Annotated in this window: 43 protein-coding genes, 1 pseudogene and 1 riboswitch (1 of these 45 running past the window's edge); of the genes and pseudogenes, 10 read left to right on the forward strand and 34 right to left on the reverse strand. The window is 37.2% G+C overall.

Annotated elements, in window-relative coordinates; all coding sequences use genetic code 11:
• Positions 1–350: the 3' portion of a cell wall hydrolase gene (locus R2B72_RS07590; RefSeq protein WP_318615843.1), read on the forward strand. It extends 91 nt beyond the left edge of the window; 350 of the gene's 441 nt are visible here — the last part of the coding sequence; its start codon lies off the left edge, out of view; its stop codon occupies positions 348–350.
• 25 nt (positions 351–375) lie between these two features.
• Positions 376–522: a hypothetical protein gene (locus R2B72_RS07595; RefSeq protein ID WP_318615844.1), complete on the forward strand. Its 147-nt coding sequence runs from the start codon at positions 376–378 to the stop codon at positions 520–522.
• Positions 523–1,412: 890 nt separating this feature from the next.
• Here the strand turns inward: R2B72_RS07595 and R2B72_RS07600 are convergent.
• From R2B72_RS07600 to R2B72_RS07610, 3 genes are all read right to left on the reverse strand, one after another.
• Positions 1,413–2,498: an anti-sigma factor domain-containing protein gene (locus R2B72_RS07600; RefSeq protein WP_318615845.1), complete on the reverse strand. Its 1,086-nt coding sequence runs from the start codon at positions 2,496–2,498 to the stop codon at positions 1,413–1,415.
• Positions 2,498–3,253: an RNA polymerase sigma-I factor gene (gene sigI / locus R2B72_RS07605; RefSeq protein ID WP_318615846.1), complete on the reverse strand. Its 756-nt coding sequence runs from the start codon at positions 3,251–3,253 to the stop codon at positions 2,498–2,500. The genes R2B72_RS07600 and sigI overlap by 1 nt, the downstream gene beginning before the upstream one ends.
• Before the next feature lie 86 nt (positions 3,254–3,339).
• Entirely contained in the window at positions 3,340–3,951 is a 612-nt protein-coding gene (locus R2B72_RS07610; protein ID WP_318615847.1) for a hypothetical protein, read from the reverse strand.
• A 486-nt stretch (positions 3,952–4,437) separates the two neighbouring features.
• Between R2B72_RS07610 and R2B72_RS07615 the strand changes: the two genes are divergently transcribed.
• Entirely contained in the window at positions 4,438–5,709 is a 1,272-nt protein-coding gene (locus R2B72_RS07615; protein ID WP_318615848.1) for a Rid family detoxifying hydrolase, read from the forward strand.
• 192 nt (positions 5,710–5,901) lie between these two features.
• On the opposite strand, the gene R2B72_RS07620 is transcribed toward R2B72_RS07615, so the two are convergent.
• The 13 genes from R2B72_RS07620 to R2B72_RS07680 all read right to left on the reverse strand — a co-directional run bounded on the left by R2B72_RS07620 (position 5,902) and on the right by R2B72_RS07680 (position 19,279).
• Positions 5,902–6,756: a MurR/RpiR family transcriptional regulator gene (locus tag R2B72_RS07620; RefSeq protein WP_318615849.1), complete on the reverse strand. Its 855-nt coding sequence runs from the start codon at positions 6,754–6,756 to the stop codon at positions 5,902–5,904.
• 63 nt (positions 6,757–6,819) lie between these two features.
• Positions 6,820–7,509, reverse strand: a complete 690-nt coding sequence (locus R2B72_RS07625; RefSeq protein ID WP_318615850.1) for an N-acetylmannosamine-6-phosphate 2-epimerase — start codon at positions 7,507–7,509, stop codon at positions 6,820–6,822.
• A 47-nt stretch (positions 7,510–7,556) separates the two neighbouring features.
• The gene (locus tag R2B72_RS07630) at positions 7,557–8,138 is read right to left on the reverse strand and encodes a YesL family protein (protein ID WP_318615851.1); all 582 of its coding nucleotides are present in this window, start codon (positions 8,136–8,138) and stop codon (positions 7,557–7,559) included.
• Positions 8,139–8,316: 178 nt separating this feature from the next.
• Positions 8,317–9,657 (reverse strand): sialidase family protein, encoded by a 1,341-nt coding sequence (locus R2B72_RS07635; protein ID WP_318615852.1) that lies wholly within the window; start codon positions 9,655–9,657, stop codon positions 8,317–8,319.
• A gap of 104 nt (positions 9,658–9,761) precedes the next feature.
• Positions 9,762–11,456 (reverse strand): ABC transporter substrate-binding protein, encoded by a 1,695-nt coding sequence (locus R2B72_RS07640; RefSeq protein ID WP_318615853.1) that lies wholly within the window; start codon positions 11,454–11,456, stop codon positions 9,762–9,764.
• A gap of 26 nt (positions 11,457–11,482) precedes the next feature.
• Positions 11,483–12,370: a carbohydrate ABC transporter permease gene (locus R2B72_RS07645; protein WP_318615854.1), complete on the reverse strand. Its 888-nt coding sequence runs from the start codon at positions 12,368–12,370 to the stop codon at positions 11,483–11,485.
• Between the two features lie 16 nt (positions 12,371–12,386).
• Positions 12,387–13,343: an ABC transporter permease gene (locus tag R2B72_RS07650; protein WP_318615855.1), complete on the reverse strand. Its 957-nt coding sequence runs from the start codon at positions 13,341–13,343 to the stop codon at positions 12,387–12,389.
• Between the two features lie 164 nt (positions 13,344–13,507).
• Positions 13,508–14,416 (reverse strand): dihydrodipicolinate synthase family protein, encoded by a 909-nt coding sequence (locus tag R2B72_RS07655; protein WP_318615856.1) that lies wholly within the window; start codon positions 14,414–14,416, stop codon positions 13,508–13,510.
• A 1,190-nt stretch (positions 14,417–15,606) separates the two neighbouring features.
• Complete coding sequence (locus tag R2B72_RS07660) at positions 15,607–15,939, reverse strand: Abi family protein (protein WP_318615857.1); 333 nt, start codon at positions 15,937–15,939, stop codon at positions 15,607–15,609.
• A 231-nt stretch (positions 15,940–16,170) separates the two neighbouring features.
• Positions 16,171–16,650 carry a nucleoside deaminase gene (locus R2B72_RS07665; protein ID WP_318615859.1) on the reverse strand — a complete coding sequence of 160 codons (480 nt, stop codon included), beginning with the start codon at positions 16,648–16,650 and terminating at the stop codon, positions 16,171–16,173.
• 109 nt (positions 16,651–16,759) lie between these two features.
• The gene (locus R2B72_RS07670) at positions 16,760–17,557 is read right to left on the reverse strand and encodes a helix-turn-helix domain-containing protein (protein ID WP_318615860.1); all 798 of its coding nucleotides are present in this window, start codon (positions 17,555–17,557) and stop codon (positions 16,760–16,762) included.
• Positions 17,558–18,041: 484 nt separating this feature from the next.
• On the reverse strand, positions 18,042–18,191 hold the full coding sequence (locus R2B72_RS07675) for a hypothetical protein (RefSeq protein ID WP_318615861.1): 150 nt from the start codon (positions 18,189–18,191) through the stop codon (positions 18,042–18,044).
• 239 nt (positions 18,192–18,430) lie between these two features.
• Entirely contained in the window at positions 18,431–19,279 is an 849-nt protein-coding gene (locus R2B72_RS07680; RefSeq protein WP_318615862.1) for a pyridoxamine kinase, read from the reverse strand.
• A gap of 220 nt (positions 19,280–19,499) precedes the next feature.
• Here R2B72_RS07680 and R2B72_RS07685 point away from each other — a divergent pair, with 220 nt between their 5' ends.
• From R2B72_RS07685 to R2B72_RS07695, 3 genes are all read left to right on the forward strand, one after another.
• Positions 19,500–20,048, forward strand: a complete 549-nt coding sequence (locus R2B72_RS07685) for an ECF transporter S component (RefSeq protein ID WP_318615864.1) — start codon at positions 19,500–19,502, stop codon at positions 20,046–20,048.
• A gap of 456 nt (positions 20,049–20,504) precedes the next feature.
• Positions 20,505–20,861, forward strand: coding sequence for a hypothetical protein (locus R2B72_RS07690; RefSeq protein WP_318615866.1), 357 nt, complete (start codon positions 20,505–20,507; stop codon positions 20,859–20,861).
• A gap of 6 nt (positions 20,862–20,867) precedes the next feature.
• Positions 20,868–21,185 (forward strand): type II toxin-antitoxin system RelE family toxin, encoded by a 318-nt coding sequence (locus R2B72_RS07695; protein ID WP_318615867.1) that lies wholly within the window; start codon positions 20,868–20,870, stop codon positions 21,183–21,185.
• A gap of 256 nt (positions 21,186–21,441) precedes the next feature.
• Here the strand turns inward: R2B72_RS07695 and queE are convergent, their stop codons facing one another.
• The 4 genes from queE to R2B72_RS07715 form a co-directional block, all read right to left on the reverse strand.
• Positions 21,442–22,149: a 7-carboxy-7-deazaguanine synthase QueE gene (gene queE, locus R2B72_RS07700; RefSeq protein ID WP_412177807.1), complete on the reverse strand. Its 708-nt coding sequence runs from the start codon at positions 22,147–22,149 to the stop codon at positions 21,442–21,444.
• Positions 22,146–22,571, reverse strand: coding sequence for a 6-carboxytetrahydropterin synthase QueD (queD, locus tag R2B72_RS07705; protein ID WP_318615868.1), 426 nt, complete (start codon positions 22,569–22,571; stop codon positions 22,146–22,148). Before queD ends, queE begins: the two co-directional genes overlap by 4 nt.
• A complete protein-coding gene (gene queC, locus R2B72_RS07710; RefSeq protein ID WP_318615869.1) occupies positions 22,568–23,233 on the reverse strand; it encodes a 7-cyano-7-deazaguanine synthase QueC in 666 nt (221 codons plus the stop codon). The genes queD and queC overlap by 4 nt, the downstream gene beginning before the upstream one ends.
• Positions 23,234–23,240: 7 nt before the next feature.
• Positions 23,241–23,284: riboswitch (PreQ1 riboswitch) on the reverse strand.
• Positions 23,285–23,653: 369 nt separating this feature from the next.
• Entirely contained in the window at positions 23,654–25,339 is a 1,686-nt protein-coding gene (locus R2B72_RS07715) for a HAMP domain-containing methyl-accepting chemotaxis protein (protein WP_318615870.1), read from the reverse strand.
• Positions 25,340–25,812: 473 nt separating this feature from the next.
• Here R2B72_RS07715 and R2B72_RS07720 point away from each other — a divergent pair, with 473 nt between their 5' ends.
• Positions 25,813–26,544 (forward strand): transposase, encoded by a 732-nt coding sequence (locus tag R2B72_RS07720; protein WP_318615871.1) that lies wholly within the window; start codon positions 25,813–25,815, stop codon positions 26,542–26,544.
• A gap of 33 nt (positions 26,545–26,577) precedes the next feature.
• On the opposite strand, the gene R2B72_RS07725 is transcribed toward R2B72_RS07720, so the two are convergent.
• The 6 genes from R2B72_RS07725 to xylF form a co-directional block, all read right to left on the reverse strand.
• A complete protein-coding gene (locus R2B72_RS07725; protein WP_318615872.1) occupies positions 26,578–27,570 on the reverse strand; it encodes a Gfo/Idh/MocA family oxidoreductase in 993 nt (330 codons plus the stop codon).
• Between the two features lie 20 nt (positions 27,571–27,590).
• Complete coding sequence (gene xylB, locus R2B72_RS07730) at positions 27,591–29,090, reverse strand: xylulokinase (protein WP_318615873.1); 1,500 nt, start codon at positions 29,088–29,090, stop codon at positions 27,591–27,593.
• An 84-nt stretch (positions 29,091–29,174) separates the two neighbouring features.
• Positions 29,175–30,497, reverse strand: a complete 1,323-nt coding sequence (gene xylA, locus R2B72_RS07735) for a xylose isomerase (protein ID WP_318615874.1) — start codon at positions 30,495–30,497, stop codon at positions 29,175–29,177.
• A gap of 50 nt (positions 30,498–30,547) precedes the next feature.
• Positions 30,548–31,711 carry a sugar ABC transporter permease gene (locus R2B72_RS07740; protein WP_412177808.1) on the reverse strand — a complete coding sequence of 388 codons (1,164 nt, stop codon included), beginning with the start codon at positions 31,709–31,711 and terminating at the stop codon, positions 30,548–30,550.
• The gene (locus tag R2B72_RS07745) at positions 31,708–33,228 is read right to left on the reverse strand and encodes a xylose ABC transporter ATP-binding protein (protein WP_318615875.1); all 1,521 of its coding nucleotides are present in this window, start codon (positions 33,226–33,228) and stop codon (positions 31,708–31,710) included. The genes R2B72_RS07740 and R2B72_RS07745 overlap by 4 nt, the downstream gene beginning before the upstream one ends.
• A 67-nt stretch (positions 33,229–33,295) precedes the next feature.
• On the reverse strand, positions 33,296–34,408 hold the full coding sequence (xylF, locus tag R2B72_RS07750; protein WP_318615876.1) for a D-xylose ABC transporter substrate-binding protein: 1,113 nt from the start codon (positions 34,406–34,408) through the stop codon (positions 33,296–33,298).
• 154 nt (positions 34,409–34,562) lie between these two features.
• Between xylF and R2B72_RS07755 the strand changes: the two genes are divergently transcribed.
• The 3 genes and pseudogenes from R2B72_RS07755 (at position 34,563) to R2B72_RS07765 (ending at position 37,367) form a co-directional block, all read left to right on the forward strand.
• Positions 34,563–35,735, forward strand: a complete 1,173-nt coding sequence (locus tag R2B72_RS07755) for an ROK family transcriptional regulator (RefSeq protein ID WP_318615877.1) — start codon at positions 34,563–34,565, stop codon at positions 35,733–35,735.
• 181 nt (positions 35,736–35,916) lie between these two features.
• Positions 35,917–36,249: pseudogene (locus R2B72_RS07760) on the forward strand (UDP-glucose--hexose-1-phosphate uridylyltransferase); the annotation flags it as partial.
• A gap of 80 nt (positions 36,250–36,329) precedes the next feature.
• Positions 36,330–37,367, forward strand: a complete 1,038-nt coding sequence (locus R2B72_RS07765; RefSeq protein WP_318615878.1) for an aldose epimerase family protein — start codon at positions 36,330–36,332, stop codon at positions 37,365–37,367.
• A gap of 200 nt (positions 37,368–37,567) precedes the next feature.
• Here the strand turns inward: R2B72_RS07765 and R2B72_RS07770 are convergent, their stop codons facing one another.
• The 8 genes from R2B72_RS07770 to trxB form a co-directional block, all read right to left on the reverse strand.
• Complete coding sequence (locus R2B72_RS07770) at positions 37,568–37,696, reverse strand: hypothetical protein (protein WP_318615879.1); 129 nt, start codon at positions 37,694–37,696, stop codon at positions 37,568–37,570.
• A 413-nt stretch (positions 37,697–38,109) separates the two neighbouring features.
• Positions 38,110–39,465, reverse strand: a complete 1,356-nt coding sequence (locus R2B72_RS07775) for a TniQ family protein (RefSeq protein ID WP_318615880.1) — start codon at positions 39,463–39,465, stop codon at positions 38,110–38,112.
• A 15-nt stretch (positions 39,466–39,480) separates the two neighbouring features.
• Positions 39,481–40,638 (reverse strand): AAA family ATPase, encoded by a 1,158-nt coding sequence (locus R2B72_RS07780; RefSeq protein WP_318615881.1) that lies wholly within the window; start codon positions 40,636–40,638, stop codon positions 39,481–39,483.
• A gap of 2 nt (positions 40,639–40,640) precedes the next feature.
• Positions 40,641–43,337, reverse strand: a complete 2,697-nt coding sequence (locus tag R2B72_RS07785; RefSeq protein WP_318615882.1) for a TnsA endonuclease N-terminal domain-containing protein — start codon at positions 43,335–43,337, stop codon at positions 40,641–40,643.
• Entirely contained in the window at positions 43,330–44,658 is a 1,329-nt protein-coding gene (locus R2B72_RS07790) for a TniQ family protein (RefSeq protein ID WP_318615883.1), read from the reverse strand. The genes R2B72_RS07785 and R2B72_RS07790 overlap by 8 nt, the downstream gene beginning before the upstream one ends.
• 239 nt (positions 44,659–44,897) lie before the next feature.
• Positions 44,898–45,176, reverse strand: a complete 279-nt coding sequence (locus R2B72_RS07795) for an iron-sulfur cluster biosynthesis family protein (RefSeq protein WP_318615885.1) — start codon at positions 45,174–45,176, stop codon at positions 44,898–44,900.
• Positions 45,177–45,206: 30 nt separating this feature from the next.
• On the reverse strand, positions 45,207–45,635 hold the full coding sequence (locus R2B72_RS07800; protein WP_318615886.1) for a dual specificity protein phosphatase family protein: 429 nt from the start codon (positions 45,633–45,635) through the stop codon (positions 45,207–45,209).
• Complete coding sequence (trxB, locus tag R2B72_RS07805) at positions 45,632–46,579, reverse strand: thioredoxin-disulfide reductase (protein ID WP_318615887.1); 948 nt, start codon at positions 46,577–46,579, stop codon at positions 45,632–45,634. The genes R2B72_RS07800 and trxB overlap by 4 nt, the downstream gene beginning before the upstream one ends.
• Between the last annotated feature and the right edge of the window lie 2 nt (positions 46,580–46,581).

Here is a 46,581-nt window from a genome sequence, read left to right on the forward strand (position 1 = left end):
TATATGTCGGCAACGTAATTGTTAATCGTGCCGTAGCAGATTGTTTAGATTTTAAAGATGTAAGAACAATTGAAGATGTCATTTTCCAGGTACAAGGAGGTAATTATTCTTTCGAAGCTGTTCAAAAAGGGAATTTATTTTATCAAAGAGCGAGATCTTCTGAAAAAAGGTTAGCAAAACAGAATTTAGATCATTGGAGACAACATCCAGCAAAATTCTCCCTTTGGTACTTTAATCCATTTGGACCCTGTCCTCCAACGTGGTACGGTCAACCATTTACTGGTCAATTTAAAAATCATTGTTTTTATGAACCAGTAGCTGGGACATGTGAAAGTGTTTATAACGGTTAGATTCAAAACAGTTGGGAGTCAGGCATTGCTACAATTAGGCCAACAGGATGTAGGTCATGCATCGGGGAAGGGGAAGGATAAAATTCTATCCTTCCTTGTTGCCAATCGAACTGCGAAGGGTTCATTTTGCCGTATTTCTGTGTTCTATGCAGAAATTAAGGCACCTTTTTGACGTGGCGTACTTAGAATGCCTTCCCTAACGGACGAGAATGGTTTCAGTGACCTGGCAACCGCGATTGTTGGAACACAGAGATACGCCTACTATTCTAAGAAAGACACGGCGGGAATGCACAATATATCAGCACCTTGGAAAAAGAACTCACGTTGCCTGGCATTGCCTCATAAAGGTATAAAAAAGAGATATTGGCCAAGAGTTCATCTCCCGTTCAATATCCCTATTCTTCAGAACCATTCATACGACTAATTTTGTCTACCGTTTAAATATGGAGACAAGCAGTAGAGGATATTTAAAGAATTTATCATTAAATTTTCCATGATGTTATTTAATACTCCAACTTAATACTACCTCTCCCCAGGTAGTTTCCCTCTCTTAACTTGCCTTCACTTTCAAAATCTGATAACCATTTCTTGCATGAGCCACTCGTATTGTTCAAGATACATAGCATAGTCCTTATTCCCATCAAGAACTCTCGAAGTACCCAACGCATCGAAGATGTGCCCAAAAGATTCTGAATTGACTATTTATTGTTTTTCACGTGCCTTATGTAAATCATGATTATAATTGATGTACAAATCATCGAGGACGATGCTAATTACATAATCTTAACTTTAATAATGAACTTTTTTTCAAAACTAGTTCGTTCAAATACATGTTTTCCTGTTCAGTCAATATACTTTTCGCTTGTAATTCCTCAATTTTTTGTTCATACAACTCTTAAAGTTCTTTATATGCCTCGAAATCCTTTTGTGGAACTGCCTTTTGATCAAATAATTTACGCTCGTATTCAGATGAAGCCTGCACATAGCCCTCCTTTTTCCCTTCATTAAGCCAGAGGAAAAGGTTATCCCTTGGCATTGCGATTAGAAAAATCAACAATAAGGCTATTTCCCATCGTTCCCGCCTATTGGACGATCTTGTTTCCCATGACTATTGCTGGTCCCCGGCTGCTTCTGCTTATTTGGATTTTCCTTAGGTTGTTTTGAAACTGGTTTTTGATTTCCATTATTAGAGTTACTATTTTTTAGTGCAGGGTTAGCTGATTTTCCCTTCTCTACCGGGGAATACTTAAGCTTTTCTTCCTGCACCTTATTCGTTTTTGTCTCAGGTTGCCTCAATTTTGGATCATTAGGTTCATTTGATTTCTTCGATTTTTCATCCCCATTGTTTTTCTGGTTAGACGGCACAGTAGGGACCGATTGCTTATCCGAATTTTTGTGAGCATCTTTTTTAATTTGCTGATTTACTGAATTTGTTTTCTTATGCTGATTGACTTCCGTAGACGGCTTCATTTCATTCATCGGAGTACCTTGTTGACTCACTTTGAATTTGTGAATGGACATTTCACGCTCATTTGCCAGCACTCTTTCCTCCAACGTGCTTTCAGCAATTTCCCAGTTCAATTCTTTATGTGCACTTCGTACTTCCTGGACCGCGCTCCCAACAATTCCTTGTACCTTTTGTTGGCCTTTGGCATTTGGAAAAATTGTTGTAATAATTACTTGCACGCCATTGGTCCCTGCCGATAATTCCTTCACGGCAGTGTCCAACACTATACGGATAGGATCCCCCTTCCACTCAACAAGACTATATCCGGGTTCAGCAAGCTTTTCATTCAGATATCGAAAGGAAATAACCTTTCCCTTCTGATCGACACCCAACTCCAATGCCCAGTCAGTTTCTAATTGAACATACGCCATCACTTTATCATTCATGGGAATTAATGATGCTACGATGGAAAAGAGAAGCACTGCAGCAATCATGGCTGCAGCAATCATGGCTGCTCCAACGAATCGCGGCTTCACTTTTCTACTAAAAAGAGAAGGCGTAGAAACAAGATGAAAATCGACTTCATCTCCAATATCCGGTGTTTCACCAATTGGAATGCCTCGTAGAAAATCACCTTTATCCGTCAGGAACACAGTATATTTATTTTTCTTTTCGCAAACAACGCCTCTGTATGTCCGCATCATATAAGTTCCCCTTTTATATATTCCTGTATGTACACAAAGTGACTATTCAGTAGTAGCGTCACTGAGATTATATATTTTCTATGTCGTTCTATCGTTTTTCTTGAAACCTCGACAGTCGATTCAAGTTCTTTCATTGGCAATTTTTTATTCACCATAAGATAAGAATAAAAATCAGGTGTTTCAGCGATGATTTGTGCAATCTGAAGGGCTGTCTTCCTTGAATCTGTATGTTTCGGAGATGACCTGGATAGCTCGTGGAAAGATAAACCAAAGTCCTTTAGAAGTTTGGTATATTCCATAATCTCTTCACGACGTTCCACTGCTTGTTGTTCACTCGAATAGGATAAAATCGACGCTTGATCCAATACGTAACGTTGAGCATCAGAGGCTGCAGTTTCATCTTCACCTTTTAATAAATGAATAACGTCATTTCTAGTTGCTTCTTTACGAAAATGATCAATCAATCTTCTCTTGATAATCAAATGTGAAAATGTCGTCAACGATGAATTATCTTCGGGATTGAATTGTAAGATTGCTTCATGAAAGCCGCTCATTGCTATACTAAATTCGTCATCATGCTCATCTACAAATCTTTTGCATACGAAAGAAGCTGTTTTTATTATGAACGGAGTATATGCGATAAGAAGGTCGTCCATAACCTCCTTATCGCCTCTCTTTGCCTTCAATACAAGCTCATTCAATGCTGTATCAGACTTCTTATTGAATATTCCTTGCATGATAGACAAAAGCATACATACCCCTCCGTTCCCATTAAATCCAGTTGCTCTTGATTTTAATGGGTGCAACGGAAAATGAAAAGAAGTTTACTAGAAATTAATCAGTTTTTCTTTTCTTTTCCCACTTGTTTTTGTTGTTCTTTATCCGCTTTACGTTCTGCTTTTAAAGCTTCACGTTCTACTTTTTGAGTTGCTTTCAATTCTTTTCTTTGTTCTTTGTGCAGTGCATTTAATTTTGCTTGAGGAGCTTTTTTCTGTTGCACTTTAGCAGACTTGTCTTGCTTTAACGGCCCTTTTTGCTTAACTGGTTCTTCTTTTACCACTGGTTGCTTTGGAGTTTCAGTTTCTGGTTGCTTAGTAGTTTGAGTTTCTAACTGCTTTTTCTCCCATTTTTCAATGGAACGCTCCATATTACGTTTAATAGATGCCTTTGCGGTTGGATTTTGAACCTTTTCATAGGCTTTTCCAAGCGCATCAAGATTGCCAGCACTATATCCTTTTGGAATTTCTGGAAGCACACTTTCCTTTTTAGGTAATACAACAGTTTTCGTTGAATCTTCCACTACATCAGCAGTAGAATTTTTTCCTAGTTGCCTAAGATCAAGTGATTCAGAAGCTTTTTCATCCGCCCACGCATAGCTTGTTCCTGTTACTGTTACTGTTAATCCTGCAATTAGCAATGCTGCTCCAGTTCGTTTCCACTTTTTATACATGATATATCACCTCAACATTTTTTTGTCCTTTTATGGACATACCAGTTATTCGTATGGGATTCACTTTTTGAGGGGGTCGACGAAAAAAAAGATTCTTCTTGAATCAACAATTCCATCACATTCTTTTAAAACTCTCTATTTTCGCTCTTTCTACTTATCCAATTCCTCAATTTCAGGTACCTGTGCTTGGAACTAATTATTTAATTCACTACAATCGCATGACAATAGTATGAAAATTAGGTGAATTATCGTATGTCTGCTTTTTCCGCATGTTCATTCAGGTGTGTGAATTGTTTGACTTTGCGAGACGCACAGGTATCCTAAAATTAGCAAAATTCACTCTGAAGTGTTTGAAGGAATGTGTTTAGATATTCGGTAACCAGTCAAGAATGAATGAGGAATGATAATTATTAATTCGGTATCTCAATATGAACCGTATTATGAACATAATCAATTAAAATATTTATTTAAAAGGGGAATCCTATCATGAGCGGTAATAACGCAGTATTAGCAAGAAATACGGAGAATGCTCCAAGCAGTATCGGTCCATATTCACAAACTGTAGCTTTCTCTCATTACAATAATATTTCAGCTCAATTACCTATCGATCCTAAAACTGGTAAATTGGTTGCTGGTGGTATAAAAGAGCAGGCTGAACAGTGCTTTAAAAATATCAAGGCAATTGTAGACAGCATCGATCATGTGATGAGCGATGTTGTTAGAATCACTGTATTCGTTAAGAATATCAAAGATATTAACGCTGTAGACGAAGTTTATAAAACATTCTTCCCAACCTATGTTCCTACACGGACGATAGTCGCCGTTGCGGCTTTACCTATGGATGCTTTGGTGCAAATTGAAGCACTTGTTTCACACGGCGAAGGTACAATTCCAAACGCGCCGCAAGCAGGTGATCTCATAAAGCTTACAAATAACACGGCAAATGCACCAACATGTCGTCTATCTACACAAACTGTGTCTTTCTCCCATTACAATAATCTTTCAGCTCAATTACCTATCGATCCGAAAACGGGTAGATTGGTTACTGGCTGTGTAAAAATGCAGGCTGGACAGTGCTTAAAAAATATCAAGGCCATTTTAGAAAGTATCGACGTTCCTTTTGACGATATTGTTAAAATTAATGTCTTCCTTAAAAACCTCTCGGATATGGAAGCCGTAAATGAAGTTTATACAACATTTTTCCCAGACTCGGCTATCGCCAGGACCGCAGCCTATTTCCCTGCACGGACAACAGTTGCAGCTTCAGCTTTACCTATGGATGCTTTGGTACAAATTGAAGCAGTGGTGTCACACGGAGATGGTACACCCCCACAAGCTGTTGAAGCCCGGCATGGAATCGTTATATGGGCAAACAACACTGAAAATGCACCAAAGGATTCACTATCTACACAAACTGTAGCGTTTTCTCATTACAATCACCTTTCAGCTCAATTACCTTTGGATCCAAAAACTGGTGAAATGGTAGCTGGTGGTGTAAAAGAGCAGGCTGGACAGTGCTTAAAAAATATCAAGGCCATTGTAGAAAGTATCAACCACGTTATGGACGATGTGGTTAAAGTGAATATCTTCCTTAAAAATATTACAGATATTGATGCTGTAGACGAAGTTTACACAACATTCTTCCCAGGCGGTGTTCCTGCACGAAGAACAGTTGGCGTATCCGCTTTACCAAATGATGCTTTAATCCAAATCGATGTAGTTGTAGCAAACGCTGAAGGAACACCTTCAAAAGCATAATTTCAGTTAGCTGTGCGCGGAACTAATTAGTTCATTCACTGCAATTGAATAATAATAAGATAAAAATCAGACAAATTGGCGAGTGTCTGATTTTTTTGCTTATTTAGGAGTGTGAATTGTTTGTCTTTTTTTGATACACGGGTACGACAAAATTAACTCAACTTTCCCCCTGCGAAAGTTGAGTTAAAATAATTACATCATCTTTTCAATCACAGCATTTGCTGTGTGCTCTTTATTAATCGTCGATTCTTTACTCGTTCGTTTAAAATATTCTGTATAGAGAAGATCTAATAAATATAGTTGGGATATTTTCGCTGTTAAGCTGCCGCCTTGTAATGGACCTTCATTCGCGCCACAAAGCAGTGTAATATCTGCATAACTTGTCAAAGGTGACTTCGCGAAACGAGTAATAATTATTACTTTTGCTCCTCTTTCCTTCACAATTTTTGCCACTTCAATCGTATCCTTCGTAGAACCTGAATAAGAAATAATGACAGCAACCTCAGATTCTGCCATTAAAGATGCAGACATAATCTGTAAATGAGAGTCAATCGTACATTCTGTTTTATTCATAATTCGCATAAATTTATTTTTCGCTTCCAATGCAGTCATCAAGGAAGAACCGACGCCAAAAAAGTGAATTCTCTCACTTTTAATCATTAGATTTACAGCATCAGACACATCATTATGATTTATTAAACTATGTGTTGCTGTCAGTGCATTCACCGTAGCCGTTAACATTTTCTTAGAAAGTTCATCAATCGTATCCTGCATCGTAACCTTGCTCGATAGCTGTGGAATTTCATCATCTATTGTTGTATTATGGGCTAATGCAATTTTAAATTCTTGATAGCCTCTTAATTTCAACGTTTTACAAAACCTAAAAACACTAGATTCGCCCACACCACACACTTCAGCTAAATCAGTGATTGACATGTAGATGACATCCTTTATATTTTCAAGAATATAATCAGCTACTTTTTTTTCCGCATTGGTAAAACTATTATACCTGGAGTAAATTAATGAAAGGATATCTATTTTGGTCATCAAATGCTCCTCTCAATATTCTCAATGGAAATCAAACTTTTTCTCTATTCGTTTTTCAATAGTTTACTGAATCGCTGCAATAAATCGTTTTGTAATGTCCATAGGTCTTGTAATTGCCGTACCAACAACCGCTGAGTAAACGCCTAACTCATAAACTTGCTTAAGTTCCTCAGGTGTCCAAATCCCACCTTCTGCAATAATTGGAACTGGAAAATCCTTAACTAATTTTTCAATCAAATTTAGATTTGGCAAACTCGTCCCCGCAGTATAATCGGTATACCCATTGAGTGTTGTTCCCAAACAATCAAAACCTAACTCATATGCTTCTTTTGCCTCTTCATACGTGGAACAATCCGCCATAAACAACTGATTTCCATATTTTTTCCTGATACCAGGAAAAACCTCACTGATTGTTTTTCCATCAGGTCGTATCCTCTTCGTTGCATCAAGCGCAATGATTTCTACACCTTCCTCATACAATAAATCTATTTCTTTAGCCGTCGGTGTAATAAATACATCTGAGTTAGGATAAATCTCTTTAATAATTCCGATGATTGGCAAACCTACCTGTTTTTTGATTTCCTTAATATCTTCAACACCATTCGCCCTAATCCCTTTCGCTCCACCCTCCATCGCAGAATAAGCCATTCTACCCATTATAAAAGAGCTGTGAAGCGGTTCTTCAGGAAGTGCCTGACAAGATACAACAAGTCCACCTTTAATCTCTTCAAAAACTGCTTTTGATTTTATCATATAAACACATCTCCGTATTTTATTCTGACTCCCTTAACTATTCACGTTTACACAGCTACTTTTCGTTCTACACTTTTGAAAGCTGAATTCGCAATTAACATTAATATATAGGAAATTAAACTGAACCCGACAAATGGAAGAAGAGCAGGTAGTAACAACATCAGATACCAAAAAACTATGAGCGATAATACCATTAATAATATGTGTAATGGATGGGATAAGGCAATTACTCCAGCATGTCTAATGACTTCAGGAAGACTAATTTCAAAATGAACATACACCGGAATAATAAATAAAGTTGTCATTAAAAATACTAGGCCAAACATAATCGTAATACCTACTAAAACAACAGACATCGAACTGAATAATTTGATGTAATAATATATACTAAAACCTAATAATATCATACCATACCCTAGTAAATTCGATTTAATAAAAACCTCTTTATATGTCTTCACAAAAGTTTTAAACACCGGAAAGTCTTCTTGTTTCATAATCCATTTTCTAATAACCCCAAACATCGTAAACGTGGCAGGGAAAATTCCACCGATTACAAGTCCAATCAAACAAAATAAAATCCATATTATTTGAATATGTAAAAGTTTTGTCAGCCACTCTGCAAACCTCATAAATTTACTATCTGGTTTAAACAATTGTTACACCTCACCTTAATCTTACATATTGATTTTCTTCCGATTTTAGATGATAAAAACTTAGCGCATCAGCTGAAGATATTAGTTATTATTTTCTTACCCTAGCTGATGCACCCATTACCAATACATATATCTAATATTTGAACTGATCATTTTATGACTTAAGCCAATCCAATGTGAACGTCCCAAATTGAATGTCCATGTTATTCCAATTAGAATAGTCATATACGCGTTCATATAGGATACCTATTTCACCATTTTTCAATACTGTTAAACAAGAATATCCATAGTAATCTTCTTCAATGACTTTGCTGTACGGCCAAGTCTTCCCACCATCTTCACTTAGACGAACCGTTCCTTTCACCCTAGTTTTCTCATCAGCTGGATTCGCAAAAAGAACTCGTGTCTTGCCATCTCCTTGATCCGGATACAGAACCACAGTAGATTGACAAATTGGATCCAATAAAGTCATATCAAATGTTACTTCTCCCCAAGTTTCTCCACCATTTGTGCTCTCTGTAACCGCTGTTCTTTGAAGACCAAAATGATTTCTCATATAATAGCGTAGCTCACCTGTTGGCAATTCAATAACTTGTGATTCTGTTAACATATTTTTATTCTCTGAGATTGTCTCCGCAGACAGTGTTTCCCCTTCTACAACTCTTCCTTCATTCGGGGATTCGCCGCGCTGCCAAGTTGCACCAGCATCATCACTGTAAATCAACGTACATGACATATGGCCAGTTTGATTAGAAAAATAAATAGGGAAGATGAGCCTTCCTGCTTTCTCTCCATACTTTAATTGGATTCCACATCCTGGACCAGATCCTATAAAGCGCATCCACTCTTCTTTTACAAACGGATTTAACTCTCTTGGTTCTGACCATGTCAGTCCATCATCTTCACTTTGAATGATTTGTAAAAATGAAGTTCTTGCCTCTAGCAAACTTTCTTGAGGATCAATGCCTTTTTTATAATAAATATTGCCTCGTGGTTCACCAGATTCGAACACATAGCCCTCTTTATCGACAGTATATTTTGCGATATTTCCTTCAACATCTTCCACTTGACCAGTTTCAGACAGCAAATACGTATTTCCCTCATGATCAAAAAGTTTTCTACGTCCATCTTCACTAAAGCCTTTTCCTGCTTCACTTGCCCATAAGCCAATTCCACCTGGCGTATGCATATAGAGCATATAAACCGTACCAGTTATTTTGTCTTCAAGAAGTGCCGAATCAATTGCAGCTGCGCCGTCCAGACCTTCCCCAGCAAATGCAACAAGCCTTTGGATATGACCCCATGTTTGCCCGTTATCTTCACTCCGTCGAATTGCGATTTCAATTTGATTTGGATTATCAGTTTGGTCAACGATTCTTGCGTCGATACCAGCGATGACTGTTCCTTTTCTCGTCGTAATCATAGAAGGAATACGGAATGCTTTCGACCCATCATAATTAGGATAATACAAAGCTTGTGTTTCAATATTTGCCATGAATAAAAACCTCCAGTAGTATTCCCACAAAATTAGTTACACTTTAATAGTAGTTATAAAATATGAGATTGCCGCAGGAGCTTTATACGGCAATCTCCATCAAATTATTCTCCTTTTAATAAATCTTCCACTATAGGTGCCTTATCTAGTTCTTCAATCATTTGCTCTCCACCATTTTTCAAATAATTTTTCACGTATTTATCCCACTCTTTATCAATATCCACTTCACCAACAATTGCTTTCATTCTAAACTCGTCAACGATTGTATTTAATTGTCCACTATAACGATTCTCGAGTTCTTTCAAATCTGTTTCATTTAACATATCCCATTTATATGGACGAATTAACATTTTCTCTTGAATGTCATCACGCGCATAAAATTCATTTTTCAGCTTCAATGTATATTCAGAATTGATCCACTGTACTCTTTCTTTATCATACGTTCGGAAATTGTAAGCCCAAAATCCTGAATTACCTTCTTCTTTTGCAAATTCTGGTCGAACTTTAAGTGCGGATTTATTAGGTTCTCCCTCCCAATCAGAGTGCTCTCCCACTTCTCCGAACAATGTCCATCTAGCATCATTATCATGGTTAATATAGTCGAAGATTTGGAGAATGCGTGCCAGTTCCTCATCCGTTACGTCCTTCGAAACATAGAAAGAATCCGCTAAATTTACAACTGGAAGATACGCTCGAACACCTTGATTTCCATCTGGTCCAATTTCTGGTCCCGTTGCAAGAATTTTAGCCGTAGATTGAGGATTTTCAACGATATTTTGTGGGGCACGACCTTTTGCCCAATCATCCATTGCTAAATAGGAAGGCTGTGCAATATAGTAACCGATATTCCCTTGTTTATATTTTTCCCAACTCGTTTTTTCATCAATGGTAGTAAACTCCGGATCAATTAGCCCCATGTCATACCATTTAGCCATTGTCTTTAAAAACTCTTTATACTTTTGAGATATCTCTGTTTTGACGAGCTCCCCATCTTCCAAAAAGTTATAACCACTCCCTAGACCAAATGCCCCCAAAAGCGACTGTGCCCAGTTTAAGTTATTATTTGCTGGTGAAATCCCGTACGTATCATTCTTACCATTGCCATCTGGATCATCAAAAGTGAAAGCAGTTAAAATCTCTTCTAATTCATCCAATGTATAAGCTGCATCTGTATAAAATATTTTCTCTCGTCCACCGCTCGGCCCTACTTGTGTCATTTCACCCGGCGGTTCAATCCCTAAATTCTCTAACCAGTCTAGACGTAATGTTGGCCCCCAAGGTAAACCATACACATGAGAATATTGTCCAACTAATTGTAAGTATTCATTATCCGTACCCTTTTTTAAATTCAAAATGGGTCCAGGCTGATTTTCCTCTAACATTTTCATATAACGCGGTGCATATTTCTCAAGCATTTCTTTAGGAATTGTTCTTGTCAAACCAGAATCATATAATTGTTGTGACGTTTGTCCACCCGCTGTAAAAGCAAAAGTATCGGGAAGGTCACCAGATGCGACCATCAAGTTAACTTGTTCAGCATTCCAAGTATCAAGCTTTGTATTCTCGATTTTAATATTAAATTGTTCTTCTAAACGTTTCTGAACATAATTGTCATCTTCGACTTTTCCTCTTGTAATGGAACCAGAAAGATTAAGTGTCAACTTCTCAGAAAAGTCTCCTGCTTCAGGCAATTGAGCGACATCAACTTCTGCACCTTCTTTTTTTCCTGCCTCTGAGCTACAACCTGCAACGACCAAAGTTGCTGATAACAAAGCACCCATTACATAGCGTTTCATCATTAATCATCCTCTTCTTTTTTATAGTGTTAACCTTTAAGTGATCCAATCATAATCCCTTTTATAAAGTACTTTTGAATAAATGGATAAATCAAGATAATCGGCCCGATTGAAATCATAACAGTAGCTGCACGCACATTACTTTGCATTAAGTTTTCATTTGCTCCAGCACCTCCAATCGCACCACCGTCAGCAGATTGAGATAAATCCATCGCTGTCAACATATCCCTTACAATCATTTGTAACACAGTTTTAGATTCGTCTTGTATATATACCAATGCATGGAACCACTCATTCCAATGAAAAACCGCTGCCCATAAACCAATTGTTGCAATAACAGGTTTAGATAATGGTAAAATAATTTTTGTCAAAACCGTAAAGTAGTTTGCACCATCCATTACAGCCGACTCCTCAATCCCTTTGTCAATTGTCATAAAGTAATTTCTCATAATAATGATATAAAAAACGTTGACGGCCGATGGAAGGATTAACGCCCATCTTGTATTCAGTAAACCTAGGTTTTTGATCAGTAAGTAATCTGGTATAATTCCACCAGAGAAAAACATAGCGATTAAAAAGAAGATTGTAATTGTATTTCGATATGGCAAATCCCTTTTTGATAGTGGATAAGCTGCTAGCATCGTAAAGGATACGATTAAAAATGTACCTACCACCGTACGAATAATCGTATTAATATACGCTTGCATAATACTTCCATAGCCAAATACAAATTGGTAAGCATCTGGAATCCACTTTTCTGGCCAGAGATTCATGCCAAGACCTGATATCTGATTCGGGTCAGAAAATGATAAAACTAGTGTTTGCCAGAAAGGATAAAGCACAAGGATTGAAAAAACGATAAAACTAATCATTAATCCCAATTCAAACAACGAAACTCTTTTTTTGCCTATTTTCATATGCCATCCCCCCTTCCTACCAAATTCCATGTTCACTTCTGCGACGTATAATCGCATTTGCACCTAATATGAAAATAATTCCGATGACATTTTTAAATAGACCGACTGCAGTTGCATAGTCAAATTGAAATTGTTCCAAACCGCTCCGATACACATATGTATCAATAATATCCGCGACCTCATAAACAAGTGGATTATACAAGTTTAATATTTGATCAAAGCCAGCATTCAGTATTCCACCTAATCGGAGAATGAAAAGGATGATGACCATTGGCATAATCGATGGCAGTGTAATATGAATCATTTTTCTAAATCTACTTGCACCATCCATATCTGCTGCTTCATACATTTCTGTATCTATCGATGCAATGGCGGCTAAATAGATAATTGCCCCGTACCCAATCTCTTTCCAAACATCAGTAATCAATAAAATTGGAATAAAGAAAACTTTGCTCGCTAAAAAGTTAACAGGATCTCCACCAAAAACAGTAATGATAAAATTAACAATTCCTCTTTGTGGTGAAAATATTTCAATAATCATTGCCGACAAAATAACCCAGGACATAAAATGAGGCAAATATGAAATTGACTGGGTAACTTTTAAAAACTTTGGAGATCTAATTTCATTTAGCAAGATCGCAAAAATAATTGGTGCTGGGAATGCAATGAATATTTTTAAAAAGCTAATAACGATTGTGTTTTTTAATGCTCTAATAAATAGAAAATCCGAAAACATTCTCTCAAAATGTGCAAAATCATTCCACGGACTTCCCCAAATACCGAGTCCTGGTGAAAAATCTTTAAACGCGATAATGACACCATACATTGGAAGATAATTAAAAATAAACATCATAATGACCGGGAATAAAAGCATAAAATAAAGTAACTTCATTCTTTTTATTTGGACCCAAGTGGACTTTCTTTTATCTTTTAAATTAACCGAAGCCACATTTGCAGTGATGTTTTTTTTCATGTCTTCACCCCTCTTTTCATAAATGATCATAAATTCAACAAAATGATCCACATGCCTTTACTAAGTTCCTCATCATACAAAGCAACTCTAAAAATTCACTATTTACACGCCAATAAACTCTAATTAACTTGAATATTCAGTAATGAAAAGCTGTAAAAATTGACCTAGCTAAACTTTAAAATCACTTTATCAATTGTATTTTTAATTTCTGTTATTTTATCTAAATCCTCACCAGTTACAGGCTTTAACGGTCCTCTTACACTTCCAACATTTATGCCTCTTAACCTTAATATCCTTTTAATCACATCGTACATTGAACCATTTAGCGAACACAGCGCAATGATAATATCATTTATATCTCTTTGAATTTCTCTCGCTTCTGAAAATCTCCCTGCTGTTACGAGCTCTTCTGCCTTCAAAAATAACTCTGGCATAACGCCATACGTACCACCGATTCCACTGTCAGCTCCTATTAATCGGCCAGCAACATATTGCTCGTCTGGCCCATTAAATACAATGAAATCTTTATGAGCAGCAGCTTTAAACCTTTCAATATCCATAACTGGCATCGAGGAATTTTTAACGCCTATTAACTTCTCATTTTCCAATAATTTCTCTAACAGAGTGACAGAGAGATTATATCCTGTCGTTTGGGGAATGTTGTAAATAATAAAAGGTAGTGCTGTTGCGTCCATTATTTCTGTCCAATAAGCTTCAATTGCATTTTCAGGAAGTTGAAAATAAATCGGAGGAATCGCAGACAACGCATCATACCCTAAGCCTTCCGCATACTTTGCTAATTCTAGACTTTCTTTAGTTGAGGGTGCTCCAACATGTGCAATTAAAGTCAGTTTTCCCTTCAGTTCTTCCGCAACATATTTTAATGTTTCTTTTCTTTCTTCAAGGTTCTGATAAATACATTCTCCTGAACTTCCACCAACATAAAGACCTTTTACTCCTTTTTCATAAAGATAATTCGCTAGCTCTCTCGTTCTTTCAAAAGATATTTCCCCTAAATCATCATAACAAGCATAAAAAGCAGGAATGACCCCTTTATATTTACTTAATGCCATCTTTTTTTTCCTCCTAGCAACCCTTTTTGTAAGCGCTTTATAAACTTACATTATCACCTATTCTGATAATTGTAAATAGTTTTCACTATTTTCTTTGAATGTGAAAAAAATATCTACCAAGTATAAATGCGGGAGCCAGGCACCGCGAGTGTTGGAACTTATTTCAGGTACCTGTGCGCGGAACTAATTAGTTAATTCACCACAATTGTATAATAATAGAATTAAAACCAGAAAAAATGTCTATTGTCTGATTTTTTAGCATACTTATTTAAGTGTGCGAATTGTTTGACGCACAGGTATTAAAATTAAGCTTACCTTGAGAAATTACTGGAAATACTTCCATGCCATGGACTTTTATATTTTCAGATGCGATTGAAACAACTATTGCTGTTCAGTATACGATTTGGATTTAATAAAAAAAATAAGCAAATTACTCCAGCTATTTCACCGAATTAGAGTGAAATAGCTGGAGTAATTTGCGTTAGTTATAGTAATTTAATGCCTGATTTTCCATCGTAGTATTAGCCAAACGTCGCTTGGCATTAATACAATTTATGTCCTTCAAATTGCAGCAGTACCAAGCACCACACACCCAAAAGAAAAAGTAAGAGTAGATAATGTTTATTGCAAAAAGAATGGATGCCCTTGTCTGTTAAGCAATTCTTTCCTTTGAACAGGAATACCGAGTTCTTTATAATCAATATACTCTGAGTAGTTCTCCTCCTACAAGACTTCCAAAGACGTGATAAAGCCTGTACGATTCTCTTTGTGTAAGAGTTTGTACAAAATAAAAACAGCTGCAAATACATCATTTTTATTAAATCATTTCTTTTTCGATTTAAAAAGTTTTGGTTCGATAATTAGCTTTTTTCCATACAATCTCCCGTAGTACGCGCAAACACTTCTAATATATGCAAGTGTGTGCAATTAACTATCGATGTAGTAGCTAGATATCTTGTAATCTTCCACTATAATAGCTTTGTCTCCGCTTGATAGGTTCCTAAAAAGTTTAGAAAGTTCTCCGATAGAAAAAACTTCAATTGCTAATCAAAAAGGAAATTCACCATTATATTATGATTTGTGATGAACTACAAATCGTTCAGTCCGGCTTCTTTCAATTTGCTAGTCTAGCTTTTTTGAAGATTTATCATGCGCTAATTAAGTTTGAAAATTAGCGCAATCTTTATATCCTAATGCACCATATTTATGCGTATGGTAGTAAGCAATCCAGATCGAAATTCTATCTCGACGAGCTCCAAATGAGCCATTAGAGTTTCCCAGAGTTTTTGATCAAATATATATATCATTTTTATTTGATGAAAAGTTACACCTTCTAAAAATAAATCGCTATCATTTTTTTGTTTGAGAGTGAGACCGTATGCGGAAAATCTATAGTAATTGACATTTTGTAAAAATGATAAGTCTTCTTCGATGTCATCAATATTTAAATTACTTCTTTTTAAAATATCCAATTGCCGCTTGTATGTTTTCGGTTCTTTAATATGTATTTCTACAGGGTCCATTTTAGTTGCCCCTTTATAAATATAAAATGACCCACCTTGGTCCGCATTGTAAAGAGGCGTGGTGGGTTCTGTTTATTTTATTTCAAGTACCTGTGCGCGGAACTAATTAGTTCATTCACTACAATTGTATAATAAGATGAAAATCAGACAAATTGGCCAGTGTCTGATTTTTTTATGCTTATTCAGGTGTGTAAATTGTTTGTCTTTGTGTGACACACAGGTACCCCAATATTATTTCCCTTTATGTAACTGCAAATGTAACTGCCGTACTTGTTCTGCAAGCTCTGGAACCGGACCATCTACTTCTATATCTCGAATAACTTCTTGAATCGGTAGATTGCGAACACGGGATGCAGGGACTCCCATTTCTTGCAGCCACCCAGCGAGTTGGCTTGATGAACTCGCATATACAATACGGCCTAATCCCACCCAACCATGGGCTGCCGCACACATCGGACAATGTTCGCCTGATGTATAGACCGTTGCTTGACTCCTTTCTAAAGGTGTCATATTTTCAGCAGCCCAACGTGCAATGGCGAATTCAGGATGTTGGGTATGATCCCCTCCTGAGACACGATTATGATCTTCTTTGAGTACATCCCCGCTAGCTGAAACAAGAATAGAACCAAACGGCTCGTCTCCTATACGTAACGCATGGTTTGCAAGTTCTATACAACGCTCTAAATGCTTAATGTCTGTCTCATTAATCATCGGTACATCGCTCCTTTTTGGCTATCATCATATAATCTATTTATGGATTTTACAACTTTCAGTACTAGGTTCTAATTAATTACGAATTCAAAGAAAACCCGAACACTCCTCAATATAAAAACCCTTCCAACGACACATCATATTCCATAAAAATATCCTCAAACAACGCCTTATCAATCAATTTACGGTATACACCATCAAAATAGCCAGCGATATTGCGGATCTCTTTGCGCTTTGTTGCTTGGACAGCAATATGAAGGGCTTGCATCGCCAACTGTTCAAATAAATCTTCTTGTTGCTCATGAATGCTAAATTTCATCATGCGTAATGACTGAACACGATAAATACCAAACAATTGACGTGCTAAAGAACTGTTGCCAATCGTTGTGGACAATAGATCTTTTATTCTCCCAAACAACGTTGTAGATGTAGGAGTCGGCTCCGCAGGATACGTATCTGTAAGAGTATGGGTCTTTATGTTTTTAGATTTAGAAGAAAAAGATTCAGATTCAGGAACAACGCCGTCAGCCATACTGTCACTAGGCTTGTCCGCTGTTGCCGGCGTGGTCAAAGTCGCCTGGTCATCGAAGGGTAAAATAGTATAAATGTTAGCTCCAAGCCCGTTCATGACTGGGCGAATGTAATGAATCCGCTCGATAATTCCTAGACTTTCAAGCTTACGAATCGCACGGCGAACGGTGACGTTAGATTTGCCGATTTTATCTGCCATCGTGTCGTGCTTTAAGTGAGCAGCGCCGTATTTCACGGAATAACGGCGAATCATGTCCAACACAGCGCGATCAGTTGGATTCATTTCATTCCAATGCCTAATAACATGACGGCGTGCTGCCTCGTCCATATCTTGTGTGTTTGCGAAATGTGAATAGGCTTTTAAGTAAGTTGTCATAGTGGTCATGCCCCTTTTATTCTTTATATAGAGGGGAATGAGAAAATCGGATACACTTTTAAAAATATTTTTTGAAAAAGAAAAATCCTTCTGTGGGAGCAAGGATTTAAACAAATGGATGCCGAGGTAAGACTACATGGATAATCTTAATAATGATGACATTGCCGTTTTGATTTTATCGGAATTCAAAACTTTTCTTAAATGTTCTTTAAACTCTTCTTCATTATCCGATTTTAAATAACCATTGATATGGCCGGATATCTCTTTTTTTAATGTCTTATCAATTTGAATAACTACAGGTTAAACTTTCTAAATCATGATAAATATTCTGAACTACAAATCGATATTTATCCATCTTTTCACTTCATTGTTTGTCTATATGTGACACACAGGTACCCCAAAATCAGTGTTATACCGTCACTAATTCTAAAATAGCCTTTTGCTATTGGTCTATTTTTGACAATTGCGAAGATATATCTTCCTATTATTTATCTGTTTGTTTTTGCTTCTTTTTCAAATACTCCGCACGTATTTTTTCAAGTTGCTGCTTTTTATCAAATTTGGCAGGCTTGTTTTTTTCATGATAATTTGTCACAGCTGCCTTACCTTTGTAATCCAATTGATATTTCCCCACTTTTTTCACCTACTTTTCTTGTCTTGAAAGAGAATCTATTCAACAAATATTATATACCTCATTTTACTGAAGTAAACCTTATTCATTTCAGGCACCAGTGCGCGGAACTAATTAGTTCATTCACTACAATTTTATAATAACAGGATGAAAATCAAAAAAATTGGCGAATGGCTGATTTTATTATGCTCTTCCATGTGTGTGAATTGTTCGTCTTTGTGCGACGCACAGGTACACTAAAACTAAAGCAACATTCGCAAAAACTGTTCGAAATTCACGCCTGCCTCGCTTGGAATTTGCTCTTTCGATGTAGCTTCAATCGCAGCGGCTAAAAACGACTCTGCAAGCTTCATCGACACTTCTAAATCCTGCCCACGCATCATCCCACCCATTATAACAGATGCAAACAAATCACCCGTTCCCGAATAGCTCTCGCCATTATAGTCGCGGATACTATGAAATGAACGATCTGCATCGACATACATATTGCCTACATAGCGCCTATTCGGAACTGCTGGTGGCGGATTCAAACCAGTAATAATGACGTTCGCACCAGTTGCCTTCTGTAGCTGTTGGCCCGCCTCCTCTAGTGTCTGAATATAATCTGAATCGTCTTGATAGCTCTGTAGTTTCTCATACGACAAACCTGTAAGCAAACAGCACTCTGTAACATTTGGCGTAATAATGTCTGCACTCTTCACGAGTTCCTTCATACGATCAAGCAAATTGCCCGTAAACATTTTATACACATCACCCATATCACCCATCACCGGATCGACAAGCAGCGTCGTTTCGTCTGAGTAAAACACGTTTAAAAACTGAAATATATTATCGATTTGCTCTTGTCCCGTCACAAAGCCCGTATGAATGCCATCAAAAGTTGCACCAAGCTTGCTCCACTCATCCACAAAGAAGTCCATTTTTGACGTTAAATCCTCACAATAAAAGCTCGAATACCCTGTTTGCGCCGTAAAAATCGCAGTTGGCAACGGTACTGCCTGAACACCCATCACTGACAGCACAGGAATCGCAGCCGTTAACGAGCATTTCCCAAAAGATGACATATCCTGAATTACAGCAACTTTTTTCATCATACTCTCCACCTAACTAATTCTAACTTGTACTCTCTTCATCGTATCATAAGTTGGCAACCGCAAAAATACACAAACTTATAATAGAGATATTAAAATTATTTATTATTGCAAAACAATCTGACCCCTAATATTAATATTGAATTGACACTTTTACAATGGTCAGTCATTTGCTAAAGTGAAAACTATCAAAGAATTCATTATAGTGAGGACGATGAAAATGCAAAACATACAAAATCAATCCTATACAAAAACGCGTACGAAAACTTTTGATTTAGTCATAACCGCATTTTTAGCAGCACTGATTTTCGTAGCAACACTGATCAATATTAAGTTACCATTCGGGCAAGGTGGACTGATTCACTTAGGAACATCTATGCTTTTCATGTCTGCAATTTTATTCGGTCCTAAAAAAGGGGCACTTGCTGGAGCAATTGGGATGGGCTTATTCGATATCTTAGGTGGCTGGGCAATTTGGGCACCAACGACAATCGTCGCTCGAGCATTACAAGGCTTCATCGTCGGAAAAATCGCCTGGTCGAAGGGACATCGAGGCGACAACGTTGGACTAAACATTTTAGCAGCGGTTGTGTCAATGCCGGTGATGATGGCGGTATATTATATTGGACAAGGTATTATGTTCGGCAACTGGATTCAACCTTTGGCATCTATTCCAGGAGACATGATCCAAAACGTTGTCGGTTTACTAATTGCAATTCCAGTATGTATCGTGCTGAAAAAAACACCTTATTTCCAAAGAAAGTTTTAACCGTAACAAATAAATGTAAGCTTCAAATATTACACAACTTCTAGTGAAGCACAAATCGTGAGACATCACGGTTAATACTTCACTAGAAGTTTTTTTATTGTCAGGTATCTATGAGAGGAATTAATTAGTTAATTCACTACAATTTTATAATAATAGGGTGGAAATCAGACTTATCAGCAAATCACTGATTTATCTGTATATTTATTTAAGTTTGTGAATTACTTGTTTTTGTTTGACGCACAGGTACCCTAAAATAAATCTTCGGAACTTCCAAACCAAGTACAAAATGCCTGCACAGAAAAGTATGCTGAATTCAATGTTGCACTGGTACCTAAAGTTTGATGTATAAAGTAGCGGGGTTACCGGTATATTTATTCAAGTGTTCTAAGGATAAATGGTATAATGATTGTATAGTTACTACAGGTGTAATACATATTATATAAGGAGTTGAAAGAAATGAAGGTGGATGTTATGGAAAAACCACAGTTCAATGTTGATCAGGTTGTCCCAGCCTCGGTTGCCGCACGACGTTTTGGAGAGGTTCGTAAAAATGCAAAAATCGCACCCCAATTTATCTCCGATAACAATCGTATCGATACGGTTGTTCAGAGCTATGAAGCGTATGAAAAAATGTTTATGGAATTGGAAATTCTTCGTGAATTAGCATGGGAATACAATCTTTCACTTCGTATCCAAGACGCAGACCAAAATCCTAATAGATATAGTCTAAAAGAGGTCATGGGAGATCACGGTTTTGCGGAGTTCCAAAAGGTTAATCCAGATGATATAGCCGATGATGACTTATTTGGTTGATCGGTAATGAAGAAGTTCGATATTATTTTCATTGAGGAAGCGAAAAAGGACTATAAAAGGTTGGACGGATCTGAAAAAAAATTTGTGGATATTGCACTTGCGAAAATGGAGCAACGGGCGGATGAAATCGGGGAAGACTTAACGAACAATTTAATTGGTTGTCGGAAAATCAAGTTCAGAAAGATTGGTATCCGAATCGTGTATCGAATGATTGGTAACAAAACTGAAATCGTTGAAATCATTGCCATTGGAAAACGTAAAAGTAATGAAGTTTACGAGAATGCTTTCAAACGATTAAAAAACAATAAAAACACCTTTCGTTGAAAAACGGGTATAGAAACCGTAAAAACCAACGTGGAGGTGTTTTTATTGTTTATTTTTCAGGTACCTGTGCGTGGAACTAATTAGTTCATTCACTACAATTGTATAATAATTAAGATGAAAATCAGATGAATTGGCGAGTGTCTGCTTTTTTGTATACTTATTCCGGTGCGTGAATTGTTTGTCTTTTTGTGACGCACAGGTACCCTAAAAAAAATGCTGTCCCTAAAGTCTAAATGACTTCGGGACAGCACACTTCTTATACGCCTCGCTTATTCCCCCACACAAGCGCATGCAATTGCGGCAACACTTTCACATCGTTCATCACTGGAGAAGCAACAGCCAAATCAATGAGCCATTCAAAACGCTTCAAAAGATGAGGGATCAGAACGGTATCATCTATTGTTGTCGTATCATCGTTTCCGACCTGTAAATAGAAAGGAACAGAAGGGTAGCGCAGATGGACTTCTTCCGCAAACTTGAAATCTGTTTCATCAAAAACAACAATCTTTAAACTTGTGTTTGAATCCGTTAATTTACCTATGAAAAGATCTAATTTGTCAAAATCCGTGATCATTTTTGAACTTGGTGGCTTCGGTGAAAGCGTGATGTCATCGATTTCCAACAGCCAATCTTGCCAAAAAGTCGCTTGTGTTTCGACCGCCACTTTCCATCCTTCTGCATGACAAAGTTCTACTAGTTCACCAATACCTTTATGAAGGGCTGGATTTCCACCTGAAATCGTCACATGCGAAAACGACTGTCCACCGATTGCTTTCAGTTCATCGATAATTTCTTGCGGGCGTTTTGAAACACTCTTGCCCGTTCCATCCCACGTGAAACTGGAATCGCACCAAGCACAAGAATAATCACATCCCGCCGTCCGGACAAACATCGTTTTTTGACCGATCACCATTCCTTCCCCTTGAATCGTTGGACCGAATACTTCCATGACAGGTATTTTCATGATAATTCCTCCTGTCCCGGGCGATAGACGACATAACTCGTCGGCGTTTCCCGAACGATCACTTGGAGGCAATTTGGACGATTTTCTCTTGTCAGAAGAACTGCCTGAATCGATTTCCAAATTTGTTCTGCCATTTGTTCAGTTGTAGGAAAGGCGTTTTGGAACTCGGGATGATCATTCAACACAGAATGGTCGTATTTTTTATGAATCAAATCTTTCAGTTGCTTGAAATCAATTAAAAAACCAAGTTCATCTAATTCATTTCCGCCAATCGTCACATTGATAAAATACGTATGGCCATGCATCACTTGGCATTTTCCGGCATCTTCATGGGGAATGTAATGCGCAGCTGAAAAATGCATGTCTTTGTTTAATTCAAATCGATAGTTGTGCTGCACTTGCGGATAAAATTGTTGCATCATATTGCTGCACCTGCAGTCTTTCGCGCTAGATATGCCGCAAGACCTTCATTGCGCAACACACATGCAGGGCATTCTCCACATCCCGTACTTGGAACGCCATTGTAGCAAGTAAGTGTCTTCTCCTGCACAAAATCAAGCGCACCCAGTTCGTCGGCTAGCGCCCATACTTCAGATTTATCTAACCACATTAACGGCGTATGGATAACAAAATTTCCATCCATGGCCAAATTCAACGTGACATTTAATGATTTAATAAAATTATCGCGGCAATCAGGATAACCGCTGAAATCCGTTTCACTCACACCGGTAATCAAGTGTCGTGCACCAATCGCATCTGCGTACACCGCAGCGAAGCTTAGGAACAAATGATTTCTTCCCGGAACAAACGTTGACGGCAATTCACCGTCTATTTCTGTCACTTCAATATCATCTCGTGTGAGCGCATTGGCGGATAACTGATTGATCAAATTCATATCCAATACTTTGAATGAGACACCGAGCTCCTCCGCAATTTTTCGAGCATGCTCGATTTCATCCGAATGCCGCTGCCCGTAGTCAAATGTTACTGTTGCGACTTCCTGGAAATTGTTCAATGCCCAAAATAGGCATGTCGTACTGTCCTGGCCGCCGCTAAAGACAACCAATGCTTTTTCATTTTTCATTTTACCAATCTCCTTAGTTTTTTATAGAGGGAGTTTTCGAACCTCTTTTTGAACCTTGTTTATCATATCATAGGTGGGCTGGGGGAACATAATCTTCGTACGCGTGGAACTAATTAGCCAATTCACTACAATTGAATAATAGTAAGATAAAAACCAGACGAATTGGCAGGTGTCTGATTTTTTTGTATACTTATCCGAATCTGTGGATTATTTGTCTTTGTTCGACGCACTGGTACCCTAAAAACTAGATTCGAAGTGAGGGCGCCTTACACGCGGTAGCCGAAGCCATAAGACTGGCAGTGGTTTTCTGCCTGGCATAGGCGAGAGGCATCCGCAAGCGCCGAAGCGTGATTATGGAAATCTCATTGTTCGTCCGATGGACTTTTTCAGTGGTCTCCAAGCAGTGAGGGGTTTTGTTTATTAAACTTTAAAGGTACTGATTACTTCTTGTAGATCCTGGGCCATTGAACTTAAAGCAATTGTTGAAGCTGATATTTCCTCCATTGAGGCATTTTGTTCTTCTACTGAAGCAGCTACGTTCTGTGTATTTCCAGCAGATTGTTCAGCGATAGAAGCTAGACTTTCCATTGTCTCTACCATACTTTGTGAGCTTGAATTAACTTGCTCTATAATAGCAGAAACCTCCTGCGCTTCTGCGGTAACTTGTTCAATGGCCATTAATATGTCTTTGAAGACCTCACCTGTTTGATGAACCATATTAATACCTTCCCCAACAACGGATTTACCAAGATTCATAGATTGAACGGCATTCTCCGATTCAGCTTGGATCTCTAGAATAAGATTACGGATTTGACCTGCGGCTTGTCCAGACCCCTCGGCTAACTTTCTAACTTCATCGGCAACGACTGAAAACCCTCGGCCGTGTTCCCCAGCCCGCGCAGCTTCAATCGCAGCATTTAAAGCTAAGAGATTTGTTTGATCAGCAATCTGAGTGATCAATTCAACGATTTGACCAATTTCCTCTGATTTTTCACCTAAGGCGTTAATAACCTCTCTCGTTTCACTTACGGACTGTTGTACAAGATTTATTTGTTCAACGGTCCGGGTAACCACAGTATTTCCAGCGAATGCTTTTTCGCTTGTAGAGGTCGTTAAATCTGCGACGGATTGAATAGAAAATGCAACCTGATTCATCCCATTTGAAATTTCTTTGACTGCTTGGGAAGCTTCTCTTGCATGGGAAACTTGCGTTTCCGTACCTAAAGCTACCTCTTGAATGGCAATTGAGATTTGTTCAGTTGCTTTACCGGTCTGTTCGGCACCAGCAGAAAGTTGTTCTGATGTTGCCGCCACTTGTTCGGCATCTAAGCTAACTTGTTGGATCAATTGACGAAGATTCATTTTCATTTGGTTAAAGGATTTTGCAAGATTCCCTATTTCATCTCGATTTTTCACCTTTATGTCCTCTTGAGCCAAATCGCCAGATGCGATTCCTTCTGCCACCTTTTCAATTAATAAAATTGGTTTCGTAATCAATCGAGTAATGATTACGCCTATTAAAATCGCCAAAATAATAGCAATCACACTTAAGGTAAGAACTGTCGAAGTAACGGAACTAACCAATGCAGAGCTAGCAAGACTTTCTTCCTTCATAAGCTCTGCTTGCTCTATGGCTATTTGACTTGAGATATCGCGTATTTCCCTCACTAGAGGCATCGCTACCCCAAGGAAGTGTTTTTCAGCTTTATCTGGACTAGAATTCATCAAGCTTATGATTTTGTCTGATTCCAGCTTAAACTGCTCATTCATCGTTTCAAGTTGTGTGAGTGTATCTTTCAGGTCTTGGTGATTAGCTAACTTGTAGGCAGCTTCAATGTGCTCATTAAGGTCAGTTATCACTTGTGCTAACGCTTCCGGTGTACCCTTTTCCTGTAATAGCACACCTCGCAAGTTACTGACTTCTTGCGAAGTACTTATCTCCATTTTCAATGCATGCGATTCAATAACCGCTCGTCGATCTACCAAATCGGAAAGAGATTTGTCTACCTTCTGTATATTGTAATAGGATATAGAACTAATGATTCCAAGAATAAATGCAACACTTAAGAATGCGCCTAACAATTTATTTCCAATTGTGAAGTTCATTCATATGACCCCTTTCCAGTTTTATGAATACTGATTCTTTTATTTTATCTTCATAATTAATACCAAAACTACTGCCTAAGATTATCCTGAAATCAACCTTCCGTTAATATTTCAATCATCAATGTTGTTTCAAGCCTCTCTGCTCTCCTTAATGAATAACCCTGTCCAATAGAAATCAATACCTTTCTGTAGTGGTAATAAAGCGCTGTGTTTATAGTGATTTATGACTAACGAGTAATATTACCGAATGTAATATGTACTGATTAAAATTATCACGCCTGTTGATTAGCTAGTTATTTCCAATAAAACCATAGAAAAAAGACACCTTTTCTGATAGGATGTTAAGCGACTAAACCAACATCCCTACACAAGAAAGGTGTCCTCGGGGAAGGATTGAACTGCTTCCTTCCTTTATGAAACAGTTTTACACAACCCCAAAGCTTTTAGCCATCCTAATTTCACTAGAAGAATTGATGGAGCTTCTAGAAAAGCATAACTATAAAGTAGTAGCACGAAAGTTTAAAGTTGAAGACCTTCTTGATTTCTTTGTGGGAGCTACCCTTGAAAAGTGGGCAGGCTTTCGGGATGGCACTGAAATGATGGCGTCCATCGATCTGTCACCGGTTAATTATTCGACTGTAAGTAAGAAGGCTGCCGATGTTCCTTATAAATTTTTCAAGGATTTTTTTCACCTGTTCGTCAGTAAATGTAATCGGGCAAAACGTCGGACCAAGGTAATGAAACAAGCATTACTACTTGTCGATTCTACGACGATTACGGTCGGTAAAATTCGGTTCCCTTGGGCACCCTACCACGGTGAAAAATCAGTCATTAAGCTACATTTTGCCTTTTCATCAGAAACGGGCATGCCAATTGAAGTGAAGGAAACGGGTGAATTGGATCACGATGAGCCGGCAGGTGAATCCCTTGCAAATCAAGCATTTATCCTCGTTGAAGACCGTGCATACGGCAAACACGCGTGGCTCGATCAATTTAAGGAACAGCATCAGCACTTCGTGATTCGCTTGCGTGATAATGTTGAGTTGCATCAACCACGTTCTCTTCGCCGAATACAAGAGCCTAATTTCAATGTACTTGGTGACGTAAAGTACCAAGTTGACACACAACAATCACGCACCATCCATCGTTATCGCGTCGTCACTTTTAGTGATAACGATGGATACACAATTCGACAAAACGGATGATTAGACAGCCTCATGACTATTCACTGAAAAGTATTACGTTAGCTTTACAGGCTGGCCTGTTTGAATGGATTGATAGCAAGCCTCTAGTACTCGCATATTATTGATTGTAGATTGTCCGGTAATTGCAGGATCAGTATTATTTAATATGGCCGAGGAAAAATGCTCTACTTCCAAACGATAAATATCTCCAGACACTTTTTCTTCCCTACTCATTCCATTTCCTTGTACCAGAATAGAGCCTATTCCGCCATTCACATCTGGACGGAATGCAAAAGGTACCTTAATCGTCCCTTTTGTCCCGATAATCTCGTACTCATTTCTTGCCGTCATGTCAAAACTACAATCGAAAATAGCTGTCAAACCATTATCTAGCTTTAAATGACTATATACGCTTATATCAATCCCTGATTTAGGTTCTATTGCGGCAATGGCCTGTACTTCTATAGGCTCTGCTTCAGTTATATGGCGAATTACTTCTATAGAATAACACCCCACATCATATAAGCTACCTCCACCCATATCCTTATCCATCCTAATATCATCGGTACGATTCTCTAAATAAAAAGAATGGCTGGACCTAATCAGTTTAGTATCCCCGATTTCTCCAGAAGCTATAATTTCTTTCACACGTGCATGTTGTGGATGAAATTGGTACATGAATCCTTCCATAAACTTCACATTATGCTCCGAGCAAATTTGTATCATTTCAGCGGCCTCACCGGCTGTTAATGCCGCTGGTTTCTCACAAAGTATGTGCTTACCCTGCCTAGCACCTTGCAATACCCATTCCTTATGCAAATGATTAGGAAGGGGTATATATACCGCATCGATATCCGGATCATTCAATAGCTGTTCGTAACTTTCATAGGCTTTGGGTATTTGTAAAGCCGATGCGACTGTATGGACCTTACTTCCCCGGCTTGCAATAGCGACAACTTCTGCATTTTCTGCTCGAAAAATGGCAGGAATCACTTGTGTTTGAGCGATATTTGCTGTACTTAATACTCCCCAACGAACTTTATTCATCGTTACGCTCCCTTTATTCTTTATTTTCTAAATGGCTTTAACTCCTCATTTATTGCTCTTGTTTGCGCATAAACCTTTGTATAAATAGCAAATAGCTCTTTATACTTTTCTACATTTTCTTGAATGGGTTCATATGATTTAGGTGTTTCAAGAAATACATCCGCACATTGTATTAGTGATTCAAACCAGCCACATCCATATGCCGCAAGCATAGCTGCCCCCATTCCAGGACCTTGCTCGCTAGATAACTTTAGTATTTTCGCGTTAAAAATATCAGCTTGCATTTGCAACCATGTGTCATTTTTTGCACCACCGCCAATAGAAATGATGGTGTCTATTTTCTTACCACTTTCTCTAAAGATATGAATCGATTCATTCAAAGAAAAAGTAATTCCCTCAAGTACCGCCCGAGCAAAATCCTTTTTCGTGTGGGCCGATTCCATCCCTATAAAACTAGCCCGGATACTGGAGTCAGCATGCGGAGTTCTTTCTCCTACCAAATAAGGAGTGAAGATCAAGCCATTCGCACCAACGGGTATACGATCAATGCCTTCTAACAGCTCAGTAAAATCTTCGTTCTCTGCGAAGGTATGCTTGAACCATTCCAGACTATGCCCCGCCGACAAAGTAACCCCCATCGTATAAAAGGCATCCTCTTTTCCATGATTAAAATAGTGAACCTTGCCATCGAAATCACGATTTTTTTGTTCTTCATAGGACAAAATCACGCCGGATGTTCCAATGCTGCATAATGTGTTTCCTTCCGATAAAATTCCTGAACCAATAGCACCACAGGCATTATCTGCACCACCGGCAAATACTTTTGTCAAATGGTAGAGCCCAGTTGCATGTGCAAATTCCGGTGTAATCGTTCCTACATAACCATGTGATTCTACTAAAGGTGGACAAATTGATTGTTCTATATCAAAAAGGTTGCATATCTCATGACTCCACACTTTTTCACTAACACCTAACAATAAGGTTCCTGCTGCATCTGAGTACTCACTATGTATTCTTCCAGTCAAACGATAACGTAAATAATCTTTAGGAAGCATGAAGTAAGCAATTTGTTCAAAGATTTCTGGTTCATGTTCCTTCACCCATAATAATTTGGGCAAAGTGAAGCCTTCCAAAGCTGGGTTTTTCGTGATATTCAGCAACTTTTCTTTACCAACAACCTCATAGATTTCTTCGCATTGTTTTGTTGTACGTGTATCATTCCACAAAATAGCATTCCGTAATAATTCATTCTTTTGATTCACTACTACAAGTCCGTGCATTTGACCAGAAAAGCTAATTCCTTCAATATCTTGTGGATTTCCTTCAAACTGTTGTACAAGTTCCACAAGTGCTTCCAAAGTTTTCGCATACCATTCTTCCGGATTCTGTTCACTATAACCTGATTTCTCCTGGATAAGTGGATACGCTTTTGAGATTTCCTGACACACTTCCCCTCTTTTATTCACCAATAAAACCTTCACAGCACTTGTTCCTAAATCAATGCCAATCACATATTTCATATTTTATCCCTCATTTATGTTTGATAAAAAGACATACTAGAAACCCCTAATCCGCTTCTAGTATGCCTTAATGTAATACAATAATTATTCAGATGTTACTGATAGTAAATATTGATTTATTGTTGCTCTTAGACGCTCTGCTCTTCCAGAAGTATTCTGGATTTCTCCTAGTTGCATTGCATAATCTTCTAGCTTACGGAAGTTTGTCGTTCCCTCCACAATTTCCTTACCGATACCATGATTATAACTGTCATAACGCTCATCAATAAATCCGTCTAATACGTTATCATCAATTAGTTTTTGCGCTACTTTTAGTCCTACTGCAAAACTATCCATCCCTGCAATGTGTGCATGGAATAGGTCTTCTTGTTCGAACGAGCCTCTTCTAACTTTTGCATCGAAATTCAATCCGCCCCGACCTAGTCCACCATTTTTCAGAATTTCATACATTGCTAAAGTAGTGGAATATAGATCCGTTGGGAATTCATCTGTATCCCAACCAAGTAATGTATCCCCTTGGTTTGCATCTACTGATCCTAACATGCCATTAATACGTGCGAAGTGTAGTTCATGTTCAAATGTATGCCCCGCTAAAGTAGCATGGTTTGCTTCAATATTAAATTTGAAATGATTTTGTAAATCGTATGACTGTAAAAATGCTAAACCTGTAGCAACATCAAAATCATACTGATGCTTCGATGGCTCTTTCGGTTTTGGTTCAATTAAGAACTGACCATCATATCCAATTTCCTTCGCATAATCGACAGCCATATGGAAAAACCGTCCTAAATTATCAAGTTCAAGCTTCATATTCGTGTTTAACAGGGTTTCGTAGCCTTCACGCCCCCCCCAGAATACATAGTTTTCTGACCCTAGTTCTTTGGCAACTTCCAAGCCTTTTTTCACCTTTGCAGCTGAATAGGCAAATACATCAGCATTGACGGCCGTTGCAGCTCCATGTACAAAACGCGGATGTGAAAACATATTGGCTGTATTCCATAAAAGCTTTGTCTTACTTGTAGTCATATAGTCTTTAGTCATTGCGACAATTTCATCTAAATTCTTATTCGTTTCTTGAAGAGTTGCTCCTTCTGGTGAAATATCAATATCATGGAAGCAAAAGAATGGTACATTTAATTTCTCGAAAAACTCAAAGCCAGCTTCGACACGGGCTTTAGCTAAATCCATGCCTTTAAATTTATCCCATGAACGAATCATATTGCCAGCACCAAATGGATCTGATCCGTCCATTGTAAATGTATGCCAATAAGCAACACCGAATCGTAGTATCTCTTCCATTGTCTTGCCTGCTACTTTTTCTTCCGGATTATAGAATTTAAATGCTAGTGGATTTGTGGATTTATGTCCTTCAAATTTAATGTGATTAATATTCTCAAAATATGTCATGTTCAATTCCTCCAGATGTTTTATAATTTTCAACTCTTTAAACCTATCAATTACTTTTTACTAGCTATATCAATCCAGACAGCAATTATTAGAATTAATCCCTTGACGATATATTGCCAGAAGGTTTCGATATTCATCATACTCATACCGTTGTCAATGCTCGCCATGATCAATGCGCCAATGAGAGCACCTACAACTTTTCCTTTACCGCCCATTAGACTAGTTCCACCTATAACACAGGCTGCAATTGCATCAAGTTCGTACATATTTCCTGCGTTTACGGTGGCCGCATTTAATCTACTTGTTAAAATCACACCTGCAACTCCAGATAATGCACCCATTGATATAAAAACCCATAATGTATTACGCTTAATATTGATACCTGAAAGGGCTGCTGCTTCTGGGTTTCCACCAATGGCATAAACGTATCTCCCGAATGAGGTTTTATTCGAAATAAAGATGAAAATGGCTGCCAAAAAAACAACAAGTAATATAGGCGTTGGAATTCCTTGATAGCGATTCAACATATACGTAGCTAACAAGATAAAAAACGAGTAAACGCCAACCTTCCCATAGTCAATTACTGGTGCTGGTAGCAATAATTCTAAACTTTTTCTTTTCGACCGATTCCAGACTGTCCAAAAAATCAACATGCCTATACTGGCCAGTGCCAAAATATAACCTAAGGTAAAAGGAAAATAACTATTACTGATTGCCTTAAAGCTATCATTCAGCGGCGCGATTGTTTGCCCTTTACTCAATCCAATAAGTATGCCGCGGAAAATCAACATCCCGCCAAGCGTCACGATAAATGCTGGAACTGCCCTGTAGGCAACCCACCACCCTTGCCAAACACCGAAAAGCGCACCAACGACAATTGCCGCAATAACGACAGTAAACGTATTCCATTCGTACCAAACATGTAAAATCGCTGCAACGCCACCCGTCAGGCCTACTAATGAACCAATGGATAAATCAATATGCCCGGCTACGATAACCAAGGTCATACCAATAGCTAACACTGCAATGACAGACATTTGGGAAAATAAGTTAGAAATATTTCGTGACGATAAAAATTCTCCACCAGTGAAAAAACCAAATATAACAGCAATTAGCACCAGTGCAATAATCAATGTGTAGGCTTGCATATCTAACTTAAAACTTAAACCTCTTTTTTCCTTAGTCTCTGGATTAACCGTGGGTTGTGTTTTCACGAATTCTTCCCTCCTGTTGCACATGTCATTATTTTCTCCTGAGTTGCTTCTGCTCTTTGGAATTCTCCTGTTATTTTTCCTTCTGCCATAACAATAATTCGATCTGACATACCTAAGACTTCAGGTAACTCGGATGAAACGATCACGATGCCCACTCCTTGATTGGCAAGTTCATTTATTATTTTATAAATCTCATACTTTGCCCCGACATCAATTCCCCTTGTCGGTTCGTCAAGTATCAAAACTTTAGGGTCATTTAATAACCATTTACTCAGGACAACCTTTTGCTGATTTCCACCACTGAGTTGACCAACCAACGCTTCCAAGTTAGGGGCCTTCAAGTTCATTTTATATGTAATATCCCCCGCTGTTTTAACTTCCAAAGCATTATCAATTACCTTTAATTTCATCATCTTATTTAAAGCAGCAAGTGTAGTGTTTTTAGTAATGTCCATTCCTAAAACTAAGCCATAACGCTTTCGATCCTCGGAAACATATGCTAATCCTTCTCGAATAGCATCCGCTGGGCTTTTAATATTTGTTTCTTTTCCATCAATTAAAACACTTCCTGTATGGTTACCCTTTAGCCCACCAAACAAACTCATAAATAATTCCGTTCTTCCAGCACCCATCAGGCCAGAAAATCCAAGAATCTCACCTTTTTTCACAGCAAATGAGGTATCAACGATTACTTTTTTCCCTACATGATCAGTAACTGAATAATTTTTTACTTCTAGTATATTTTCAGAACTAATTGGGCGAGCTTCATAAGGAAAAAGCTCGGTCAATTCGCGTCCTACCATCTTTGTAATAATGAGTTCCTCTGTTAAGTCGGCAATTTTGTCGGTACTAATTGTTTGCCCATCTCTTAAAATTGTTACGGAATCCGCTAGTGCCATCACTTCATTGAGCTTATGAGAAATATAGATACAAGTGACCCCTTCAGCACGTAGATCGTGGAGAAGTTTCATTAAAATATCAACATCACTTTCCGTTAATGCCGCGGTAGGCTCATCCAATATGAGAATTTCTGTTTTCTGCGTCAATGCCTTTGCAATTTCAATAATTTGCTGTTTACCCACTGTTAGCTGCCCGACTTTTGTTTGCGGATCAACATCTAATCCAATATGGTCTAACCATTTTTGAGCTTCTGCATAGATTTTATTCCAATCAATGATTTTCGCTCTCATTAAGTCATGACTTAAAAATAGGTTTTCGGCAACTGACATTTCTTCTACTAATGCAAGTTCTTGATAAATGATCCCAACACCAGCATTTTGCGATTCTTTGATTGATTTAAATGCTACATTTTTATTACTTATTATAATATCTCCGTCGTATGATCCATGTGGATAAACCCCACTTAAAACTTTCATTAAAGTGGATTTACCTGCACCATTTTCACCACATAAAGCATGAATCTCGCCTTTACGAACTGAAAAAGTAACATTATCTAGCGCACGTACACCGGGAAACTCTTTCGTAATTGCCCTCATTTGAAGTGCGTAATTTTCCATTTCGGATTTCCTCCCCTAAAAATAGATAAATTTAAAGGGGGATACGTTCCCCCTTCCAAAATTCTACTTATGGGCGTGCTGGACGCTCATTTTCTGGTACATTTTTATAAACATTATCATATGAATGGAAGTCGTCCTTTATTAGCGTATCGATAATATTTTCCTTACCTACTTTAATCGGATCTAGCTTAATAAAAGGTACATCTAACTTGCCATTGTTTACAGTTGAATCTGTTGTAACCGCTTCGCCTTTTGCCAATTGTACAGCTACTTCTGCGCTCTTAATTGCTATGGCTTTGATTGGCTTATACACTGTCATTGTTTGTGTACCTTCTGCAATACGCTGAACTCCTGCTAAATCGGCATCTTGACCCGAGATAACGACTTTACCAGCTAGGCCTTGAGCATCCAATGCCTGGATTGCCCCTCCGGCTGTACTATCATTAGAAGCAACAATTGCATCAATATCATTTTTATTTGCTGTTAATGCATTTTCCATAATCTTCAATGCTTCATTTGCATCCCAGCCCTTCGCCCATTGATCACCGATAATTGTAATATCGCCTTTATCAACAAGAGGCTGAATAATATTCATTTGACCTTCTCTAAACATCTTAGCGTTATTATCTGTTGGAGAACCACCCATTAGGAAGTACTTTCCTGTCGGTACTTTCTCTACTAAGTATTCAGCCTGCATCTCACCGACTCGTACATTATCAAAAGATACGTAGGCATCGATGTCTGAACCGTTTACTAGGCGATCATAAGCCAATACAGGAATACCTTCACTCTTTGCTTTTTCAACAGCCGGAGATAGGGCATCTGAGTTAATTGCGATAATAACTAATACATCAATGTCTTGGGATAGCATATTTTGAATTTGTGATAATTGTTTTGCCTCGTCGCCATTTGCTGACTGTACGATTACTTCTGCCCCAAGTTCTTCTGCTTTCCCAACAAAGAAGTCACGGTCATGTTGCCAACGTTCTAGTGATAAGTCTGATACTGAAAGACCGATTTTAATTTTCCCCTCTGACTTTTCCCCGGCATCTGCATTGCTTCCATTACCTTCTGTTGTACCAGCGTCCTTACTCGAACCTGCATCTTGACCACATGCTGCCAACAAAAACATCATAAGCAATAGAACAACAACTGATTGTAACCCCTTCCATTTCATCATAACTGAATACTCCCCCTCCTCAGAATTGTTGTAAACCTTTGTACATTTAAATATTAACACCATAAACTTACTTTGTCTATACAATAAACAAAGTTTTGTAGTACAATATTTCTAACAGCTAGAATTGTTAAAAAAAAGTGGAGGTTGCAAAATAATGAGACAAACAACTTGGAATCAACATATCGTCAAGAAAAAGAATAAAGAAATTGTTCTGCAAGCCATTATTAAGCTAGCTCCTTTATCACGTGCGGAAATTGCACAACAATCCGGCTTAAATAAAGCTACGGTTTCTTCATTAGTAAGTGAACTCATCGATGAGGAGCTTATTTATGAATCAGGAATCGGGGAATCTAGTGGAGGCAGACGCCCTGTCATACTGCTCTTTAACGAACAAGCCGGATATTCACTCGGGGTTGATATAGGTGTTAATTATACTTTAGGTGTTGTTACTGATTTAGTGGGTAACGTTATTTATGAAGTGAATCAAACTGTTGATACTAATCTTTCATCAGATCAACAAATTCAACTTGTTATAGATACAGTTCACATCCTTATCAAGCATGTACCTGAAAGTAGATATGGTGTCATAGGCATTGGAATTGGTGTACCTGGAATTGTTGATAATGAAGGCAAAGTATTATTGGCACCAAATTTAAAATGGAAAGATGTAGACTTGTTAAAAATTCTCGAAGCAGAATTCGACTACCCTATTCTTGTTGAAAATGAGGCGAATGCCGGTGCTTACGGAGAAAAACGATTTGGCGCCGGACAAAAAAGCAATAACTTAATCTATATAAGTGCGGGAATCGGAATTGGAGTAGGAATCATTTTAAATGGAGAGTTATATCGTGGCATTAACGGTTTCTCGGGAGAAAGTGGCCATATGACCATTGTGAAGAATGGGCGTAAATGCAATTGTGGAAGTAGCGGATGCTGGGAAGCCTATGCATCTGAACATGCACTATTAAAGCAAGCAAAAGAAATTGACCATTTATCTGAAGTAAGCCTTGGACAATTGATTGAACTAGCCAACAATAATGATAAAGATGCGTTAAAACTGTTCCAAGAAATTGGATGTAATATGAGTACAGGAATTACGAACTTAATAAAAACGTTTAATCCTCAACTCATTATTATTGGAAATAGATTAGCAAAAGCGGAAAAATGGATTAAACAACCCATCATAACAACTGCAAAACAAGAACTATTGCCCTTTCACAAAGTGGATATGAATATAACTTTTTCAGAATTATCCTCCTATTCAGCAGCACTCGGAGTGTCAGCTTTTACAATTGAAGAATTCCTTAAAATTGACCATACTGAGTGAATAAGGTATTGCATTTTTAATTGTTTTAGTACTAGTTACTACATGTGTTGATTAACCATAAGTGACTAGCTGAAATTTATTCAAATACTTGGTGCTCCGTTTATAGTTACTTGGTTTGCTTTGGATTGAACGACTTCTAAACCATTACCGGGCTGTTTTTATGTATAGGGATGCGACTTCTTCTGATGAGCATGCAGACATCAGAGCTTTTACAAAAGACACACCACATAACACGATCACACCAATCGTTCGCATTCGTAATGGTATATATGTGCTTGATCTTGTATTACGAAACAATCGAACATCCGACGAACGTCCACTGGGAATTTTTCATCCACACGCAGATGTCCATCATACAAAAAAGGAAAATATTAGACTAACAGAAGTGATGAGACTCGCTGTTCTCCCAGCAAGATTGAAGGATGAACTGGCTGAAATCAAGAAATTTTTACTTGGTAAAAGGAGTAATGTATCGCCATATCATCAGAAGTGGGCAGAGAAAATTAAAATGAGGATGGTGAGACTTCCAATTCAGGGCTGGCTGAGGGTATTTGAACGATTTATCCAGACATAAAATTAGTAGGAGGTAAAATAATGAAGATAGAAATAAGTGATATTCTTGGAAAATGGATAGAATATACATTAGTAAACGAACAAGGTATGTCTGTATGTGTACTGAACTATGGTGGAATCATTACGGAAATACTTGTTCCTGATAGAAATGGGAAAATAGAAAATGTAGTGCTAGGATTTAAAAATTACGTCGACTACGAATCCAACCAGAACTATTTTGGTGCATTAATCGGCCGTGTTGCTGGAAGAATCCAGGGAGGTTCATTCGAACTTAAGGGGAAAACTTACGACTTGGAAAAAAATAATAAAGACAATCATCTACACGGAGGTTCATCTGGATTCCACCAGGTTATTTGGAATGTGAAACCTTTTCAAACCGTTAATACTATTGGATTGAAGTTGACTCACAAAAGTTCAGATGGAGAAGGTGGATATCCTGGTAATCTGGATGTTACTATCACTTACAAACTGAATAATAATAACCAATTCATTATTGATTACTCTGCAACCAGTGATCAGCCGACTCCATTAACATTGACGAACCATTCTTATTTTAATTTAAGCGGGGATTTAAAAAATACGGTCCATCATCATAATGTAACAATAGATAGTGAACAATTTATTGAACTTGATGAAGAACTCATTCCCACTGGAAAGTTGATAAATGTTGCTGGTACTTCCTTTGACTTTCGTAATGGTCAACTATTGGGTGATGGGTTTAAAGATGATTCTGTGCAAAATAAAATTGCCGGAAATGGCCATGATCATTACTTTATTTTTAATCAGGGGAAGGAAAACGCTGTTGTTGTCAAAGATACTGATTCTGGGCGTATAATGCGGTTGAAAACGAATCAGCCGGGTATGGTTTTGTATACTTCCAATACTATGGAAGATGGAATGGAATTGAAAGAAAATTTTTCAGAGAAGTATCTTGGTGTGTGCTTTGAAACGCAGGGTTCTCCTGCATCATTGCATCATGATGGTTTTCCAAGTGTTGTTTTGAATGCAGGGGAGCAGTATAAAAAGCAGACAGTATTTTCTTTTGGAGTTGAAATATAACTAGGATTTTGCCGATATTTCTGCGAAATGGCGAAAGCCATCCAATTAAGGGATGGCTTATTATGTATAGTGTTCTAAGTAAATCAATTGGCCGCAAACATAAACTTTAGTCTGAGAGTGATATCTCCCGATAATATACTCTGTTACTGTGATTTTATTCCTTATTATGAGTAAAAGAGCTATGGCTCTGACTAACCTATTTAAACAGGATCAAACAACTCCACCAATAACAGTGATACTGCTACTAACAACGTTGCATCCTCACCAAGCTTTGATACCGTAACTTCTGTTTCCTTTGCATTTTGGGTAAGTGTTCTTTGATTATACAAGGGTTTTAACGCCATGCGATGTTAATAATATCTTTGCCAATTATTTAACCATGTATTTGCCAATCCAGTAATACCAACACTTTCCCAGTGTTAATTTTAAAACACATTCTAATTAAAAATTTTATATTGATTTCAATTCAGATTATCTTTAACTTTTGGCATCGATTTGATTAATAATTATACTTTCGGTATAAATATGGTTAACTATAAATAATAATTGTTAATTATGTAATGGACCTAATCAATATAAAATAAATGCCTACTATTTTATTCTATTGTAGGCATTAAAAGGAACATACATTCTATTCTATTTTATCTTATATCCATTCCTTAGGTCAAGAAACAGGTATGAACTCTTGCTACAAAGCATATATAATTCATTTCACAGAATAACTATCAATCTTACAGCACCATCAATGAAATCCTTTAAGATTACCTTCTAGAACTTTGTTTATATGCTCTATAATTTCTCGATTTATAAACTGTCTCCCTATTTTAACTTTATTCATAATGTATAATTTATTCAGAGGTTCACCTTCTTTAAAAGCTGAAGAAGCGCATTCACTAATTTCCTGTTTTATCTTTTTTACTTGTTCAGATTTTTCTTTCGCCTTATATGCTTTATATCTGGCACTTATTAAACGGCATTCATCTGGGAAAAACTCTCTTAATGATTCGTTGCTTTTATATCCAATTTTTTTAGTTACGTCACCTAATTTTAGCGGTGGATACTCATCACTATTAATAAATTCATTCAGTGCAATCCTTTTTTCATCAATACTAAGTCTTATAAAACTCTTTTTATTAAAAAGTCCTTTTTTAATTGGTCTAATTTGATTTCTACTTATACTAATTTCATTTTCCTTAAGTAGTATTTTTTCTATAGATATATTTACACAAAAGCTCAATATTAATAGAGATTCAAAAGAGACTTTCTTAGACTTATTTTTCCATTGCAATATGACAGCTCTATTAAAACCCATATTATACGCCAAATTGTAAATTGAATTATTAGCCGGATTAAAATTTTTAGTTAAGAAATTACTCACTTCATCTAAAATAACATCACGATTGATAATCTCTTGCATTTCACTTTTCATTAGTCCTTCTACATTTTTGTATACCCATTTCTGCCAATCAGTATTTTCTTCACATGTATTATTATTTATTACGAGGTTAGAACCTAACCAGGTTTTACATTTCGAACAATAACCAATTGTTGAATGTAAGTCTAATTGTTTATTCTCTTTCTTACAGGCAGGACAGGTGGATTCCAAAAAACAATTGTGTTTTAAACATATTGTTACTGACTTAAGGGACCATACAAGCTTTTCATATGCAATTTCTTCATTTTTTTGATCGTATATACAAGCGGGACACCAATGACGAACGACTTTTATATCTCCCAGAGATAGTAGTGAAGATAGTTTCATCCATGTTAAATCCTTCAAATCTATTCTATCAGTTAACTCCCTGAGTACTTCTAAAAAAAACAAAGCTTGTTGATTAAATCCATTTATAGAATATGATTTATAGTACACCCTATAAAGATCATTATCGCTATACCCTAGAGTTTCCTCTGTATATGAGGTTGGAAATATTAAATGCCTAACTAAACTTGAAACCGATACAGAATGGGCCTCCGAAATCCGTTGAATATAACTAGTCAAACTCTCAACATCAATACTTTCCTTGCACATCGGTTCTAATGGATAGCATATACTCCTCTCAGGCCCTTTAATATTTTCATCATTCCATAAGGTAAGCATTGAATCACCCCAATTTCATGAATTTATTTTGGCATCTTTGAATTCATCAACTCCAATTCGATCTCGATTTGCCTTTCTTTCTCCTACCCTTCCCCTCTGCTTCGGAGATTTCTGAGATGTGCTTTTTTCTTCAATTTTATTAGTGCCTATTCCAAGCTTTAAGCCCACTCTCTCTCTGCGCTCATTCTCACTATCGCTGTCTTCTACGTACTTCTCCATTTCAATTGCCTCATCCGCCATTTTCTCAACCTTATCTAAACTTAGTGAGAATCTTTCAAAATCGTTTATAGTCAAAGTTTTTTTATTCATATCATTCGATAAAGAATAATCAAGTGTCCGATTAAACCATAACTTCATATTGCCAACACAGCCTACCGAATGCATATAAAAATATTCCCAGTGATCTATCAAGTTTGGCTCATTATTAAACGGTAGATGTTTCTGAAAAGTCCATAAAACACTTTGAAACGCCTCTCTGTCATCGGTTATGTCTGCTTTGTACCTTGGTAAATGTACGTCAATCCCCCGTCGTATTAATTGGCCACTTAGATTTCTAAATTTAAGAATTTCATAAGTTCCAAATAAAACAAATGGGACCATACTTATGGAGGCAAGTGACTTTATAGTATCCATCTGATTTCTAAGACTTTTCCCCCGTGCTATCCTTGAAATATGTTGAGCTTCATCGATTAAAAAAGCATGTGGCTTTCTATATATTAATGCGTTTTCCATTGCTCTTCTATAAGCATTTTTACTTTTATCGGTTGGCATAATCCCTCTAGAATGAACTTCAATATTTACTTTATAATTAATCAATGGCTCGTTAAGCGAGGTCAAAGATCTAATATAGAAATCTTTCCAATCAAAACGCCCATCGTCTGGCGCGATTGCTTCCGTCCCAACAATAGGTATTAACCCTTTATCTAAAAGCATTTCTGTCAAATAAGTTTTATTGTAATCATGAATTATCCTATTAAATAATGTAGATTTCCCAACGCCACTGGGTCCAAAAATAAGTAAAATCTCATTTTTATCGGCAACACTAATCTTATTGTTAAATTCTTCATATGCTTTCATTAATTTTGGATGAGCCACAGTTAGATCTTTAAAATAATCTATTTTCTCATTAGCTGATTTTAGAATCAGTTCGTCAGGAAATAACCGTCTATTCATTTCTAAAACTCCCCGTAGGCAACGAATTTTTGCGTATCAGTTTTTCCTATTTTATCAGAAGGCATTACATTTTCTTCTTTCACAAGATGTAGGTGCCTCCCTTCAGATTTAGGACCATTACTTTTACTTTGATTTCCTTCTCGATCAGCCACTTTTCCCATTAATTTCGCAGCCTTATCCTTTAAATGTTGTATTTGCAGAACTTCTTTTGACTCTGCTGAATCAAGGAATTTTGCAATTATCGTACCTGTTATTTCAATAGCATTCCCGGCATTCCTCATGCGTTGCCTAATTTCAATAGTGGCCATTTGGATTTCTTTTTCGGTACGGTTTTCAAAGGTCATAAAATTTTCTGACCGAAGTTTAATCCAATATTTATTTACATAGGCATAAGCAATGGACATATCGAATGGATCATACCTCACATAAACACTCTGTCCTTCAATTTCCGGGTGATCAAGCATGTCTCCCCAATAATAAATATTATTAATACGAACTCCTCGTCCAGGTTGAATTTTCGCTGTTTGTTTAGAAGTAGATGGCAGCGTCATTATTTCAAATAATTCGTCATACCTAACAAAAGTATGTTCTCGTTTACCAGTTTTGTATAATCGATTTTCATAAAAATTCCGTGGAGAAGTACCCAATGTTGAATGAATTTGTTGATCATATATTTCATAACACCATTCATTCATCATTTCGTGCAATGATTCAAATGTCCAAATTGCATTGTGTTTAGGGTTGAATTTTTTAGTCACTACTCTCACATTCTTCATTATTTGCGTATTCCCTAAGAGATTATGAATAAATTCTGTATTAGTAGTCCCAAATAATCGCTCACAAACAGAACCAAATTTAGGCTTTGATCCCGGTCGCTGTGCTTTAGTGACATTGTATTTCGCTAATAGTGTATCAAAATAAACACTATGAAATTCCTTTCCACCATCGACAACTAACATTTTGGGTAATCTTGAATTTCTCCTCACACATTCCCGCAAAACCATCATACAAGACCGATAACTTGGTGGATCGAAAGTTAAATAGAAAGAAAGTATTCTTCTAGAATAGGCATCAATTAAGAGGCTGAGCCAAGGTCTCCCTAAATTTTCATGTGTATCTGAACAAACTAATTCAATATCTAGTTCCGTATGATCTAAATGACAAACCTGATAAGGAAAATCACCATGTCTCGGAGTAGTTGTCTCTATCTCAAAGTAGAATTTTTCAGTGTCATATGCAGCTTTCGCACCTTTTCTTTTTTCTGTTTGAACATAGACGGGTCTCTTTTTTGATTCTTTCCAAAAGGTAACGAAACTTGGAGGCGTCCATCTCCTATCGTTACACTCTTGATAAAACCGCTTATAAATTGAATTGAGATTAGAACTACGTGGATTTTCAAATTTCTCTTTTATATATTCATCCATTAATCCTATTACTTCAGGGGATAGTTTTCTTTCTCTATTTCCTTGATTATTTCTTTTGGTTATTAGACCTACAAAACCGTTTCCGAATTGACTTTCAGCATCTTTGTATTTTTTTACCCAGTCCCTAAATGTTCTTGGACTAACCTTTAGCTCTTCTAAAGAAATTCCATTCCAGTGGCTTTGCAAAACACTGAACTTGCGATTAGCTTCTTCCAAACTCTTTGGTGAAGCGCTAAGTATTATGTCTAAAACTTCCTCTGAAGTGGAGGATTCATTATTTGAATTTATGAGAGGTTTTATTGTACCTTCGTGATATAGTTTTTCAAAAAGAGCATGTGGGATTTTAATTTCCCGTTCTCCATTCATAATTGAAATACTCGAATCACCTATACTTAAAATTGTACACTGTTCTGCTGACCATAAAAGAGGTTGTAATGGAAAAATATTGAGGGTTGATACATGCAAAATATCTTTCACATTTGCGTTAGACATATTGTAAAATGCATCCGAGGATTCTTTATTTTGATAAATTGAGAACTTATCAAAATCAGTGATTAAAGCAGCTTTAATATCAGCATAAATCTCATTTTGTGCAAGAAGATGGTAAATATCATCGGCGTTAAAATCAAGATTCAAATTTAGTAACTTTTCGAGACTAATACCTGGTTTCTCAGTTACCAAATTAATTACTTGAGCTTTCTTCGTTGGAGAAATATCTATTTTATTGCCAAGTAAATAATCTTCTAAAAATCTAATATTCCTTTGGAGTATCCAATCTATCTCATCAGAAGTACGAATTCGAAAAGATAATCCACACTCCCTAGCATATTCTTCGGCTGGTGGACATCGGAAAGTACCTGCTTCATCCACACTATATCTATTTGGATACTTCAGGATTAAGTTAAACAAATCTTTTTCAGTTTTCCATTCTTCATAACCAATCCAGTCTTTTTCAATAACAAAAAAGTCAGGGGTATAATGGTGCCCAATATTACGTCCTTTATTTTGATATCGAATGGGAAAAGTTTCTGGTTGGTCATAATACTCGATGACATTTGAATCAAATTCCTTTTCATAGATAGCTGCTAATTCAAGGGTTCTACTCTCAAACTGAATAGTTACACCCATCTTCTGACTTGGATAAGAACCGGAAACATTTTTCCCACTAGATCTTACTTTTCGGGATGGTTGTGATTTTCTTATGCTATCTATTTTTTGTATTGTATCTTCCCCGATATTTAATTCAAGGAACAGTTTTGTTAACTCCTTATTCACAGTCAGCCCTCCCATTTTCCTTTAAGTTGATTACCTTGTTATTATCCCCCATTAGTAGATGGTTAGTTTTCTTTTCCCAATAACTTCGGTACTTTTCCTCACGTAACATTCCATTTCCGATTATTCCCTCTATTTTTGCTCTTGTAGGGTAAGTACCCTGTTTCTTTAATGTATAGACAGCATTATTAATATTTTTTTTCATAATCTCGCTTTTATTTTTCTTCTTCACCTCTATGCTGTTTAAATAGAATTTTTTTATTTGTCTACACTCATTTGGATACATCTGAGTTAACAGCTTTCTATCACACTCCATCAATTTTGCTATCTCTCCTAATGAATAAGGCTTCTTTTCCGTTATAGCGATACCCAGAAAATCTTTAATTTTATCATGATTCTTTTTCGTTCTTTCAGAGGGCGAGATTTTATTTATACAATTGTCCGTTAGTATCATTCTGGATTTTTCCACACTAATGAAACTAGATAGATTTAGCTGTAATTTTGAAGTAATATCAATAAGTGCTTTTAATGGAGCTAGATTAGCACCTTCCTTCCATCCCCATAAAGTCGACTTAGAGTATCCGAAGAAATCAGCAGCTTTTGTTAAAGAACCTTCAAAGTTATTTTCTATATAAAATGATAATGAGTGTGAAACACAATCTCTTTCAAACGACAGGTTGGTGAATTCTAAAAAAAAAGTTCTCATTGAATCATTGATCTTACGACAGTAAATACCTGTACTTTGTTTGTCCCTATAGTTCCCTAGCCAATAAAAACATTTTGTACAGTATCCTGGTATACTCTTTCTTTCTAATGTGTACATACAAGACTTACAGAATGGACAAGTACTCTCTAGCAACCTGTCGTGAATTATGCACTTATGAAATGGTTGAAGGGTCCAACTCAGTCTTTCATAAACAGTCTGTTTACTTTCTAAATCAGCTTGGAAACAGGATGGACACCAATATCTACTACTTTTTAGTAACCCCCTAAAGGGAACTAAGCCCCGGCAATTAACAAACGTAGTTTCCAAAATATCTTTTCTACATGTTAAAGACTCAATTACTTTAATAAAATCTTCTGCAATGATTCCATAGCCATTAATGGCAGAAGATGATTTATAAAAACCATTCCCACCAATAGATACAATATTATTTATGTACTTCTTCCCTAATTCAGGTGCAATCAAGTGTGTCATAATATCACCGACAGTTATGCAATGAGCAGCTGCTAACCTAGAGATATAGCTGCTAAGGGACTCTACCTCAACTGAACCAATCCCGATTGGTTCAATAGAATATAAACAACTTCTTTGTAAAGACATTGTGCCACCTACCATTCTTGGAATACTGAATGCCCATTTTTTAATCCTTTTAATCCGTATGTTTAGTATTGGCTAGAATCTCCTCTTTTAAGCAGAGATATTCTGTATGTAATTGCATGTCTTTGACTACTAAGTACATAATTTGTTGCTAATTTATTTTATAAACTACGAAAACAGACGAGTTCTCCTTAAAAGGAGTCCTCGTCTGTTTGTATACAAATAGTTCAGTTCTTTTTTATTTAACAGTTATTCGGTGCACCAATCATGACTAAACCGGATTGTTCACCTTTAGATTCAAAGTCCAACGTTAAATCACTTATGATTTCTTTAGCCAGCAAAGCAATTGCAACAGGGATTTCATTAATCACAGACACAGTATCTGATTCTTCAGGAGAATCAAGTGATAATGCTATTTGTGGGCCACAGCACCCCTCAACCGCATAAATCCGAAGTCCTTCAGCTTGTTGTTCTTTCAATAGTGATTGAATATATTCTTTAGCTTTGTTTGTAATATCCATTATTATCTCTCCTCTTTTCCCATCAAATGATTAGGCATCTGGGAACATTCTTTTTAATGAGTCTTTCATGGCTGGCTTCACATTAATCTTTGAGCGAATTGCTTTCGCTTTTTCCTCTGCTTCAGCAATTGTATTTGCTTTCCCAAGGGCTAAAAGTGTACCAATCGCCACAGTACCTGTTCGATTACTTCCTCCACCACAATGAAAGAAGACTTTCTTTCCGTCACTATAAGAATTGACAACCAAATTTATGGCTTTATTCACAGATCCATCTTGCTGATCGGCATCATCAACAATCGGACAATGAACCCGATTGCTGTCCAATGAAATATTCGTGGATTCTGCACGTAAATCAACAATTAAATCTACTCTTTCATTCTTCATAACTTCCACTGCATCATCTGCACCACCAATAAAAATACCGTGTTCAATTAATTCCTGATAATTTTTTGTCGTCATCCTTCTGTCACCCCGCTCAATATTGGATTCCATTCATTACTCACAGATTCTAAGTATCTTTCTACATCTAAGGCTGCCATACATCCTGTACCTGCTGCTGTAATTGCTTGGCGATATTTATCATCTTGGACATCACCACATGCGTAGATACCTGGTATATTAGTTTCTGTTGTTCCAGGCTTCACTTGAATATAACCAACTTCATCTGTTTCGATTTGTCCTTTTAAGAAAGCCGTATTTGGTGTATGTCCGATTGCGACAAAAATCCCCTCTGCCTCAACTATCTCATCTTCACCAGTATCATTATTTTTCACTTTCAGTCCAGTTACTTTTATACCGTCCCCAATGACTTCAAGAGGAGTTTTATTTAACCCCCAAGCTATTTTGGGATTTCGTTTAGCGCGATCCTGCATAATCTTTGAAGCGCGTAATTCGTTACGACGATGAATAATCGTAACTTCAGAAGCAAATTTAGTGAGGAAATTCGCTTCTTCCATTGCCGAATCTCCTCCTCCAACAATGATTACTTTTTTACCTCTGTAGAAAAAGCCATCGCAAGTTGCACAAGTGCTCAGGCCTGAACCAATGTGTTCTTGTTCGCCTGGAATTTGAAGGAGTTTTGCTGATGCACCCGTTGAAAGAATTAGTGATTCAGTTACAACTTCCCCTAAACCATTAACATGAAGCTTAATAGGTTTTTGGGATACATCCACATCCGTTACCCATCCTCTTTTAAATTCAGCACCAAAGCGCTCTGCTTGTTTTCTCATGTTATCCATAAGGTCCGGCCCCATAATCCCATCTATAAAACCCGGAAAATTTTCTACTTCTGTTGTTAGTGTTAATTGCCCTCCTGGTTGTTCACCTTCGATAACTATAGGATTCATATTGGCTCTTGCTAAATAAATTGCTGCTGTTAAGCCAGCAGGCCCAGTACCTAGGATTA

Origin of the sequence: Sporosarcina sp. YIM B06819, assembly GCF_033485175.1 — a bacterium.
GTDB lineage: Bacteria > Bacillota > Bacilli > Bacillales_A > Planococcaceae > Sporosarcina.

Bases quoted from the DNA above. Each gene is read 5' to 3' on its own strand.
- R2B72_RS07600 (WP_318615845.1), bottom strand. From the start codon at position 2,498: ATGCGGACATACAGAGGCGTTGTTTGCGAAAAGAAAAATAAATATACT.
- sigI (WP_318615846.1), bottom strand. From the start codon at position 3,253: ATGCTTTTGTCTATCATGCAAGGAATATTCAATAAGAAGTCTGATACA.
- R2B72_RS07610 (WP_318615847.1), bottom strand. From the start codon at position 3,951: ATGTATAAAAAGTGGAAACGAACTGGAGCAGCATTGCTAATTGCAGGA.
- R2B72_RS07615 (WP_318615848.1), top strand. From the start codon at position 4,438: ATGAGCGGTAATAACGCAGTATTAGCAAGAAATACGGAGAATGCTCCA.
- R2B72_RS07620 (WP_318615849.1), bottom strand. From the start codon at position 6,756: ATGACCAAAATAGATATCCTTTCATTAATTTACTCCAGGTATAATAGT.
- R2B72_RS07625 (WP_318615850.1), bottom strand. From the start codon at position 7,509: ATGATAAAATCAAAAGCAGTTTTTGAAGAGATTAAAGGTGGACTTGTT.
- R2B72_RS07630 (WP_318615851.1), bottom strand. From the start codon at position 8,138: ATGAGGTTTGCAGAGTGGCTGACAAAACTTTTACATATTCAAATAATA.
- R2B72_RS07635 (WP_318615852.1), bottom strand. From the start codon at position 9,657: ATGGCAAATATTGAAACACAAGCTTTGTATTATCCTAATTATGATGGG.
- R2B72_RS07640 (WP_318615853.1), bottom strand. From the start codon at position 11,456: ATGATGAAACGCTATGTAATGGGTGCTTTGTTATCAGCAACTTTGGTC.
- R2B72_RS07645 (WP_318615854.1), bottom strand. From the start codon at position 12,370: ATGAAAATAGGCAAAAAAAGAGTTTCGTTGTTTGAATTGGGATTAATG.
- R2B72_RS07650 (WP_318615855.1), bottom strand. From the start codon at position 13,343: ATGAAAAAAAACATCACTGCAAATGTGGCTTCGGTTAATTTAAAAGAT.
- R2B72_RS07655 (WP_318615856.1), bottom strand. From the start codon at position 14,416: ATGGCATTAAGTAAATATAAAGGGGTCATTCCTGCTTTTTATGCTTGT.
- R2B72_RS07660 (WP_318615857.1), bottom strand. From the start codon at position 15,939: ATGGACCCTGTAGAAATACATATTAAAGAACCGAAAACATACAAGCGG.
- R2B72_RS07665 (WP_318615859.1), bottom strand. From the start codon at position 16,650: ATGATTAATGAGACAGACATTAAGCATTTAGAGCGTTGTATAGAACTT.
- R2B72_RS07670 (WP_318615860.1), bottom strand. From the start codon at position 17,557: ATGACAACTTACTTAAAAGCCTATTCACATTTCGCAAACACACAAGAT.
- R2B72_RS07680 (WP_318615862.1), bottom strand. From the start codon at position 19,279: ATGAAAAAAGTTGCTGTAATTCAGGATATGTCATCTTTTGGGAAATGC.
- R2B72_RS07685 (WP_318615864.1), top strand. From the start codon at position 19,500: ATGCAAAACATACAAAATCAATCCTATACAAAAACGCGTACGAAAACT.
- R2B72_RS07690 (WP_318615866.1), top strand. From the start codon at position 20,505: ATGAAGGTGGATGTTATGGAAAAACCACAGTTCAATGTTGATCAGGTT.
- R2B72_RS07695 (WP_318615867.1), top strand. From the start codon at position 20,868: ATGAAGAAGTTCGATATTATTTTCATTGAGGAAGCGAAAAAGGACTAT.
- queE (WP_412177807.1), bottom strand. From the start codon at position 22,149: ATGAAAATACCTGTCATGGAAGTATTCGGTCCAACGATTCAAGGGGAA.
- queD (WP_318615868.1), bottom strand. From the start codon at position 22,571: ATGATGCAACAATTTTATCCGCAAGTGCAGCACAACTATCGATTTGAA.
- queC (WP_318615869.1), bottom strand. From the start codon at position 23,233: ATGAAAAATGAAAAAGCATTGGTTGTCTTTAGCGGCGGCCAGGACAGT.
- R2B72_RS07715 (WP_318615870.1), bottom strand. From the start codon at position 25,339: ATGAACTTCACAATTGGAAATAAATTGTTAGGCGCATTCTTAAGTGTT.
- R2B72_RS07720 (WP_318615871.1), top strand. From the start codon at position 25,813: ATGGAGCTTCTAGAAAAGCATAACTATAAAGTAGTAGCACGAAAGTTT.
- R2B72_RS07725 (WP_318615872.1), bottom strand. From the start codon at position 27,570: ATGAATAAAGTTCGTTGGGGAGTATTAAGTACAGCAAATATCGCTCAA.
- xylB (WP_318615873.1), bottom strand. From the start codon at position 29,090: ATGAAATATGTGATTGGCATTGATTTAGGAACAAGTGCTGTGAAGGTT.
- xylA (WP_318615874.1), bottom strand. From the start codon at position 30,497: ATGACATATTTTGAGAATATTAATCACATTAAATTTGAAGGACATAAA.
- R2B72_RS07745 (WP_318615875.1), bottom strand. From the start codon at position 33,228: ATGGAAAATTACGCACTTCAAATGAGGGCAATTACGAAAGAGTTTCCC.
- xylF (WP_318615876.1), bottom strand. From the start codon at position 34,408: ATGATGAAATGGAAGGGGTTACAATCAGTTGTTGTTCTATTGCTTATG.
- R2B72_RS07755 (WP_318615877.1), top strand. From the start codon at position 34,563: ATGAGACAAACAACTTGGAATCAACATATCGTCAAGAAAAAGAATAAA.
- R2B72_RS07765 (WP_318615878.1), top strand. From the start codon at position 36,330: ATGAAGATAGAAATAAGTGATATTCTTGGAAAATGGATAGAATATACA.
- R2B72_RS07775 (WP_318615880.1), bottom strand. From the start codon at position 39,465: ATGCTTACCTTATGGAATGATGAAAATATTAAAGGGCCTGAGAGGAGT.
- R2B72_RS07780 (WP_318615881.1), bottom strand. From the start codon at position 40,638: ATGAATAGACGGTTATTTCCTGACGAACTGATTCTAAAATCAGCTAAT.
- R2B72_RS07790 (WP_318615883.1), bottom strand. From the start codon at position 44,658: ATGTCTTTACAAAGAAGTTGTTTATATTCTATTGAACCAATCGGGATT.
- R2B72_RS07795 (WP_318615885.1), bottom strand. From the start codon at position 45,176: ATGGATATTACAAACAAAGCTAAAGAATATATTCAATCACTATTGAAA.
- R2B72_RS07800 (WP_318615886.1), bottom strand. From the start codon at position 45,635: ATGACGACAAAAAATTATCAGGAATTAATTGAACACGGTATTTTTATT.